Raw genomic sequence first — 57,671 nt, forward strand, 5'->3', positions numbered from 1 at the left:
CGATATTAAGCCATTTTATAGAGGAAGTAGGGTGACAGTAGTTGGTGCAATAAGCAATAAGAAGGTAATCGCCATGAACACAAGGGAAAAATCTCTGAATGGAGAGGAGTTCAAGAAATTTTTGCAAGAACAACTGGTTCCCAAATTATGGAAAGGAGCGGTATTAGTCATGGATAATTTGAAGGTACATAAGGTAGAGGGGGTAGAAGAAATGATCGAAGCAGTAGGAGCAAGTGTGGTGTATTTATCACCGTACTCACCGGAATTTAACCCGCTCGAACATTTATGGTGGGAATTAAAGGCATGGCTCAGGAGATTTGTACCTCGAAGTGTACAGATTGTGGAAAAACTCTTGGAATTGGGAGTGAAATTATGTTCTAGTAAGCAAATCGAAAATTATTTGGCTCACTGCTGTTACTGTACCTCTTAGTCACGCAAAGTGCTGTAGCTAACTAAAATAGTCTTCAACGATTTTCAAAATCCGCGAGGAGGCTAAACCGTCCCCAAAGGGATTAATTGCCATTGCCATTGCGTTGTATGCTTCGGAATTGCTGAGCAATTCTGCCGCTGCTGTGAAAATTGTATCAGAATTAGTACCCACAAGTTTAGCAGTACCTGCAGAAACTGCCTCTGGTCTTTCTGTGGTTTCTCGCAATACCAAAACAGGTTTGCCTAAACTAGGCGCTTCCTCTTGCAAGCCACCGGAATCTGTGAGAATTAAATGACATCTCTGAATGGCTCCTACTAATTCTGCATAATCTAAAGGCTCAGTTAAAAATACTCGTGGGTGGTTGCCCAAAAGAGCTTGCAAAGGTTCTCTGACAGTGGGATTTCGGTGTAGAGGTAAGAGCAAGGCTGTATCGGGAAATTTATCTAAGATTTGGAGAAATGCCCGCGCAATTCCTGCTAAAGGTTCTCCCCAATTTTCGCGGCGGTGAACTGTTGCTAAGATAGTCCGATATTTGTTCCAATCTAAGTTAGGAATGTTACATTCTGGTTCGCGTTTGGCGACAGAAAGCAAAGCATCGATTACTGTGTTGCCTGTACGGTGAATTTCTCCCAAAACGCCCGATCGCCCTAAATTCTCTTGGGCCAGCGCTGTCGGGGCAAAATGCAGCCGTGTGAGCTGAGAAATCAGCCGTCGGTTAGCCTCTTCCGGGTAAGGATTGAACACGTCGTCTGTCCGCAATCCCGCTTCTACGTGACCTACGGGTATTTTCTGGTAAAATGCAGCCAAAGTAGCGGCAAACGCAGTCGTTGTATCGCCCTGAACTAAAACGATTTTGGGCTGCAATTCTTTAAACAACGCTTCCAAACCCTGCAAACTCCGGGATGTAATATCCGTCAAGGTTTGCTCGTGCTGCATAATTGCTAAATCCCGATCAGCTTTTAGATCGAACATTCGCATTACTTGCTCTACCATTTCTCGGTGCTGACCGGTTAAAATTACTTGCGTGTCAAAGGTTGGCGAACTTTTGAAAAGTTGAATTACTGGGGCTAGTTTAATCGCTTCCGGGCGAGTCCCTAAGACGATGCAAACGCGGTGAGTGGCTTCGGGCATGGTAAAATTAGGTGTAAGTTTATTCATATTGCCGTTCGGTGGGGGCGGGTTTTCGAGATGGTGGGTTTTAGGCAATTATTCGGGGTGAAACCCGACCCGACAGGATTATTGGCATTAGTGCAAGATGTTAGTTTATACCAACTTACTTAATATTAAAACCAGCCCGTACATTTTTAATTGTTAATTGTCATGCCCTATCGTTACATTCTCTTTTACAAACCCTACGACGTTTTAACTCAATTCACTGACAACTCCAGCGAAACTAAACGCAGCACTCTCAAAGACTATATTCCTATTCCTAACATTTATGCAGTAGGAAGGCTCGATCGCGATAGTGAAGGTTTGTTGCTGCTAACAGACGATGGGCCCCTTCAGCACCGACTTAGTGATCCGAAATTCGCTCATCCCCGCACTTATTGGGTGCAGGTGGAACGAATTCCTGATGCAAGTGCGATCGCAGCTTTGCAGACAGGTGTCACAATTCAAGATTATCGGACTCGATCGGCAAAAGTGCAATTATTGTCAGCAGAACCAGCTTTGCCGCCCCGGGAACCGCCGATTCGATTTCGCAAAAACGTGCCGACAGCTTGGCTAGAAATGACTCTCACAGAAGGCCGCAACCGTCAAGTGCGCCGGATGACCGCAGCAGTAGGGTTTCCGACGCTGCGGCTAGTCAGGAGTGCGATCGGGCATTTGCGTTTGGAAGGTCTAAAACCCGGTGAATGGCGCGAACTAACTCAAGCCGATTTGAAATTTTAGATTTTAGATTGGAGAATTAAACTCAACAGTCAACAGTCAACCGTCAACTACTTTCGAGGCGGCAAAATAAAACTCTCCTTTCCATCCTTATCTTTTTGCACCTGAGCTCCCAATTTGACAAGAGCTTGTTTGGCCCTTTGACGCACCACCTTATCAGTTGTTTGAGCATAAACTGTGCTCCAAGCAGTAAACCGCACCGGCACGCTATCGGGATCTCGGCGCAAATACTCTGCAGTTGCTCGAAACATCGGCGCTAATTTCCGCCATTCCGGGCTTCCTTCCACCCAATCAGCGGCCATTTCGTGAGAGCGAATTGACTCAGGAATATCCCCCAACAGCAGCAACTCATCAAGACCTTTAGTTCGCCACACTATCCATGATTGGGAATGAATTTGCGGCGAAACGGCAAGGGCCCTAGTACCACGTTCTATAAAGTTAACAGCAGTTTCAGGCTTTCCTTGATAAAAAGAAATAGCTGTGGAAAGAAACAGGTAGATGTCAACCCACCGTGGGTCGCGCTGCGTAACTACGTCAAAATAATCTTGGCTCAGATTGTAGCCCGTCACCTCTCGCGCTTCGTCGTCGCCAAAATACTGCAAAAATTTGAGAAATGTCCAATCTGCAATTAAATTGTCAAACCCAAAACTAGGGATAGTTTTGAGCATTTTTAGCCGCAGGGCTTCTTGCTGCGCTTCTTGCTGTGCGGCTTGCTTGAAACTGGCAGCAGATATTCCAGAGAGCGGCTTTTGCCCCTGAACGGCAACTGAAGACATCCCGCCCAACTGCCCGCTAGACTGCATGGCGACGACCCCCGCCAGCGCTGCTAGACCGATAACTCCATTAACGAGCAGGCTCAACCACTTACGCGAAAATTGTTCGATTTTAGCTTCCACGGCACTTTATAAATCCAAGTTTTAAATTAAGTTTATTGAAAGAGAGTAATAATTGGTTGGCGATCGACTAAAAATCTCGTTAAACTGTCCAAAGGGATGGTGGAGCCTCCACACAATAGTTTAAGTAGTAGTTTGAGATTTTTTAGCAATATAAAGTCTCAAATCAAAAATCTAAAATCGAATTGAGCCAAATTCAATGAATCAAGCCCGCAGACGCTTTTCTAAATTACAGGCAGCCCTGTTCAGTGGGGCGATGGCAACAACCGCTTCGATATCTTTGCTCGTTCCCGGGCTGAGTCAATCAGTCCGCGCTGAGCTTCAAGATAGCCCCAAAGCTGTCTTAGACGAAGCTTGGCAAATTGTGAACCGAGAGTATGTTGATGGCAGCTTTAACAAGACTGACTGGCAATTGACCCGCCAAGAACTCTTGAGCAAAAACTATACCTCTCGCGAAGCTGCCTACACCGCTCTCCGCAAAGCCCTAGAGAAATTAAACGACCAGTACACGCGCTTCATGGACCCGAAGCAGTACGAAGCCCTGACGAATCAGACCTCCGGGGAACTGACAGGGGTGGGGATGAGGCTGGAAGAAGACGAGAAAACGAAAGCGATTAGGGTAGTCGAGCCGATGGAAAATTCCCCGGCCCTCAAGGCAGGGATTCTAGCGGGCGATACGATTTTGGTGATTGACGGCAAAACTACCAAAGGCATGACTGTCTCGGATGCGGCTCAGGTAATTCGGGGCGACGAAGGTACGAAAGTCACGCTGCGGATTGCTCGTGAGGGCAAAAGCGAATTTGACATCACTCTGACTCGGGCGAGAATAGAGGTAGCCGCGGTTCGCTACAGCCTCAAGAATGAAGGCGGTAAGAATGTGGGTTACATCCGTTTACAAGAGTTTAGCTCGCACGCGGGCGAACAAATGGAGGCGGCGATTAAAAAGCTCTCGGCTCAGAAAGCTGACGCTTTTGTGTTGGATTTGCGGGGGAATCCCGGCGGTTTGCTGCGAGTGAGCATTGATATCGCTCGGATGTGGATGGATACAGGGGCGATCGTCCGCACAGTCGATCGCGCGGGCGATTCTCAGGAAATGAAGGCAAATCGCACTGCGCTCACTGACAAGCCTTTGGTGGTGCTCGTGGACGACAACTCGGCCAGCGCCAGCGAGATTTTGGCCGGTGCTCTCAAGGACAACAAGCGCGCAACTGTGATCGGTGGCCAAACTTTTGGCAAAGCTTTGGTGCAGTCGGTGCATTCTTTGGCTGATGGTTCGGGATTGGCGGTGACGATCGCTCACTACTATACTCCCAACGGTACGGATATCAGCCAGAAGGGGGTTACTCCCGATGTTAAGGTGGAAGTCACCGACGAACAAAAGTTGAAATTAGCTAACAAACCGATGTTGGTTGCGACTCAGGACGATCCTTGCTACGCGCAGGCGATCGTACTTTTGAAAACTACCGCTTCGTCTCCCCGTCCCGTGGCTGGTAATGAGGCTCTTGTTCCTAAGAAGTAGTTGAAATTAGCACTTATTAACAATTAGCTTTAAGATGAAACCCGCACTGGCGGGTTTTGTTTTTATTGATTAGTTATATCAATTCCGGTTCCACCGGAATTATTGATGACTGTTGACTGTTGACTGTTGACTGTTGACTGTTTACTGTAGAAGGAGGGGTCGAAAAACTGAATGGTTGAGTGTTAACTGTGGACTCGATTTTATTATTCCGATGCAACCGGAAACGATATTATTGGTTTTTAAGTAAATTCGCCTAATTAAACATAAGATACAGATGGCTAAAAAGCTTGCTATATGAGCATTTTTCCTTCTTCTACTTAGTTATTTGTTGATTGATATCCTGATTAAATAAAATTAGTGGAATTGGGATTTTTTAACCGCAGATATCAGCCGATGAACACAGATGCAAACTGATGGAATTTCTGAAGTGTTTATCTCTGACTTAATTAGTCATTCATGCGCCGGATAAACTCTAAGGGCAAACCGTCTGTATCGGCAATAAAAGCTACTTCGTAAACATTTTGCCCGATCGCCTGTTGAGTCGGTTCTAGTAAAACTTTCAAAGCTTGAAACTGGTTTGGTTGGTCTTTAGCAGCTTCCTCAAACCGCTCTTTCAGAGACTGCAACCAGCTAGGCAAGTCAGTTGTCGCCTCAGTTAAATCGAATGATAAATGATAATATCCAACATAATGCTCGTCTCCGAAAGCATCCGGTGCGGGTTTGGGTTCCGGGATTTGGATTAGTTCGATGCGTCCGTTGAGACCTTCCATCCAACAGGCTAGGGTGTACCCTGTGGTAAAGCGATCGCTCACAGTAAATCCCAACTGTTCGTAAAAGGCGATCGCCCGGTGAATGTTAGCAGTGCGAATCGAGGCGTGGTGCATTCAATTTTAGATTTTAGATTTTAGATTTTAGATTTTAGAAGGGAAGTAGGAATTCCGGCTTGGGATTTTAGATTTTAGAGGGTAAATTCGTAATTCGTAATTAAAAACGGTCGCATCTTTAGCGCGAAAGCAATAGAGCCTTCTTCCCTCTTCCCTCTTCCCTCTTCCTTCTTCCTTCTTCCCTCTTCCTTCTTCCTTCACTTATTCAAACAACCGAAAATAGGGATATCTAATCGGAACTCCCGGCTCTTTTTCCAAATCAAAATTAATCACTTCCCAGCAAGGGTCCTCTTGAGGCTCGGGGCTAAAATCCACAGGCAAACCGTACAACCTCGGCCGGGGCGATTCCGACTGACCGCGCCAAGGCGTGCTGCGTTCCAAATAAGCGCTGATTAAGTCGCGATAGCGTTGAGCAACGATCACGCGAGTTGCTCGGTAGCCTTGAGTATAGAGTCGATCGAGCGCTTCGTGAATTTCAAACCGAATCCCGTCCGGGTGCGTGTGCTGGCGATACCATTCATTCTCCCAGCGGCGCCAGTGCCGCCCAGACTGAAGGTGAACCAGTTCCCCCGTTTTTGGATCTGCCTCAAATGCCCCGTGACGCGGACACAAATAGGTATCCGTGAGCGTTAGAGCCGGAATTGTTTGGCGACAGTGGGGACACTGAATTTCCGGGCCAAACATCGGGTATTGCAAGGCAACTTCAATCATTTATTTGCGTCCCAGCATATTTTCTCTGCAAAAGTGCCAAATACTTTTATTATATCCCGTATCAACAACCAGCTAATCTGCTAGAAGTATAACGATCGAGCAACTAATGAGCAATCTCAACGAACCTCTGCCTGCACTTCCTTCCTATTGGCCCTTGCCCGATCTATCCCAAGCAGCTTTTGTCGCTGAAGGCGCTATTGTCATCGGCAGGGTAGAGGTGGCAGCGGGCGCTAGTATCTGGTACGGGGCGGTGGTGCGGGCGGATATAGAGCGAATTGCGATCGGCTCAAGTACCAATATCCAAGATGGAGCAATTCTGCACGGCGATCCGGGGAAACCGACTGTTTTGGAAGATTTCGTGACAGTCGGACACCGAGCCGTGATTCACTCAGCTTACATTGAACGGGGCTGCCTGATCGGGATTGGGGCGATCGTCCTCGATGGAGTGAGGGTGGGCAGAGGCTCTATCGTCGGTGCAGGGGCGGTTGTAACCAAGGACGTTCCCCCTCACACGCTAGTTGCGGGAGTGCCTGCCAAACGCCTGCGGGATGTCTCTGAGGAAGAAGCAGCCGAGTTGGTGGAACACGCTAAGCATTACGAAAAGTTGGCTCTGGTTCACGCGGGGAAAGGAACTGATTTGGGATTTGCTGAGGTGAAGGAATGAGGTTTTTTAGGCAGGATTTATGCAACAGTTAAAGCTCGTATTCAAAACTCAAAGCCACGCTGCCCTGAAAAATTGGATAAAGCGCAAGCAATTCTGATGTTATGTGAAAATAATACTTGTCTAAAGGCAAGATAATAATTCCTGCTTCTACTAAAATAGCCAAAAAATACTGTAATAAAGAGATACTTCGGGGAATTTCCTTGGGGGGAGTTGAATTAACTTTTTCTGTAATACATTTGATAACTTCTTTAACTTTGTCATCTTTCCCACTCCTGGCAAGAATACCATATAAATTTTCGCAAAAACGGGTCATATCTTTTGGCTTAAGTTCTTCGGGAATTTTGTTTCGCTCAAATAGCTCTAGAGTAGCAACAGCTATTTGACATTTTCTTTTAATTTCAGGATAGTCGCTTTCTTGTATAGCAGGAGATATTTGTTCAAATGCCAGAATCATTGTATCTAGCTGTTCAACAATCGCTTTTATTTGTGCAGCTAAACGGAGTTTCTTCCAGTCAATTCCCGAACTTTTATAAACCAAATCGTGGGTGGAAACAGCCCAGGCGTGTTCAAAAGCACTTTTTATTTGAATTTCAAAAATTACAGTATAAATACTTAATAAATTATCGATATTTGTATCCTCTACGCTTTTTAATCGAGCATAAATTCTAGTTGAATCAAATTTAAAAGTATCTGGAGATTTTTTATTCTGTCCTCTTTTTACTATTTTAACAACCTGAAAAGTATCTTTGCAAAATTTAATTACCTCTTGTTCTTGTGATAAATTTGGGATAATGACTGTACAACCAAATAAGTCATCTAGTTCCGACCATTTTTTAAATCTACCTGTCTCAATTTTTTCTGCTAAAGATTCAATAGTTTTAATCCTAGAAGTAAGCGCATATCCGTTGTTGCTGTCACAAAAATTTAGCATTGTTTCTCTGACTCGCTCCGCAACCTTATTTACCAAGGGAAGATATTGTTGATATTGACGGTCTAAAATAGAAGGATAAATCATAAATTCGATGTCTTACAGATTCATTAGGAATTAGTATTTCCTAAAATTACTGATTTTAAGATATTAATTCTTGTTTTAGTTTTTTCAATTCCTGATGAACCCAAGGAAGTTGTAATCGCATCATAATAGGCTTGAGATTCATGATTTATCGCTGATTCAGGAGATTTTACAGTTTCCATAAAATCGGAAATTCTCTGGCAGATATCGGCCGTTATATTTAATAAGTTTTCACGATTTAGTTCGGCAATTGCGCTAAAAAATGAATAAAAATCAGCTTGATTTTTGAGTCTGGTTTTAGATAAATTTATATGTTTCGGGGAACTATCTAATAACTCTTTTATTGATAAAATCACTTGTTTAAATTCCGATTCTATTTCATCTTGCTCCTCCCAAGCTAAATCTCGATCGTTAAACGCTTTATCCAAATCATCCTGACGATAAGATTTAACTCCTTCTTCTAGAAAAAGTAAAAGTAAAGCCACAAACTCTACATCTTTCATTTGGTTTCTCGCCCTAGCAGGAATCGAGGGAAAGTTGGGCGGGAGAATGGAAGCCATCCAGTCAGTTAAATCTTCTACAGTAGTGATGAATCCGCCATTAAATCTGGCGTGACGCAGTTCTTGAGGTGTTAATTTACTAACATTACGGTTAATACGGTTAAATATATCATTGATAATTCCTTCTTCGTCGGAAGGGACATATTCAACAGCAAACTGATATTTCCAAAAATTTTGCTTGACTTCAATTTCTAAGTCGTTGAAAGATTTACCTCTCAGTCTTGTCAAAGTTGCTTGTTCGCTCACCGGAAATTTATTTTCTGCAAACTCAAATAAAGTAGATAACCTTTGTTTGCCATCAACAACACTATACTTTGATATACCTGCCGAAGTAATTTCTTGATACAAAAAGATAGCAGGGGCAGGATATCCATTAAGTACAGTATCAATGAAAAAGTCTTTATATTCTTGATTCCAAACACTGCGTCTTTGATAAGGTGGCTCAAGATCAAGCAGATGTCTTGTGTAGAGATCCCAAAACCAAGAAACAGTTTGAAAATTAATGGCTCGACTCATCTGATTTGTTCCGCAGTAGGGTAAACTGTTAATTTCAATTATATACTATTAAGGCTCTGCCACACTTGCGCCGATCGCCTTTGCTTATAAAAATAAATCATGAACGATCGCACATCTACTGCAAACATCCCCCCGTACACCTGGAAACGTCCCATCGGCCTCGGTTGGGAGAATCCCTATACAGTCCGCTACGCAAGCAATCTAGACGACGGGCCCTGGCACGGAATGCCTCTGGGCGGGTTCGGTGCCGGCTGCATCGGGCGATCGTCCCGCGGCGACTTCAACCTCTGGCACATTGACGGCGGCGAGCACATTTTTCGCAGTTTGCCCGCTTGTCAGTTCAGCATTTTTGAAGAAACTCAAGGCAAGAAACAAGCTTTCGCACTGTCCACTGAACCGCCTACCGATGGCAGTTTATCGAGTTGGAAATGGTATCCAAAAAAAGGAAGAAGAGAAGAGTCTAACTCTGGGAATTATCATGCTTTGTATCCGCGCAGTTGGTTTGTTTACGAAAATGTGTTTCATGCTCAATTAAGCTGCGAGCAATTTTCGCCAATTTTGCCTAACAATTATCAGGAAAGCAGTTACCCAGTTGCCATGTTTGAATGGGTAGCCCACAATCCTACAGATGCGCCGATTACTCTCAGCATTATGCTGACTTGGGAGAATATTGTTGGTTGGTTTACTAATGCCAACAAGTTGCCGAAAGTGATGGTTCGAGATGATGGCAGTCCATTTTATGACTATCAACCCCGGTGGGGAGAAAGTGCCGGAAATTTGAATTTGTTGGTGGAAGATTTTCACCGCATCGGTTGCGTGATGACGCGGTTGACTGCTGAGGACGAACCGCAAGAGGGGGATGGACAATGGGCGATCGCAACTATTACTAATCCAGCGGTAGAAGTATTCTATCAAACTCGCTGGAACCCGGCGGGGAATGGCGACGATATTTGGCGCAACTTCTCTGCTGAAGGTTTCTTGTTGGATGACAGAGACGAGACAGCCGCTGCAGCAGGAGAACAGTTGGCTTGTGCGATCGCAGTTCGCTTTACTCTTCGACCGGGAAAAACTCGCAAAATCCCCTTTATTATAGCTTGGGATTTGCCCGTTACTGAGTTTGCATCGGGAGTTTGGTACTACCGCCGCTATACGGATTTCTTCGGCCGCAACGGCAAAAATGCTTGGCCGATTATTCGCACTGCAATGAAGCATTCGGATACTTGGCGCGAAAATATTGAAGCTTGGCAAAAACCGATTTTAGAACGGAAAGATTTGTCAGATAGTTTTAAAATGGCGCTGTTTAACGAGTTATACGCCCTGACAGACGGTGGTACTCTTTGGAGTGCGGCTGACGAACGCGATCCAAAGGGTCAATTTGCTGTTTTGGAGTGCATTGATTACCGCTGGTACGAAAGTTTGGACGTGCGGCTTTACGGTTCTTTTGCTTTGTTGATGCTGTGGCCGGATTTGGAAAAGTCGGTGGTTTTAGCCTTCGCTAGGGCAATTTCTGCAGGAGACGATACGCCGAGAATTATTGGCTGGAATCAAGCTTCGGCTATTAGAAAAGCTGTCGGTGCGACGCCACACGATTTGGGTGCTCCTAACGAACATCCTTGGGAGAAAACGAATTATACTAGCTATCAAGATTGCAATTTGTGGAAGGATTTGCCTTGCGATTTTGTGTTGCAGGTTTATCGGGATTTCCTGTTGACTGGCGGCACAGATTGTGAGTTTTTGCAAGAGTGTTGGCCGGCAATTGTTGAGGCTTTGGCTTATCTGAAAACTTTTGATGAGGATGGGGACGGAATTCCTGAGAATTCGGGAGCACCGGATCAGACTTTTGATGATTGGCAAATGCGGGGGATAAGTGCGTATTGCGGGGGTTTGTGGTTGGCTGCGCTGGAGGCTGCGATCGCGATCGGCGAAATCTTAGAAGATGGAGCACCGGAGATAATTCCTAACCCTCAAGCAAAGATAGCATTATATCATAGTTGGCTGCTCCAAGCAAGACCGAGCTATCAAGAAAAACTGTGGAACGGTCAATATTACCGTTTGGACAGCGAGAGTAATTCCGAAGTGGTGATGGCCGACCAACTGTGCGGTCAATTTTACGCGAAACTATTAAGATTGCCGGATATTGTGCCGCCAGAATGTGCAGTCAGTGCTTTAGAAACTGTGTATGAATCTTGCTTTTTGAAGTTCAATGAGGGGGAGTTCGGTGCAGCGAATGGGGTGATGCTGAACGGTTCGCCGGAAAATCCCAATGCGACTCATCCTTTGGAAGTTTGGACGGGGATTAATTTTGGGTTAGCCGCTTTTTTGGTACAGATGGGAATGGAGGAGAAAGCGTTTAAATTGACGGATGCGGTGGTGAAGCAGATTTATGAAAATGGGCTGCAGTTTCGCACGCCGGAAGCGATTACGGCGGGGGGGACTTTTCGGGCCAGTCACTATTTGCGGGCGATGGCGATTTGGGCGATTTACGGGGTATTGACCAATTTTAAATAGGGAAAAAGGTATATTAGCTGGTGCATTCCACTAAACTTTAAAAAGTTTAATCCTTCAACCCAATTTTTAGCAAGGAAAACGGTTAATTCCCCTATCAAGAAAATTGAGCGTAAAAATTTTTCGCGTTCGAGGAAGACATTAATGTTTCATGCTCAAACTTTAGCTATGCTAACATTTGAGCATGAAACAGCCCTGGGATGCGAGGGGGATCGAACTCGGCTATAAACGAGAAATACAAAGGGTTTGAGGCGATTGTTGACACCAATGCAGCGCGCACATTACCCGTATATAATTTGGAGTGATAGCCAATTTCAAGATAAAATAGAAAAATGTCAAATCCCTTACTTTCCCTCAACTACGAACCCGCCCTCGAATCCCTCGGCGGCGACTATTTTGATGAAGTCCCTGCGGCCGATTTTCCGCAGCATATTCTCCGCTTCCGCAACGACAAATTATTGCCGATATTGGGTTTAGACCCCGCACAAGTAACCGACCAACATTTTATTGAAGCGTTCGGCGAATTTCACTGCGTCCGTCCTTTTCTCGCACTTCGCTATCACGGCTATCAATTCAACCAATATAACCCGAATTTAGGCGACGGTAGAGGCTTCTTATACGGCCAAGTTCGCGGGACTGACGGCAGACTTTACGACTTCGGCACGAAAGGTTCCGGCCGCACTCCCTACTCGCGGGGCGGTGACGGTAGACTCACTCTCAAAGGGGGAATTCGCGAAGTTTTAGCCGCCGAAGCTTTGCACCGGTTGGGAGTTCGGACATCTCGCTGTTTTAGTTTAGTTGAAACGGGGGAGGGTTTGTGGCGGGGCGACGAACCATCTCCAACGCGATCGTCCGTAATGGTGCGTTTCAGTCATTCTCACATCCGGTTTGGAACTTTTGAAAGATTGCACTATATCCGCAGGCCGGATTTAACTAAAAAACTTTTAGATTTTGTTATTCAATATTACTATCCAGAACTGCATTTAGAAGCAAGTAATGCGGGTGTTTCGCCTGCCGAAAAATATGCGCTATTTTATGCAGATTTAGTCAAGCGAGTAGCTGAATTAGTCGCTCAGTGGATGGCAGCAGGATTTTGCCAGGCCGTGTTGAATACTGATAATATGTCAATTACTGGAGAAAGTTTCGATTACGGGCCTTTCGCTTTTATCCCAACTTACAAGCCGGAATTTACAGCAGCTTATTTTGACTATTCTGGTCTTTATTGTTACGGCAATCAACCGTTGATTTGTAGGGACAATTTAGAGAAGCTCCAGGAACCGCTAGCAGCGGCGATTCCTCAAGCTGATATGGATGCGGCTTTGGCAAAGTTTGGCGATTATTATAATGCAGCTTATCGGCAGTTGATGCTCAAGAGATTGGGATTTGAGGATTTGCCAGAAGCTGATGCTGATGAGTTGTTAAAGGTAACAATTAAAATGCTGGCGGAGTCTCAAGTTGAGTATCACGATTTCTTTTTTGAACTGCGAAGACAGTTCGATCGCACTTGGCGAGATGATGCTAGTCTAATTTTTAACGAGGCGGAACCGGCGGACTTGATAGCACCTTGGCGACAGTTTTATTATCACGTTTTGCAAAGTTTGTCCCCGGATGATATGGACAAAATGGCCGACTGTTTGCGGAGGCACAATCCCGAACAATCGCTGTTGAGACCGACGATTGAGGCTGTGTGGGAGGCCATTGCTATTGAGGATAATTGGGAACCATTTTATGAGTTGGTGAAGAGACTTCAAAACTCTTAAAAGGAAGTGGGCATGGGGCATGGGGCATTGTTGACTGTTGACTGTTGACTGTTGACTAACAACTAGCAACTAACAACTGACAACTGACTAATGACTACTTGAGCTTTTCAATCTCAAATTGTGCATCTTTGTAACCGCCAGTAAGTCCTTGATCGAGAAACATTTTGCCGGCTTTTTCTAAATCGCTAATGGCTCCTGCTTTGTCTCCCAAGGAGCGGCGAACCATGCCTCTACCGTAGTAAGCAGCAGCATAATTAGGGCTGATACGAATAGCTTGGACGTAATCGGCGATCGCACTGTTGTAATTATTTAACTGCTGGTAAATCTTAGCCCGATTGGCGTAAGCTTCAGCATTGTTGGGATTGAAACCGATTGCTGCTGTAAAATCGGCGATCGCCCCCTGCGCGTCACCCCCAGCGCTGCGAGCTAAAGCACGATTGTTAAAAGCATTATGATCATTCGGATTCACTTTCAGCGCTTGAGTGCAATCGGCAATTGCTTTCGGATAATCCTTCAAATTTAAATAAGCAATGCAGCGATTGTTGTAAGGAACCCCATCCTCATCGCTCAGCGAAATTGCCTGAGTGCAATCGTCAATGGCCGCTTGATGCGCTCCCAAATTCAACTGCGTGCTGCAACGATTAGCGTAAGCATCTCCACTCTTGGGATCGATCGCAATTACCTGAGAATAATCCGCCAAAGCTCCCTGATAATCTCCTAAGTGAAAGCGAGCTCTCCCCCGACTGTAGAAAGCATCAACATTCTGAGCATCGAGTTTAATTGCTTCAGTATAATCTCCAATCGCTCCTTGCAAATCTGCGCTCCCAGCACGAGCCAACCCCCGCGAATGATAACCTTTAGCAAGGTTCGGCTGCAACCGAATTACTTCTGTAAAATCCTGAATAGCGACCTTGTAATCTTGCAGTTCTAAATAAGCAACTCCTCTTTCATAATATGTATCAACATCGTTGGGCTGGAGATTCAAAGCTTGAGTGTAATCCTCAATCGCTCCGCGCTTGTCGTTAAAATCGTGACGGGCTAAGCCGCGGTTAAAATAAGCCTGAACATATTTAGGATTGAGTGCGATCGCCTGAGAATAATCGGCAATTGCTTCTTGATACTTTTTTAAATCATAATTAGCATTACCGCGCTGGTAAAAACTCTCAGCATTTTTAGGATTCAATTGAATTGACTTATTAAAAGCCTGCAAAGCTGCATCCGCATCTTGATTGCGAGACTTTTCTACTCCCAGTTCGTAATATTCCTTAGCTTTAGTCGGATTCGGCCGACTCGCATAACTAAACAGAAATATCATAACTATCACCGCCCCGAATCCCCCCAAAATCAGCCACCAAAACCGACTTCCCCGTGACGAAAAACTATTAGAAGACATTAACAGGGGAGAAATACTTTTCTTTTGAGCCATATTTCCCTGCTCTGGGCGGTGTCTCAACTTCCTGAGAGCTGCCAACACTTCGTCCGCAGATTGATAGCGTTTGCCAAATTGGTGGCAGACCATTTTGTCAATTATATTTGCTAGTCCAACAGAACATTGAGTTCGGTTTCGCCAAACAATTTCCCCCGTGTGAGAAGGACTCGGATTTTGCAATTTTGGCAAATCCGTACCGGGCAAACCCGTGATAGCTTGCACTGCCATCATGCCGACTGCATAGAGGTCGCTGCTAAATTGGGGGTTGCCTTGAAATTGTTCGATCGGCATATAAGCCGGAGTTCCGGTAGCAATGGTGCGCGGAAATTCTGTATCGTACTCGCTGACGTGATTGGCAACTTCTTTAACCGAACCGAAGTCAATTAAAACTAATTTGCCGTCTGGTTTGCGGCGAATTAAGTTGGAGGGATTAACATCGCGGTGAATCACTCCCTGAGAGTGTACGAAGGCGAGAAGTTGTAAAACTTCTTCCAAAAGATCTAGAACTCGTTCTTCCCGCCAAGGTTGACCGGCCACAATTTCCCTATTTAGCGCGTGTCCGGGCACAAACTCTTCGACGAGGTAGAATTGATTTGCTTCTTCAAAATAAGCGAGTAAAAATGGAATTTGATCGTGTTTTCCCAGCTTTTCTAATATTTCTGCTTCTTGTTTAAATAAGCGGTAAGCTGTTTTAAGAACTGTGGAAGTATTGCTGGGAGGGCGCAGTTGTTTGACTACACATTGAGGGTGGCCAGGACGGCGAGTATCGACAGCTAAATAAGTTTGTCCGAAAGCACCCGAGCTGAGAATTTGCACTACGCGATAACGCCTGTCTAAAAGTTGACCAACCATGTTCATATCGGAAATTGGGAATTGGTAACGGGGAGGTGGTAGTTGGGAGTTGGTAGCGGGGAGTTGGTAGCGGGGAGTTGGTAACGGGGAGTTGGTAATCTGGCCTTCTTCCTTCTTCCTTCTTCCTTCTTCCTTCTTCCTTTGTTCTTCTTTTTTTAACATCTGACTAACGACTAATAGCTTATTTAGGAGCGTTGATTTGTGCTTGTGCATTTTGGAAACCATCGGCTCTTCCTTGTTCTAGAAAGAGGGTTGCAGCTTTCTGAAAATCCTCGATCGCCCCAGCACGGTCTTTGAGTTGGCGGCGGACGAGGCCTCGGCTGTAAAAAGCGCTAGCATTATTGGGGTTGAGCCGCAGCGAGTGAGCGAAATCCTCAACCGCTAAAGGGTAATTTTTTAGTTCTGAGTAAATAGTACCGCGATTGCTGTAAGCTACTGCATCGCTGGGATTGAGTCGAATTGCTTGAGTAAAATCTTCCACAGCGCCCTGCTTGTCTCCCGAAGCCGATCGAGCTAATCCTCGATTGCTGTATGGTTTGGGATTGTTGGCGTTGAGTCCGATGGTCAAACTGCAATCTTCGCTCGCCTTTTGAAATTGTTTTAAATTCAGATAAGCAATGCAGCGGTTGTTGTAAGCTGCTTCATCTTTTGGATCGAGGCGAATGCCTTCGGTGCAATCTGCAATCGCTTTGTCGTAAGTGGCCAAATTCAAGTAAGCGCTGCACCGATTGGTATAAGCATCAGCGAGATCGGGTTGCAATTCGATCGCCTTAGTATAATCTTCCATCGCTCCTTGATAATCTGCCAGATTAAACCTCGCTCGACCGCGACTGTAGTATACGCCAGCTTGTTTGGGGCTAATTTGAAGGGCTTGAGTAAAATCTGCCATTGCTCCCGTTTTGTCGCCTGCGGCCGATCGAGCTAAACCCCGATTGCTGTAAGCTGTAGCATCGTTGGGACTGAGCCGAATTGCTTGAGTGTAGTCTTCAATTGCCGTGCGGTAGTCGCCCAAATCGTAGTAGGCTAAACCCCGCTTAGAGTATGCCTCACCGTCGCTGGGATTGAGTCGCACTACTTGGGTGAAATCTTCCACCGCCCCCCGCTTGTCTCCGGTGTCGAGGCGGGCCATACCTCGATTGTACAGAGCTTTGGTGTGGCTGGGATTGACTTTAATTGCTTGCGTGTAATCCTGTATTGCTTGCTCGGTTGCGCCCATGTCGTAGCGAGCGTTTGCCAGCTTGTAGTAAGTTTCCGCATCGCCGGCATTCAGGGCGATGGCTTGAGTATAATCGGCGATCGCGCCTGTTGTGTCACCTTGCTGCGCCTTGGTAACGCCGCGGGCTAACAATTCTTTTGCCCTCGCCGGACTTTGACTCTGCCACAAATAAATTATCAGTGCCGTCAAGATTAAAGCTGCCGCTGTTGCAGCCAACAGCAGCAGTTTGGTTTGGCTTTGTCTTCGCGGTTGACTCATAGCGTCCGTGATGATTGTGGCTGGCGGCGGCTCAACCTCCAATTTTACGGCGATTTGTTGTTGGAGGTCTGCTAAAACTTCGGCGGCCTCCTGATAGCGTTCCTCGCTGTCAGGCCGCACCATTCGATCGATAATATCTGCTAGGGCAGGCGAACAAGTTGCCCGGTTTCGCCAGGAAATTTGGCTTTTGTTGTTTTTTAAGGCACTCAGTTCGTTGGGTGAGAGTCCCGTCACGGCAAGCTGGGCGATCGTACCTAGAGCGTAAATGTCGCTATTGTAACGGGGGTTGCCGCTCAATTGCTCGATCGGCACGTATAAGTCCTGGGCCGCCAAATCCTGTTTTTTTGCCTCATGCCGTTTAACAGAGTTCGGGGAAGTTTGCGCCAACAAATGACAGTTAGCAAGTTCCGGGTTAATTTCTTTGTCTAAGCTAAAGTCTACCAATACAAATTTGCCGTCTGACTCGCGCCGGATCGCTCGGTCTGGTTGAATTCTGCGGTGAATGAAACCTTTCTCGTGTATGAACACCAAAATTTCTAATATTTCTGATAGCAGACCAATTACTTGGTCTTCATCCCACGGTTGACCGGGTATTAGTTCTTGACTTAAAGGTGATCCGGCAATAAATTCTTCAATTAAGTATAAACTTTGATTTTCCTCAAAATACGCCAATAATTCGGGAATTTTGTCGTGTTTTCCCAATTTTTCAATTATTTCTGCGTTTCTTTGAAATATAACTTTGACTAATTCTGGAGTTTGCGAACTTGTGCCGGGTAGCCGCATTTCTCTAACCGTGCATTGCGGATACCCGGGACGGTGAGTATCTGCTGCTAGATAAGTTTTTCCCACCTCACTTGAGTCTGTGACTTTAATGATGCGGTAACGTCTGTCTAGAAGTTGACCAATCATGCTTTGCCCTCTACCCTATCAATTTTCCATTATCGCATGAAATCAGAATAGCCAAAATATTTGGCTGAGTAATTTAACTTCGAGCGAGCCGTGACTCCCACCCAAAAACGGATAGTTGCTTTCCGACAGGAGTCGTTAGCCTCCAAAAATTTTAGACCAGAGTTGAACCTCCCCGATTCATCTGTGGAGTTAATCTAAAATCTAAAATCTAAAATCTAAAATCGACTGACTGAGCAAACGGGCGATGGAATTGGCTACCTAAGTCAAGCTTGGCGGCGACGCTCTTCTAAGATCTTACAAAAAAATTGCTGAAATTGTTTATTCTGTCAATGAGATATGTATAATTTAACAATTAATCAGGAGGTCAGTCAAATGAAGGTACAACTGGTTGAATCCATAATTCAAGTTATCTTACCTCTGGCAGCCGACGAGCAATTACGGAGCTTAGGAAAAATATTACCAAATATCCCCTACCCTTCGACCCGGAAACTCGGGCAGCTTGCCCTTTCCTGGCGGCTATTTTAATTTTTTGACTGAGGAACCCGAGATTTCTCCTATCGAAGACATAGAAGCAATTGCCTGATACTCAAAAACAGGAGATTGAGAAAAGTTTTGAATGTGTGAATAATAAAAATGTCTGAATCACTAACAAAAGGAGGAACGATCGCAGCGATCGCCACTGCCATAGTTCCCCAACAAGGCAGCGTAGGCATTGTGCGAGTTTCCGGTTCCGCAGCCTTAAAAATTGCCGAAACTCTGTTTCGCGCCCCAGGACGGCAAATCTGGGAGTCTCACCGCATTCTTTACGGCCACATCCGCCGCCCCAAAACTCAAGAATTAGTCGATGAAGCTTTGCTGCTAATCATGAAAGCACCGCGTTCTTTTACTCGCGAAGATGTGGTGGAATTTCACTGTCACGGCGGCATTATGGCGGTGCAGCAAGTCTTGCAGTTGTGTTTGGAAAATGGGGCGAGATTGGCGCAGCCGGGAGAGTTTTCGCTGCGGGCTTTTTTGAACGGGAGGCTCGATTTAACTCAAGCTGAAAGTATTGCAGATTTGGTGGGAGCAAAATCGCCTGCTGCTGCACAAAATGCTTTGGCTGGTTTGCAGGGCAAATTAGCGCAGCCAATTCGCCAACTGAGAACAACTTGTTTGGACGTGTTGGCAGAAATTGAGGCGAGAATTGATTTTGAGGAAGATTTGCCGCCTTTAGATGAAGCTAAAACTTGTTTGGAAATCAATCATGTTTTGGAGGAATTGTCAACAATTTTGGCAACCGCCGATCGCGGAGAATTGTTGAGAAGTGGTTTAAAAGTAGCGATTGTTGGGCGACCGAATGTGGGAAAATCGAGTTTGTTGAATGCGTGGAGTAAGAGCGATCGCGCGATCGTCACGGATTTGCCCGGTACGACGCGGGATGTGGTAGAGTCGCAGCTAGTTGTGGGCGGCATTCCGGTGCAGGTGCTCGATACTGCGGGAATTCGAGAAACCGAAGACAAGGTAGAAAAAATTGGCGTTGAGCGATCGCGCGCAGCCGCAAAACAAGCCGATTTAGTGTTGTTGACAATTGACGCGGAATCTGGCTGGACAGAGGAAGATTTGGAAATTTATGAACAAGTAAAGCACCGCCAGCTAATTATAATAATCAACAAAATCGACCTAGTAAACACCATCCCTGAACTACCTTTTTCCTCTGAAACTCACCGTATAGTTACCGCAGCCGCAGCCCTCGATCGAGGCATAGAAGACTTAGAAACAGCAATTTTAGATGCTGTCAGCGGGGGAAATTTGCAAGCAGCAAACTCAGATTTAGCAATCAACCAGCGGCAAGCAGCAGCCTTAACCAAAGCTAAAATTTCTCTGGAACAATGTACGGATACTATTAGCAACAAATTGCCTTTAGATTTCTGGACAATAGATTTGCGCGGTGCAATTCAAGCATTGGGGGAAGTTACGGGCGAAGAAGTGACAGAATCAGTGCTCGACAGAATATTTAGCAGGTTTTGCATTGGCAAATAGTCATAGGAAAAGAGTAAATTAAATAGGTAAGCTGTCTCGAATTTAAGTTGTATTTTTAGGGCGGGCGGGACGCCCACCCCACAATAATTTCACTCTTTATGGAACAGGCATCTTGCCTGTTCTTGAGAATGGTGTAAGATGTTAATTTCATCAAACTTGACTGTAAAATTTAGATGCGCCTGGGTTGAGTGAAGCAATACTACTGACAAATAACAACTAAGTCATTCTTACGATCGAGGTCTTCCCAGACTTGTAATATAAAGCACAGCTTCACCCCCAGGAATACCGAGAACGTCATTGACGCGATCGTCAAAAAAGCCCCCGATACCGCTGACACCCAAACGCAGTTGCATAGCTGCTAAATTCAACCGCTGACCCAAATGACCCGCGTCCATGTGCAAATAGCGATAAACTCGATCGCCATATTTTGCTACAGCCCTGTTCAAATCCGCCGTGTGAAATAACAGCGCCCCCGCATCTCTGCCCAAGTCTTGCCCCAAGCACAAAAAATGCAACTCCCTGCGGAAATTTTTAAACCGAATTTGCCGCAATTCTTGAGCTTTCGGAGCGTAATAGTAACAGCCTTCTTCTAACCCATTTACTCCCGAAACAGCAATAAAAGTCTCGATCAAACTTAGATCGAAATAGTCTGGAGAACCGTCTAATCCTTGGTCGATATAGTGCTGGGGCTGGTAAGTAAAATCGAGCATAGCTAGCAGTTCGCCCAAGCTCAAAGAAGCACCTGTATAAGCACGGGTAGAACGCCTTTTGAGCATAGTGTTTTCTAAAGTTTCCAGGTTCACTCCCCAAGGAATCGAAGGAGTGACCGTCGAAACTTTAGTACAAAAGGGAAAGTTGTATTTATCCTCTAGTACCCCTTCACTTTCATCAAGTTTCCAGCCGTCTGCTCCGGTAGGGTCTGAGTCTAAATGGGTGGCTTTGTGGAGGTATTTTAACAGTTGACCTTCGGAAATTTTCGGGTAATCTGTGGTGGTGTTTCCGGGCAAAGCGGTTTTAAATTTAGGCAAGTTTTGGTCAATATCTAGCAAGTCGGCTAAAGCAACTACACAAATCGCTCCTTCTTGCTCCGAGTCGATGTACAGTAATTCATTGACAGCTTCGTCGGCGAATCCTCCAATCAGGTGAGGTCGGTAATCGTTGACGGCGCAAGCTAACTCGATATTGCTCAATAAATGGCCGGTGTCTAGAAAAATTCGCCGATAAGCTCGGTCTTCGTAACGCCAAGAAGATCGGAAAAAAACAGTGGTAATGGCGATCGCCAATTGGGTATTTTCTAGCGCTGGCGACTGGAAACAAGCGGCTTGCAATGATGGCCAAACTTGACTGTCCCAAAAATGAACAAGTGAATGAGTTCTGCACTGATAGTTGTAGAGTCCGGCCGGCAACTGGGCAGTGCCGCGGGAGATTAAATAAACCTCTGCTGGGTAGAGTCCACCCGCCGACGGTGCAGATCGCAAATACAAATAGCTGTCGTCTACCGTCTGCACTTTCGCCGTCAACCCGTAGCTGCACAGCAACAAGCTAGATAACCGATGCCACCAAGCGGCATCGGGATCGGCACCGGCATCCTCCGAGGGGTCTTTTAGATAAGGCTTGAGGTCAAAATACGCTCCAATTTTATATTCTTTGAAAGGCACAGGTTGCTCTGTCCAATCGAGCTGTTTGCTTTTGGCGGCAATGGTTTCAGGGTCGTATTTTGTCCGTTCGTGGTAGTGCTGAGCAATGGAGAGAGGAAGTTCTGGCATATTTCAGTAGAGGATTCGCTTTGGTTTCTCGATCGATCTTGACATTACTAACCGCTTACTGGTCGAGCAAGGCAGAAATTTACAAATATAAAAAAAATCTTAGAAAAAATGAGATCGTTGTTACACAAGCTTAACATAAAACAATGCCTAAGTATAAATACACAAATTAATACCCATTAATTACTGTTATGGATTGGCTGCAATAGCTGTCCTCATAAAGGGATGAAAATGCAAAAGCTAAGCGCTGAGGAATTGCTCGCTCAGTATGCTGAGGGCAAGCGAAACTTTAACGCCGTTGACTTAAGTGAAGATAACTTGTTTCAAGCCGATTTGGCAGAAATAAATCTTTCTGGTAGCGTTCTGAGGGGAGCTTATTTGCCCTACGGAAATTTGACTGAAGCCAATCTTTATAAAACTGATTTGCAAGATGCTGAGTTGGGCGACATTCAACTTTATCAGGCTAACTTGTCGGAAGCAAATTTATCCAGAGCAAATTTATCCAGAGCAAATTTGCGCCACGCCAATTTACAAGGTGCCAATTTGCAGAAAGCGAATTTGCAAGGTGCGGATTTGTACAATGCAGATTTGAGGAATGCGGATTTGAGATATGCCGATTTAAGCCGAGCTAATTTGGAGAAAGCAAAGTTAACCAAAGCTCAATTAGCGGGCTGCAACTTATTTCGATCGCGCTTGGTTGATTTGTCGGAAGCTGAGTGCGATCGCACTACTATCGGGCCCGAAGGATATTGAGGATTTGCAGCGCTGCGGGCGATCGGTTTTTTAAGCCGATCGCTCTTTTTTACATTTCTTAACATCTATCGACACACCGGAAAAGGTGAGTTACAGTTGTAAAAAACTTATCGTTCCGCAACATTGACAAAAAATAACACACTTTGCAACGGGCAAACCAGGTAAAATTTATGGATTCTCCCGACAAAAAAGCCAGAGAACTCCGGCACAGAGAACAAGAACTACGGAAGCGGGAACAAGAAATTCGGCTTCGCGAACTAGAATCAGAAATCGACCGCTCAGTGCCAGAACATCTAACGAGCAAGTACGAAGAACCAGACAGCAAAGTTAACGGCAAACTCAAACAGTGGCGCCGAAAAATTATAGCAGCGGCTCAATTTACAGGCATTGTCATTGCTGTTGTCGTTGCAGTTCGCATAGCATCTTGGCTGGCAACGGCGCTGATAGTTGGAGGAATTGCTTTGATTGCTTACAAAATGTTTATTGAAGAAGACAGAAGTTAAAAAGCCCAAGCAAGAAACTCTCAGGAAACAGCCATGAACCTTAAAGTAGAAACTAGCAACTTTCTCAACGATTTAGAGCGAGTAGCCGCCGTCCGCCGAGAAATTGCCGATCGCCTCAGCAACATCGCCACCGCCATCCACCAATCAGAATTAGCAGGAGGAGAAGCATCGGGAAAACTAGGTTTAGAAACAGACAACGCTGACATTGATGTCGCCAGTAAAAACTTGCGCCAAGGAGTCTTTCGCCTGCTAGTGCTAGGCGACATGAAACGCGGAAAAAGCACTTTTCTCAATGCCTTAATCGGCGAAAACTTACTGCCCAGCGATGTAAATCCCTGTACAGCTTTGCTGACGATTTTGCGCTACGGTTCCGAAAAAAAAGTCACCGTTTATTTCAATGACGGTAAAAGCCCCAAACAGCTCGATTTTAAAAGTTTCAAACAGAACTACACAATTGACCCCGCTGAGGCCAAACGTTTAGAAGAAGAAAAGAAACCAGCATTTCCAGATATCGACTGCGCCGTAGTAGAATATCCCTTACCTTTGCTGGAAAAAGGCATAGAAATAGTAGACAGCCCCGGACTGAACGATACAGAAGCCCGCAACGAATTATCTCTCGGTTACATCAACAACTGCCACGCTATTTTGTTTGTACTCAGGGCAACTCAGCCTTGTACCATGGGTGAAAGACGCTATCTAGAAAATTACATCAAAAATCGCGGATTGAGCGTTTTCTTTCTGATCAATGCTTGGGATCAGGTGCGGGAAAGTTTGATTGACCCGGACGATCCTGAAGAGTTGGCAGAAGCAGAAGGGAAACTGCGGCGGGTTTTTCAAGCTAATTTAGCTGAATATTGTTTAACAGAAGGACACGATATTTACGACGAGCGAGTCTTTGCAATTACCTCAATTAAGGCGCTCAGGTTGCGGATCAAAAACCCGGATGCGGATTTGACAGGAACTGGTTTTCCCGAGTTTATGGCGGCACTGAATACGTTTTTGACGCAGGAAAGGGCGATTTCGGAATTGCGTCCGGCGAGGACTTTGGCGCGTCAAATTTCTGCTCGCGTCCGCGAAGCTGTTGGACGCCGATTACCATTACTCGATCGCGATGTCAATGAGTTGAAGGAAAAGATTAATTCAGTTGAGCCCGAGTTTAAAAAGCTGACTCACATTCGCGATGAATTTCAACAAGAAATTATCGGCGTTAGAGATAGTAAATCGCGGGCGATCGCAGATTCTTTCCGCGCCTACGTTCTCAACTTAGAAAACACCTTTGAAACAGATTTCTTACGGTACCAACCTGAACTGAGATTTCTGGATTTCTTCAGCCAAGGCAAGCGAGAAGCCTTTGAAGCATCGCTCAAACGAGCATTCGAGCAGTACATCAACGACAAACTGGCAGCTTGGACTCTTACGGCTGAACAAGAAATGAATTCAGCATTTTCGCACCTCTCGCAAAGTGCGGCAAATTACGGAGCATCTTACACGAAAGTGACTGAAAAAATCACCGAAAAACTGACCGGGCAAAAAATACCAGCAGCAGTCAGCAACTCAAACGAAGATAACTCGCCAGCTTGGGCAAAATGGGCGATGGGATTGTTCTCATTAACGACGGGAAATCTGGCGGGCGTAGCAATGGCAGGAGCGGGTTTTGATTGGAAAAATATTCTGCTCAACTTAATTACTGTGTTAAGCGTCAGTACGATTTTTGCTAGTTTGACGGGGGTTGTTTTGGGACCGCTGTACTTGGCTTTGTTGGGGATGGGTGTTGGCGTTTTGCAAGCAGACGGAGCTCATAAACAGTTGGTGAAAGCCGCGAAAAAAGAGCTAGTGAAATATCTGCCGCAGGTGGCTCAAGAGCAGTGGCAACCGATTCACGATGCTGTGAAAGAGTGTTTTGATGTTTACGGGCGAGAAGTGGGCGATCGCATGAATGCTGATATTAATTCTCGGAAATCAGAGTTAGATAATTTGCTGGCTCAAAAGGAATCTCGCGAGATTAATTGTCAGGCTGAATCGCAACGGTTGAAAAAATTGGAGGCTGATGTTTCTGCCGAGTCGCAGAGTATTGAATCGCTCTATCAATGTTTCCTAGCATCGGCGGGAAGCTAGGCGTGTTTTCAAACTTGAAATTAGCTTGAATTGTAGTTGGGTTTCCTTCCTAAACCCAACCTACAGAATAGTTTGAAAACACGCTCTAAGCCCCCAGTCAAATTACCGTTGTTATTCAGCCAAGATTGGGAATGATCGCAAAAAAATTGACATCGTGCGGATGGTGCTGCAGAATGGGCTTAAGGATGTGGATGAGTAGATGCAGACATTAGGGGGTAAATATGGATAATGAGAAAGTTTCACAGAAATTAGAGAGATTAGAAAGAAACTTGAAAAGTATTCAAGCCCTTGAAGACACCTCTGCCAAAATCAACCGACTTATCAACATGGCTCAACAGTTTGAACTTGTCGATCGCCCTGAGAAAGCTGAGGAAATTTATCATGAAGCCTTAGAACTTACCCAAAACTTTTCGGATAGCTATGATAAGGTTTGTTTGCTACAAAAACTTGGCTTGTTGCAAGAGGCAACCCTAATTAATCAAAAGCTGCTGAACAACAGGCTTAACCAAAATCTTCCAGATGGCCCTGAAAAGATAGATATACTTAAGCAACTAGGTCGTTTTCAAGAGGCGATCGAAATTACTCAAAGATTGACAAATGGCTATACAAAGGCAGCTACCCTAATTGAAATTGCCAATTTTATCCAAGAATCAAATCAGAAAAATCATCTCTGGCAAGAGGCACTTTTGGTTGCAGAAACAATTAAAGATCTAGAAGAAAGAGATAGAACATTAGTCCATATGGTTAATAAAAAATTAGAGATGAAGTTCGCTCGTCCCCATGAATTATTGCCTGAAGAACTGCTAGAGGATTCAATAGTTATTCAAGGCAGAGATGAAAAAAATTCAGAAGAGCAATACAAGCAAGCTGTTCAAATTGCTCTAAGAATTGAGCAGATAGAACACAGAAATACTGCATTGTACGATCTGGCGACTTCTCGATCTGATAATAGAGATTGGGGGATCGACCTCATCAATCAACACTATATTGTTACTCCCCCAGATTTTTCTGATAAACAAGTACAAGGAATGCAGTTTAGAAATAGCTGGTATTCAGATACATTAGCTGCATTTGAAGAGCCACCTTTATCAAATTGGAGCGATCGGGAGAAGATACAAACTGCCTATCGCTTTATTTATATACCTAGTTTTCATCCCAGCTTAGTCATTCGAGTTTGGGGAGATATACTGAGTCCACCTTGCTTGCAGGCTGTTACAAAAGTAGGAAGCAAGGTAGGGAGTGAAGAGCCTTGGATGCTCACAGAAGCAAAATCTTGGGAATTACTGACAGCCATCAATGAGAATAAATTTTGGCCTTCCATTACTTGGGATTTGTCTATGGGTTTTGATGGCTCGCGTTGGGTGTTTGAAGGCTGGAATCAAGGAAAATACAAGTGCTTGGATGCTTGGAGTCCTAATAATGGACCAGCATATCGCCTTGGGAAAGTTTTCTTGTCTCTCTTCCCAGAAAACTTATTAGAACTAACTAGAATTTACTGAACCTCCTACAGGTTCACGAGAATAAGTAATATCAGGCCCGATCGCTCGCTTATAATATATGTAGGTTGGGATCTTGGAACGAACCCTACGCTTCGGTTCGCCCAACAAATCTACAAAACCCAACAAATCTACAAAAAATGTTGGGTTTCACTTCGTTCAACCCAACCTACAGCTAACAAGGATACAACAATAAGCTGTTACGCATTTAAATTGGAAATTCTGGACAGGCGAGAAGCCCGTCCCACAAGAGTTTTATTGATTTTTGACACACAGTTTAAATGTAGAACAGCTTATGCAACAACCCGAAATTTATCAAAACCTGACCCACTATCTCAAATCAGCACTCGGTATTCTCGAACTTGACAAAAACTCCCAACTGTATCGAGATACCGCCTCAATCTGCGACTATCTCGCCAAACCAACTTTTCAAATTGCTGTCTTTGGCCCGTTTAATTACGGCAAGTCAACTTTGCTCAATGCTTTGCTTGGAAATCGGGCTTTGCCGATCGACCTAGTGCCCACTACAGGTGCTGCCATTTATGTCAACTACGGCGAGGAATTGCGCGCAAAAATTACCCTGAAAGACGGCACGGAAGTTAGCGAACCGGGGACTGATGTTTTGAAACGCTACGCCATCCTTGACGACGCCAGACAAATGCGGGATGATGTGGCCGCTGTTAATGTTTACTGTCCCCACCCTTTCCTGAAAACGGGTGTGGAATTGCTGGATTTGCCGGGAACCAATGACCGGGAAGAACAGGATAATTTGGTTCGGGATAAATTGCTAACGGCTGATTTAGTTGTGCAGGTTTTAGATGCTCGCAAATTGATGACTTTAGGGGAACGGGAGAATTTAAGAGATTGGTTGAGCGATCGCCACATCAACACTGTCGTTTTTGTTGCCAATTTTCTCAATCTACTCGAACCAGACGACCAAAAACAAGTTTACAATCGCTTGTTGTTTGTTGCCGAAAGTTTTCGCTCGAACTTGCCGAACAATATCAGCAATATCTACCGCGTCGATGCTTTGCCGGCTTTGAGGGCGAGGCTGAAAGGAGATGTGGCGGCCGCCCAAACTACAGGAATTGCCAGCTTTGAATCGGCTTTGCAAAGTATTGTGGCAGCTCAACAGGAAGAACTAGCAGTTAAGTTGCCTAGAATTGAAGCTATAGCTACTAAAATTTGCCAATCTCTCCGAGCCAAAGCTGAAACTGTCACGGCAGAAATAGCCGCAGCTCAAAAAAAGCACAAAGACAAAATTGAAATTAAACAAAAAGCTGAAAAACTGATATCAAAAGGGTTTTTTGCCAGCGTTTCTGACTTCGAGAGTTGGCTTTACCAGCCCACACTTTTGCAGCGGTATCAATCGGAAATGGCGCTGTCGCTTCAGGAAGGAAGTTTTGATGCGTGGAAGCTAAAATTTCAGCGAGAGGCGTTACATCAGCAGCAAACTATCGCAGAATGGGTAAATAAAGCTTGCGAATTCTTTGAGAAAGAACAGCCGATCGCACTTTTGATTTCGTTTCCTCCATCCCCGCAAGTCAGTTTACCGGAACCGCCACCACCTCCAGCTCAAAAGTCGATCGACAGCGAAGTAACTCCTGTGGCGATCGCCACAGGCTTAGGTTGGCTATTGGGCGGGCCTGTGGGAGCCGCAGTAGTCGGCGGTGCTAGCTATATTTTGAATAAAAGAACTGGGAATGAAAAGCCGGCTGAATCGTCAGAAGCTTATCTAAATCAAGTAAAGGAAATTTGCAGCGAGGCTGCTAAAAACTATCTCGCTCGCTTCAGCACCGATACTTTTTCCATGGTGCAACACTACAAGGAAATCGCCGGAAAAGTTATCTGTTTTCAAGACAGCAAAGAGCCGCTACAGACAAATATTCAGCAATACCAGATCCAGTTAATCAATAATTTGTTAGAAAATATCGAATCCTGCCTTCAAATGACTAAATCTGTAATTAACGGCAAATGATCCGAACCGACATTTCGACCAGTACGAATCTTCAAAACACCAATTTCTTTGCTGACTAGAAAGTGATCTATCGGAATATAAGCCACCGGCATAAAAGTCGGCCAAGTCGGTAAAATGCCAAAACCCGATCGCGCATTTCGCAAATTTCCGGTTTTGACCATATTTTTGTAGAACGGCGACCACATTGTGGTATTTAAATCCCCAACCACAATCAGGGGATTTTTTACTTGGGCTGCATACTCGCCGATGCCTGCTAGCTGTTTATTGCGATCGATAAAACTCTGCTGTTTGATCGGCACAGTCGGATGAGCAAGAATCAAAGAAATAGTTTTACCTTGAAATTCAACATCCGATAACAGACTCTTTCTTTTGTTAGAAAAAGCTTTAACAGAGGGATTTTTTAAAGGCAGCTTGCTGTATATTGCACTGCCAAATGCCTCAGATTCTTGCTGGTTGGAAGAGTAAGGAAAAATCTCGCTTAAAACCGATAACTGTTTTGCCCAAGTTGAGTTGACTTCTACAAAAACCGCGATATCAGGTTGTTCTGCTTTAACCAGCGAGATCACCTCAGAATATCGCCGATTACTCCTTAAAACATTTGAATGCAAAATCCGCAAGTTGTGTCCGGGAGTTGCTGCGGCAACGGCTGGCGCTGGAAAATACCAAGGCACAATTTCCGCCAAATTAATAATAATGCAAAATGCGCTCACCAACAACCATATTTTTTTTGATCGCACCAGAGCGAAAAATATAAAAGTAGAGAAACCAACCAGCAGATATTGTAGTTTAAAATGAGAACTTAATTCCAGAAAAATGTTTAATTCTCCTAAATAACCGACTATTGACAATACGGCATTTACAGTTGCTGCGATAATAAACCATTTTAAAATTATGTGCTTCAAACTAAGGTTTTGGTTGGGGATGCTGTGCATCACCGCCCATTTGAGCTTTATTTTAAGGTCGTTAGTAATCGGCAATTTATCAATTTCTCTTACCAGTTGTTCTTCCTGTTCCAACTCTCGCCGCTTTTGATAAAATCTCACCAGCAAGCTATCTACCACAAAATAACTAACAGAATTGGCAACAAATCCTACAAATACCAACACACCTAAGCCGATCAGCATACCAAAGGAACCGCCAACTTTGACCAAACCCGACCAAACGGCTGCGTCACCTGTTTTTCCTGTAGCTAATATGGCGATAAATAGCATTAAAGTCGGCAATCCGACCGTGATTGTGTTTCTGATGATAGAGTCCATTATACAAATTTAAATTTTAGATTTTAGATTGGGAATGAATGATGCAGTTTGTATAGTCAGCACTACGGACTGGTTGACTTAATCACGGCTTGACAAAATAGAGATACTCCTTAACTTTCATATATTTCTAAAGGTAAGTTGTCTGGATCTCGGAAAAATGTAAAAGGTTTTTCGGTAATTTCGTCAATGCGAATTTCTTCTACTTCTACTTGTTGGGATTTTAAGTAAGCAACTGATGCTTCTATGTCCTCAACTGCAAAAGCTAAATGTCTCAAACCGCAAGCTTCAGGATTGTTAGTTCTTTCAGGAGGATGGGGAAATGAGAAAAGCTCAATGGTGTCGCCGTTTCCGACTCGCAAATCTAGTTTGTAAGAATTCCTCTCGGTTCGGAAAGTTTCTTTGATAATTGAACATCCCAATACTTCTACATAAAATTTCTTCGATGCTTCGTAATCCGAGCAAATAATCGCCACATGATGTATTGCCTTTATTTTCATCTGAAAAAAGTTAGTTAGTTGCGTTTTTCTGAGAGGTGGCATCATTCTCAATAAGCTTTTTATGAACAGCCAAGATGCCTGTTCCACACAGAGTGAGTTTTCTTGTGGAACAGGCCCGAAAGCCTGTTCTTGAGAATGATGCAAGATGTGAGGTTTTTTCAAATGCACAGCACGCTATTAACAATTATATTTGACGATCGCAGACACGGCGAGAAACCCTGGGAAATTCACGGCGATCGCCCTGAATTTTCCCTCGCCCAAATCTTAATCGGAAAAATTTCTGCAAAAAAAGTACCCTACTTTGATAAAATGAGAGTTTTGCAGTCAATCACCCAATTTGCATCTCAGGAGACAAGGATTATGGCCCGTATGTATTACGACACCGACGCGAACCTAGACCTCTTAGCCAACAAAACGATTGCTATCATCGGCTACGGTTCCCAAGGACACGCCCACGCGCTTAACCTCAAAGACAGTGGCATGAATGTCGTTGTCGGTTTGTATCCCGGTAGCAAATCTGCAGCCAAAGCAACCGACGCGGGTTTAACAGTTCACCCGGTAGACAAAGCAGCCGCCGCTGCTGACTTCATCATGATTTTATTGCCCGATGAAGTTCAAAAAACTATTTACAAAGAACAAATCGAACCGAACCTTTCTGAAGGAAATGTTTTAGCATTTGCTCACGGTTTTAACATTCACTTCGGCCAAGTTGTTCCCCCTGCCAATGTAGACGTAGTAATGGTTGCGCCCAAAGGCCCCGGACACTTGGTACGGCGGACTTACGAACAAGGCGAAGGTGTTCCGAGTTTGTTTGCAGTATATCAAGATGCTTCCGGTCAAGCGCGCGATCGGGCAATGGCCTATGCTAAAGGTATCGGCGGCACCAGAGCCGGCATCCTGGAAACCACTTTCCGCGAAGAAACAGAAACGGATCTTTTTGGCGAACAAGTAGTTTTGTGTGGCGGTTTGAGCGCCTTAATTAAAGCTGGATTTGAAACTTTAGTTGACGCCGGATACCAACCGGAATTAGCTTATTTTGAATGTTTGCACGAAGTTAAACTTATCGTTGACTTAGTAGTAGAAGGAGGCCTCGCCAAAATGCGCGACAGCATCTCCAATACCGCAGAATACGGCGATTTAACTCGCGGCCCCCGCATCGTCACGGATCAAACCCGCGCCGAAATGCGTAAAATTCTCAGCGAAATTCAATCCGGTCAATTTGCCCGCGAATTCGTTCTGGAAAACCAAGCCGGCAAACCGGGCTTTACCTCCATGCGCCGTCAGGAAGCAGAACATCCTATTGAAGAAGTTGGTAAAGATTTGCGAGCTATGTTTAGCTGGTTGAAAAAGCAGGCTTAATCAATTTTAGATTTTAGATGGGAGTACAAATCTAAAACAGTCTGGACGCATAACCTCTATCTGTAGGGTGTGCAATGCACACCTTACCGCTAGGAGGAAAATCTAAAATCTCAAGTTTAATCGATTTGAGATTGGAGGAAAAATCTAAAATCTACAATCTCAAATCTTTATGTTTGGTTGGGCTTCGCTTAACCCAACCTACAAGAAAATGGCTAGGTATTGTTAGAGAACCAAGTTTCTAGTTAGTAAATCAAAACTAGCGACTTGGACTAGGGCTTTTTTCCAAGTTCTCAATCTCCTTATCCCTTTGCTTGTTTGAATCTTTCGGCTTCACCCATGATGGCCACAACCCCACGAAGAACTTTCGACTTGCCACGCTAGTATCTCTTACAGGTTTGGGGAGAAAAGTTAAAGTGTCACCGTAAATGGTAAACAGGGCTATAAACAGCAGCAACAGCGGGATAAGATTTTTTTTAGGCATCGCAGTTTGGGAGTAGAGTTTGTGAAAGCGCTTTGTTATATTTTGCCCTTGCACGGACAAAATATATCAGTAACAGCTTAAGAAGAAAATACAGCCCTGGGGGGTAAGGGGCGTCCCCTACAACAGGAAAGCCGGCTAGTCGCAATATGATGTCCCCTCGAACTACCACTACAAACACCTTTATTATAGGTGTTCGAGCGGACATCAGATTATTAGCTAATAACTAATAGTGGTAAGGTTCGGACTGCGAACCCTACGTAATTATGTTCTGGGTCGAGAACTCAACAAAATACTATGTTTTTTTTGCGCTTACCTACTTAACGACTAATGATTAATTACTACTTATTCCCTTGAATAAAAGTTTGCACTACTGTATGAATTTCCGGGGAAATTTCTGTTACTAACCGCACCGGGATTGCCGATGTAGAAGCAAATTGCGCGTATTCTGGTGTTAGAAAGACTGCATATTTGTCAGATTCAGCAGTCAGTTGAGCGACGGTAGCCAAACTTACAGCTTTAATATAATTGCGTATGCTAACAGCTTGGTCGCCGACAAGTTCATCCCCAGTAATTACTGTGCTCGGCCTACGAACTTGGTGTAAAGTTGTACTGGGATCTTTGACGCTTAAGTGGGTTCCTCCTACAAAACCGACTAGCCATTTAGGAGATGGAATTTTCGGAAAGCCGGCAATTTGTTCGGCTAAGGCGGGAGTTGTTTTGTCGGCAGAAGATGCTACTATTAAAGTAGGAATTTGAATTGCACTTAAACCCGTTTCTCCAAATAGTAATGATGTGATCGGATTCATGGCGATCGCCCTTTTAATCCTCGCATCCCGCAATTGATACCGCTCTTCGGGCAATCCGGCCGCCGCGCACTGAATGCCTTCGCCCAAGCTGAACCCAATCAAATCTCCCTGACACCGCTGTTTGAGTCCGCTCAATTGCACTTCGGCGCCGGCCAAGGACAAGGCTGTAGCGCCGCCGAAGGAATAGCCAATTATTACGGCTGGGTCGATCGCTATTTTCCCCTGCAAATTATCATCAGTTTGGTTCAATTTTGTCAGTTCGTCGAGTACAAAACTGATGTCTTTGGGACGGTCTAAAAACTCTTGAGGAGCTAGCAAGGGACACTTACCCGCCATCGCAGCATTGGTATTCGTCTCGTTGCTGCCCGGATGTTCTAAAGCTGCTACCACATAGCCATGAGACGCCAAATGCTCGGCTAAGTAGCGCAAATCCGTGCGGACGGAACCCAACCCGTGAGAAAAGACGATCGTCGGTTTGTCGGCTGTCGCAGCTTCCGACCAGTACACATCAACCGGAATAGGTCGATTGCGGGCGCTATCGTTCAAATCTAGCGCCCGTACCTGCACCGAATTAGGGCCGGGCTGGGTTGGATCGAAAGGAAGGTTAAACGCGGGTTTAACCGGTGCTAACTGAGGTGCGATCGCCTCCATAAAGCGCTGAGTTTGCCAAAAACTTGCGTTCATATTTCCCAAAACTGCGAAAGCTCGATCGAGATCCACCACGACCCGCGAGCTCGGATAAGATTCAATGAAACTCAATACCGATAAGCCTTCCGGCGCGTTTGCTCCCAGCAGCAGAGCCGATCGCAGCGCTTCGACACCCCCACCGTCGCGCCTGGGTATCACTGTAGTCAAATCCGTCAGGATGGCAGTGCCGATGCCCGTATTTAGCAAGTTGCTCAGGCCGACTACATTTAGGGGAATTTTCGCTTGCAGCGCCCGAAAGATTTTACTGCGCTGTTCGTCAGACAGGAGATTGGCATAAGCTTGCAGTCTGGCGGGGACTTTTCCTGTTTCTGCGAGTTCGCGCAAATCCGCAACCGATATTGACGATTCTAAAATACCTTTGCGTACAACAACCGTTTCTGCAGCTTTTACAGGAGATGTCGTGTCGCTGAAAGGATTAATCGAAATCGAACCCAAAACACTCGCCACTGAAGAAAACCATCTGAAATTTGGTCTGATGCTCATTTTTACTTTATTGAACTAGAGAGGATAGATCACCATATTCTCAAAATTCTCCCAGATACCGAGAAATTGTCCTAGATGCCGAGAAACTGCCTCCATCGGGGTGCGGTCGTCAAGGCCTCTACGCATATTTACTTGCCGATCGCACATTCCGTACCTAAGTACACTTCTTGTGCGGGTGCTAATGATGATCGGTTGAAGGATTTTTTAATCGACATCCCAAAAAATACAAACTTCGCGAGTGAAAAGAGCGATCTAGTGTATTTCCGAACCGAGCAAAGGTGCGGAAATTTTGCTAGCAATTACGTTGGATTAGGATTAAATATAAGACTTACAGAATTGTCACAAATAGGGGGGGAATTTTTAGGTATGTAGTTGCGCTTGTGCGCTCTTAGATTAGGAAAGAGCGAGTCGAGCGCAACTACATACCTTTGTTTAATTTGCCACTTGGCTTTAGTCCTAAAATCTTAACCGCAAATGAATCCAGATTCATAACATAATCTGCGGTTAAAATATTCCTCAAGATACAGGAAAATAAACAACAAGCATCGAAATATCTGGGTGAACCCGGGCGATAGCTTCCGGTTCTTTGAGAGTTCCCGATTTTTCCCACAATTTCTGTTGCTGAGAAAGTGTTGTTAAAATCAGCAAATCGTGTTCTAACAAATTCTGCGAAACTAGCTTGGTAAAATTTCCCCGCACCCGATTTACTGGTATCTCAGAAAGAATTTCCACCTCCGTCGCAGTTTTGTTGCTTTTTTCCCGTTGTGTCGCCACCAACAACACTTGCAAAGTCGCTTTGAGTTCCTCAGCCAAACTCTTAGCAATATCCACGGTTTCCTGAAACCCAAACCGAGTCAACTCGCTGTCAGTTACCGCCAAAATAACTCTGGCTGTATTCTGAAGAGGATCGGGAAATCGAGCAATCAGTACGGGTACGGGCGATCGCCTTACTACATTGTCAATAATGCTGCCAAAAAAATTGTCGCGAGTCGTGGAAAATCCCTTCCAACCGCAAACTATTAAACTAGCTTCGCGTTCGGTTGCACTCCGCAGAATTCCGCGATCGATCGCATCATCTATCCTCGCGATCGGTTCAACCGCACAAGCAGCAGCATGGGCAACAGTTTGCGCCGCCGTCAAAAGTTGAGTTTGTTGCATTTTATCGGCGGGCGAAATTGCTTCCCCGCGATCGGACAAAATATGCAGGGGCAGCAAAGTTCCCTGATATCTTTTTGCTAAAATCAAAGCCAAACGCAGCAAATTATCTTCCGTATTCGGATTAGCAACAGGCACTAAAACTCGATCTCCCCATGAATTTTTTCCCGGACTAGCCGCCGACAAAATCGACTCGGGCTGCTGCATTTCTTGGCCCCACCGAGATACAATCCAAGGAGAAGCGACACAAGTTACTAAAATCATGGCAATGATGCCGTTCACCGTTACGCGATCGACCAATTTAATCTCAAAAGCAACCGTAATCGCAGCCAAAGTAGAAGCAGCTTGAGCACCAGAAAGACCGAACATTACCATAATGTTGGGAAACTCAAAACCAAATAATTTCCCCGGTATCCAAGCTGCCAAAAACTTGCTCACCACCTCTGCTAAAATCATCACCGCCGCCACCAATAAAGACTGCGGCTGCTTTACCAAAATTAGCGGGTCGATTAACATCCCCACAGAAATCAGAAAAAACGGGACAAACAGCGTGTTGCCAATAAACTCAATCCGATTCATCAGGGGACTCATTTTCGGAATAATTTGAGTAATCGCAATCCCCGATAAAAACGCACCAATAATTGCCTCAATTTCAATTAGTTCGGCTGCGTAAGAAACTAGAAATAGGGTAGCCAATACAAATATAAATTCGGCATTTTCGTCGTGTCCGAATTTCTTAAAAAACCAGCGACCGATTTTGGGGACTCCCCACAAAGTACCAAAAGTGTAGATAGCAAGAGAGGGAATGAGAACCAGCCAAAAATCTAGAGTGAGATTTCCTTTGTAAGCTTTGACAACAATTGCCAGCACCAACAGTCCCAACACATTCGTAATTAAAGTCCCCCCCAAAGTCGCAGTAATAGTCTGAGTTCGCATCAATCCCAATTTTGTGAGAATTGGCAGTGCTAAAAGCGTGTGCGTAGCGAAACAAGAAGCAATTAAAATTGAAGCCAGCCAGCTATATCCCAACAGCAGCATCGCTCCCGTCCCCAATATCATCGGCAACGAAAAAGTAGCCAGTCCAAATATGACAGCTTTGTCCGCATTAAGTTTGAGGTCGTCGAGGCTAGTTTCCAGTCCCGCTAGGAACATCAAAAACAGCAATCCTACTGTACCTAACAAAACAATAGTAGCGTCCCGTTGCAGCAAATTGAAACCGTTGGGTCCTACAATTACGCCAGCAATAATTAAACCCACTATTCCCGGTAGTCGCAAACGCTCAAATAACAGCGGCGCGATTAGCATGATTGCTAAAAGAACTAGAAAAACGGGGACGGGAGCGGTAATCGGGCCCGAAGTTAACATAAATTTCACCCTAAATCTTGGCAGCAAACTGCTACTATATTTAAGATAAAACAATCAAAATATCTATCAATCTAAAGAGGTATAATCAATAATTTACAGCGTAATTATTAATAAGTAGGACTGGGCGGGAGAAACCCTGTTTCTTGGTAAAACCTGGGTTTGATGACGAGAAATTTATGAAAAAAGCCGGGTTTCTAGTTCCCCGCGCCCAAGTCCTGATGGCGAATAATACCCAGAAAAAAGGGAAACGTGCTTTTATCCCTTGCTCTTGTCTATTTAAAATCTAAAACCGGGAAAGGTTTCGCCGCTTCCATCTGCGCGGCTAAAGCAATTAAAGTTGCTTCCGCAGCCGGTCGCCCGATAATCTGAATTCCCACCGGCAAACCGTTGTCATCTAAAATGGCAGGAAGTGTGATCGCAGGTAAACCGCTAGCATTAAACGGCGGACAAGGAGCTACCCAATTAATAATGCGCTGCAAAGTTTCTTCAAAACTCAAATCCGCCCACTCCCCAATCCGGATTGGCGAGTGCATATAAGTTGGCAAAACTAACACATCAAATTTTTCAAAGAATCCCACAATCCGCCGTGAAATAACCTGCATTTGATTCACCGCCCGCAAATATTCCCCAGCCGAAATAGTTCTTTCTAACAGCCAGCGATTCATCGGTTCCAAAGCAGGGCCTGGAATGCCGCTTGCCGCCGCCCCCGACTGCCAAATTGCGATAAACGGTTCGATTAAACCCGTAAAATCTGGGCATCCAGGTTCGACATCATGACCCAAATCAGTCAGTAACTTGACGGTTTCGAGTACCGCTTGCTGACAGATAGGCGCAGCCTCGCCCACAGGGGAAATAGTCGTAGAAAACGCAATTCGCAGTTTGCCCGACTTTTGACGCGAAGCCTCTAAAAACGTCGGATTTGAATCGGGTAGCCAGTACGGATCGCCTGTTGTGTAGCCTGACATTACATCCAAAAGTGCGGCGGCGTCAGCTACAGTTCGCGCCAATGGGCCGTTGGCAGAAATGCCGCTGAGGTAATCTCCGACAGGTGCCCAGGAAACTCGCCCCCGCGATGGTTTAATGCCCACTAAACCGCAGCAGGAAGCTGGGCCTCGGATCGAACCGCCGCCGTCTGAACCTTGGGCGATCGCGCACAAACCCGCTGCTACAGCCGCCGCTGAGCCTCCGCTGGAACCTCCGGGCGTATAGTCTAAATTCCAGGGATTGCGGGCGGGCGGGAAACCTTCTGGTTCGGTGTAAGGTAATGAGCCAATTTGAGAGGTGGCGGTTTTGCCCAGAATGTTAAATCCCGCTGCTTTGATCCGCCATACTACTGACTCGTCGTAGGCAGAGATGTTACCCAGCAAAGCCTGAGTGCCGTAGGTACAGGGAAGGCCGGTAACTGGTGTCAAGTCTTTAATGGCGATCGGCACTCCGAAAAAAGGTGGCAATTCCTGTGGCTTGTTTAACCCAGCTAGTTTTTCGGTTTGAGATTTAGCGAGGGCGATCGCCCGCTCTGCCGTTACAGTAAAATAACTGCCCAGCTCAGGGTTTAATCGATCGATGCGTTCCAAGTAGAGATTGACAATTTCTAAAGGCGAGACTTCCAGGGTGCGGATCGACTCCGCCAACTCCAGAGCTGGAGTAAAAGCCCGAGCGACAGAATTCATCGGTTTAAGTCCTTAATAATTGGATGAAGTATCAATTTATACTGTTTGAGTGCGGAAAACTCTTTCCATTAAAAAATTTATCCAAAAATGTGGAAAATCCCTATTTGGTCGTAGATCAAGAGTGAGCGCATCCTCCTATTGGCAGAATATTTCCTTTGTATTGCACCAGTAGAAACTGATCTTGCGATAGACTGAGGAGAACAGTTAAGCTTTTGTGCAAGAGCCGCACAATGGCGATCGGCATTGTTCAACTCCCACAAATCATCTGTTCGAGTCAGCCTTCTCACCAACTTAAGGTAGCGCATATGACACAGCAGCATCCGCCAGCTCCTCGCCCGCCCGTACCCGGAGCTCCCCCCCTGCCAGGAATACCCCGCCCTCCAGCTCCAGGGATGCCCCCCAGAGCAGCAGGAATGCCGCCCGCACCGCCGCCCGCACCAGCACCAGCACCAGCACCAGCACCGCCGCCGCAATCCTTCGCCACACCTAAAAACCCGATCTCTAGCAGCGGCGGAGTTCCGAGTTTGAAAGAGCTAGTAATCCGAGCCAAAGAAGAAGGAGTATCCGACCTTCACCTCGGAGTAAACGAAGTTCCCCGCTTCCGCACCCGGGGCGAGATTGCCGACATCGGCTATCCACCGACGGATTTAGATACGTTTTTTGGCTGGTTGCGCGAGTGCATGAGCGATGAAGAAATTGAAATTTTCCAAAAAACTCTAGACTTTGACGGCGCTTTTGACTTCGGGTTCGTCCGCATTCGGATCAGTTGCATGGACTCCTTGGCCGGCCCGGCAATGGTGCTGCGGCTAATTCCTGCCAAAATAATGACACTGGAGGAATTGAAACTGCCGGAGGTATTTAGGAAAATATGCGGCTACCACAAAGGGCTGATTTTAGTGACAGGCCCGACAGGTTCGGGTAAGTCTACCACCTTGGCCGCGATGATCGACTACATCAATAAGAATAAAGCCTACAACATCATCACGATCGAAGACCCCGTAGAATTCGTACACGAAAGCAAAAAATCCTTGATCAAGCACCGGGAAGTCGGCAGGCACACCCTCAAGTTTATGAGCGCTCTCAAAGGCGCTCTGCGACAAGACCCGGATATGCTGCTAGTAGGAGAAATTCGGGACAGAGAGACGGTGGAAATCGCCCTCAAAGCTTCTCAAACCGGTCACTTAGTTGCAGGAACCCTGCACACCAACAGTGCGGTTAAAACCCTGAACCGGATTCTGGATATGTTCGGGGCGGAAGAACAGGATGCCATACGGGTTTCAATTTCCGAATCCCTAGTGGCGATTATTGCTCAACTGCTGTGCAAAACCACAGACGGGAAGCGGGCTGCTTTCCACGACGTTATGATCAATACCGACGTGGTTAAGGAATACATTCTGAAGGGTCAGAATGAGGAAATCAATCAAATCATGATCAAAGATACTTATGAAGGCATGACGACGATGAATAAGTCGCTCTACGGCCTTTATCAAGAAGGTCGGATTACTGAAGAACTTTGTGTAGAGAACTCGCCGTTCCCGAACGAAATGGCTCAGATGCTCCGAGGTCGAGTCTAAAGGTCGAGTGTTAACAGTTAACAGTTAAAAGTTAACTTTTAACTGTTAACTTTTATTGGTGTACTGAATTGAAAGTCGATCGCCCGATTTTGCCAGAAATTTTCAAAGGTATTGCGCTGTTTACACCAGGGGGAGACTTAATCTATTGCATAGACCCCCGCAAGCAAACTCACTGGCACTTGCAGTTGTGCGTAGCTCTACAGGAGCTCCTCGGTTTGTCCGAACCGCCGCATTTTCTGATACCTTGCTACACGGCAACCGTTGACTCCTGGCTCGATCCAGGCGACCGGCAGGTGCGGGTTGCTGCCGAGGCCTACCCCCTCGTGCTGCGACATCAAACGCTGCTGAACGCCATTTTTGGGACTGGCGACTTAGTGTGGCACCCCCGCAGCGAAGAAATGTGCGAACCAATGGCGATCGCTACTTATCACGAAGAATTCCCCGAACTTTGGGAAAATCACGACTTAGTTGTACAGTATGCCAGCGCCGAAGCTCGATCGGACTGGAGCAGTTCGATCGTAACTCCCTTGGGCTTTCCGCAATCGCAGCAGACTCGGCTTCCCAAACCAACAGCACTCATCCCACCGCCACAAACTCAAGGGTACGTTTTGCGTCTGTTTGTTTCCGGCAGCAACCCCAGTACCGAACGCACCCTCGAAACTTTACACCAGTTCTTAGAGAAAGGCCTCGATCGTCCCTACACTTTAAAAGTAATTGATGTTTTGAAACATCCAGAACAAGCTGAGGCAGATCAGATTTCAGCAACTCCTACTTTGATTAAAATCTGGCCGAAACCCGTGCGACGAATTGTCGGCGAATTGAACGATAATGAAAAAATAGTGCGGCTGCTGAGCTATTCGGAATTTTAGATTGGGGCGAGGATTTTTGCGATTATTTAATACGGGCGATCGCGGTTTTAGTAGCGATGGAATTAACAACATTTAGTAATTCAGTCCTGGACGCAAAAAGTGGTTTGACGTTCTACTTATATCGGTCAGGTGTTCTTGGGCTGTACACCCTAAATATAGAGGTTCTGCATCCAGGAGTGAATTGCGGGTGAGGCACTGCACCCACCGCGAATAATTAGGGTAACTTACTTGGCTTGAAAATTGTTGTAAGGTGCGCCGAAGAGCACCCTACTTTACCACAATCAATCTGGCAATCAGGAGAATTGAAAACCGTGCCTGATGTCAAAAAGGTCGATCGGCTTACTCAGGCAAACAAACATCGGGAGGGCACAAATTGGGGAAATCCAAAGTTGTGACTTCCAGCGTATCCAACTCAACTCTCCGAATTACATGATTGTTCGTATCAGCAACAAACAAGTGAGGCCCGATCGCACTCAACCCTGAAGGTTCAAAAAATCGAGCCTTGAGACCTTTAGCATCAACCAAACCTGCTGTACCATCTCCAATCATGGTTCTGCACGTACCGCCCCGGTGGTCGATCCGCTTAATTTTGTGATTGTAAGTATCAGCCACCCAGAGGTAATTTTGAGCGTATTCAACACCCAAACAGTGCTGCAACCTGACCTCATCACCGCGACCATCTTTATCCCCAAAACCAAACAATTCACCGCTACCGCAAACAGTGCGAACCTTCGGGTCTTCATCTATACCCACAGCACGAATCGAACTAATTTCGCTGTCGGCAACAAACAACTCCGATCGATCCGTAGCGAGGCCGCTGGGCTGAGAAAAAGCAGATTCTGCAAGACTCCCGTCCACACAGGATTCTCGGCCAATACCCGCATAAGTGCCGATCGTGCCAGTGTCTAACTGCATTTCCCAAATTTGGTGGGAACCCGCCATTGCAATAAAAAGTCTATTTCCAACTCTTTCTAAATCCCAAGGCGAATTCAATTGCGTTTCTAAACCCTTGCCGCTGCGGGGTGAAATTTCGTGACTTTGTTCGCCGGTACCAGCAACAGTTTCTACCCGTTGAGTCGTAAAATCAATCTTTCTGAGAGCATGATTTTCCGTATCCGCAACATATAGAATTTGACTTTCTGCATCAAAAGCCATACCTTGAGGTGCAAAAAATTCAGCCTCTTCAAAGCCCCCATCAGTTAAACCCGGTTTGCCACTACCGATAACGTGCAGCACCTCACCTTCGAGGGTGCTGACCACAATCCTATTGTGTCCTGAATCCGCAATAAATAAGCAAGAACCAACTAAGTTTTGTATGACTGAATTAGCAGGTCCGGGCAATACAGTTTCATCTACAGATTCATTCTCTTGACTCATTTCGCCCAAAAGCGCGCCCTGTTGGTGAAGATGTTTTGCCTCCGTTGCAGCGATCGCAAATGCCAGCACTTTACCGGGAAAAGCTAGCGGTGTTGATACAGGTTTGCGCTGTTTTTCTAAGCGAAAACTGAGTTGTTTAAAGTTAAGTGCATTTTTATCTTTGTATTCAGCAATTAACTTGCCAACTAACTCGTCAAGTGCTTCTCTATTGCCTTCGCCGGAAACAAAGCCAACGACATAACTTTCAGGATCGATCACCATTAAAGTCGGCCAAGCGCGAACCGCGTAGCTTTGCCAAACTTTCATGCCGCTGTCAACGATTACAGGATGTTCGATATCGTAGCGAAGGATAGCTTGGCGGATGTTTTCTACTTCTTTTTCGTTTTCAAATTTAGCCGAGTGAACGCCGATAACCGTGAGGGAATCTTTATATTTTTGTTCGAGGTATTTTAAGTCTGGGAGGACGTGCAAGCAGTTGATGCAGCAGTACGTCCAGAAGTCGAGGAGGACGACCCGGCCTTTTAGAGATTCAATGGATAAAGGTTTGTCGGTGTTTAACCAGGGGTAGTTTCCGGGGAATTCTGGTGCTCTGACGCGAGGCATGGCATCTCCTGGGTAGGATGTGAATGATTTTTTTACTTCTTTAATTTAGCGGGAAGTTTCGCGGCATGGGGAAAAAGCTGGTTAAACCTGGGCTTTTGGACACAGCCAAGATGCCATTGCCACCAGAGGCGAGTGAGTTCAGTGCTCATATTGCCACTTTGAATACTTTAGTCTGTAGAACTTTTGTATTCAAAACCTTACTATTTTTCTCTATGCAGCCTAGCAAACTAGATCAAACTTTAGGACTAGAAATACAACGTCGTCGCATAGAGAAACGTTGGTCACAAGAATATCTGGCAGAAGTCACAGGTCTGCACAGAACCTATATCAGCCAGCTTGAGCGAGGGCTGAAAAGTCCATCTGTTAGAGTTCTTAGTCACATTACAAATGCTCTGGACATAACAATGGGTGAATTTTTACGAATTGTAGAGGAACTCTTGAGTGCTGACGGAAAACGAGATTGAAAGATTGAGGCAAGCCATTATTGCTACCATTGCATCTCCAGTTATAGGCTCGATAGAGGATTATACTTGGGAAGCTATTTTTCATTATGTCAAGCATATTCCTTTATCAGATCCAGCATTAGGACGTAGCAAACTCCTCTATGATGCTGTTGACACCACGACTGCAAGTGGTTGGTCACTCAAATCTCTTCAACTGAATACTCTTACTGTTGTAAACACATTTTTGTTTGTCATTCAGAGAGCAGATGTTATCAAAAAGGCTGCCAAACTTGGTTTTCCTGGTTTGACCGAACAATCCTCACCTGCTGAACTCGGAGCAGCTATTGTTCAGCATTGGAACGAGAAAATTATATCGAGTCAAGCAGCACAGAGCATTACCAATAGCTATGAAGGCATACTGCTCAAAACCATTAGAGGATATGAATATATTTACTGTGAATTCCCTCTTAATCCACTTGACCCAAATGCTTTTTCTTGGGCTTGGACAGTTGATAGAGTTACTGGAAGAGCGGGATCAGGCCTACAAGGCAATGTTGCAGGTAAGCTAGAGTTAGTTTGGTACAAGAATCAAAAGCAACTTTTTAGAGCTAGAACCATTCCTCCCGAAGCAGTTCACATCAGGGTTAAGCGAACTCGTATTACACTTGATCGATATGTGCAAACAGTTCTCTCAGCTTTGCAAGAGCAACTTAGTACACAGTCTTTTGACAGTGAACTTGGAGAATAGATGCAGCTATTGCTTTACCTAGAAGTGGGGGTACTGATTCTCCGATTTGAGAAGCCATATCAGTGTATGTTCCCAGAAAGTGAAAGTTATCTGGGTAAGAGTGCAATCTTGCAGCTTCACGGATTGTAATTGTCCGATCTTGGGTGGGATGAAAAAACCTGCCCGATCCGGGATGGAAAACCCACCTTGTGATAGTTCTTGCTGGTTTATCCCAGTAAAGCCTTCCATATGCACCGCTATAGTGCTTTTTAGGAGCTAATTCTGGTGGCAAGTCTCTAGCATCTTGCCCTTCACTAAGAAGACGCACTCTTGACATTTGAATGGGACTCAAAGCACGAGCAACGTGATTGAAAAGTTTCGTACTTCCATTACGTATCATTGCTTGGTACGCAGTTTGGGGTGGAAAAGGATAAACTTCAGCATTATATTCCTCTCCTGCGTGCAATAACGGCAAATCTCCAATCGCATCTCTAACTGTGACGACTGAAGAAATGTTTGATTCTAGGAGACTAAGTTGGTAAAAAGATTTAGTAGCTCTGTAATCGCTTCTAATCTCGCCAGCGTGTGTAGGTTCAGGGAATTGAAGTGGTTTATCTAAACTAGCCAGGAAAAAAGCCCTTGATCTGGTCTGCGGTACTCCATAATGCGCGGAGTTTAGTGAGCCATAAGTGACTTTATAACCTTGCGACTCAAGTTGCTGTGTAATTTCATTCTTAACTACACCACCATAAGCTTTCAATATTTCAGGTACGTTCTCCATAACAACGTAAAGGGGTCTAAATTCCTGTACGAATTCTAAAAATGTCCGATATAACTGATTGCGAGAGTCGCTGAGGTAGCGATAGTCAGCAGGAATATTTCTTGAAAATCCTTGGCATGGGGGGCCGCCTATCAACGCTGTTAGTTCCTCCCTCTGCAAACCCAAACATAATCGCAAATCTAAAGGATTGACCTCACGTATATCCTGATGAACAATTTTGGTGTTTGGATAATTATGCTTATAGGTCGCTAGAGCTTTCGCATCCACCTCGATCGCACATAAAGATTCAAAACCAGCCAGGTGAAATCCTGTAGTCAAGCCACCCGCACCAGAAAATAAGTCAATAGTCTTATATGTCATCATCGAATACTATAGTATTAGGAAGCGATTGTCAACCAACTTCAGCAATTGGTATCTCTTGCTTCTGCTAAATTTTATGCTTGCTTTTCCCTGCAATTATTTTCCAAAATAACCCCTACACCGTTAATTTTATTCTGGTCGATCGCACTTGCGATCGACTTCACCCACACAAAATCTAACAGCAACCTCCGCCGTTATAATGCCAAGTCGAATCCGTAATTAACACCTTATCTGGCATTAATCCGCCCAACTTCCCAGCCGTTTTATCGCACACCGCCGCCGGAACTCCTCGCTGCAAAACGTGACCCGCCCCGTCATCAAACAGCTCTTCAGACCCCGCATAAATCGCAGTCTTGCCAGTAAAAATGCAAGCTCCATCATCCGGTACAGGAACTTTGAAAGACACCGAATCCAGGCTTTCTAACAGCAAATCCGCATCTAATTGATAATTGTGTTTGTCGAGCAGCCGGTAAGGACGGCGCGCCCGCACTTCGACTTGCCCAAAACCCACGTCTACAAGGTGTTGAACGTATTCTTCGTATGTCAAAGCGCCGGACAAACACAAGGCCCGCAAGCGATCGTCTTCCTTCAAATGCTGCGGAATGGGGCGAGTTGCGATCGGATCGCTCATCAACAACCTGCCACCGGGTTTTAATACCCGATAAGTCTCTTTTAATGCTTTAGCTAAATCCGCCGGTTCAAAGATATTAAACAAGCAGTTTTGAGCGACAACATCTACAGAAGCATCCGGCACTGGCAACGCAAAAGCATCGCCTTCACGAATTTCTACAAAACTCGCATCAAACCAATCATTTTCTTGGGCCGCAATTTGCAAGTTTCGTGCAGCCGCATCTCGCATTGCTGAAACCGGATCGACGGCAATAACCGCTCCTTTGTGTCTAGAAAAATATGCAAATTGTAGTGCTTCCAAGCCGCCGCCGACGCCTACATAAAGCACGAAGGGATTGCCGACAAGTTCGGCGGCGTGAACGGTAGTGCCGCAGCCGTAATTCATTTCTTGCATTTGTTCGGGAATTTTTAATCCTGGCAATTGCAAGGGACTGCTTTGAACGCAGCAAAGTCCGATTTGGGGTGTTTCGGCAACATCGCTGTAGAATTTGGCTGCTGTTTCGAGGTAGGTCATTTTTTAGTGTCCTAATTTTTTATTTTTGACCGCCGATGTAGGCAGATTTACGCGAATCAACGCAGATGAATGCAGAAAGTTTTTGTTAGGTGGCAAATTCGACTTTTTGTTCGGATTTGGGCTGATTTTCGGGTTCGGAAACGGTTGTTTCGGGAGGGGCTAATTCGCTGGTTGGCTGGCTAGGAGTCTCAGCGGCAACTGGTGGCGTTGGCGGTACAAGATTGGGAGACGGTTCTGGTATCGCGGGAGCAACTACTTTTGGTACTGGAGCTTTTTGTGTTATTTCTGGCAGGGTTGGTGGCTCTGAAGGATTAGCAGGTTGCGGTTCTTGACGCAAGAAGTTGCGGAACCGATTGTAGTATCCTTTATATTCCTGTTTCTTTGGTTGGCTAGATGCTGTTGGTGTCGGTTGTATTACTTGAACTGGAGCAACAACTTTGGGGGTTTCTAACTGTGGAGTTGCTGTCGGCGTCGGTTGTATTACTTGAACTGGAGTAACAACTTTGGGGGTTTCTACCTGTGGAGTTGCTGTCGGTGTCGGTTGTATTACTTGAATTGGTTCTACAACTTTCGGCGCTTCGAGTTGGGGGGTTGCTGTCGGTGTCGGTTCTATTACTTGAATGGGAGCAACTTCGGGAGCGACTGTTGGCTCTAAGCTCGGTTGGGTAACAGGGGTTTCTGGAACCGCTGGTGAGGGTTGGACAACTGGTGTTTTTTCTAATGCAGGTGTCGGTGTCGGTTCGGGGGTTGGGGTTGGTGTGGGCTTGGGGGCTTGGTAGCTACGATCGACTATAGCGCGAGTTTCTGATGTTGTTAGTTCGCCCCGCACTAATTTTGAAAGAGTGTCTTGGCCGAGCGGTTGGTAATTTATCAGTCTGGCTGTATTATTAAAGGCGTTTTTGACAATTTTTCCTCGTTCGTCAATTAATTCTAGCTGTACCCAGTTTTTCCCTGGTTTGAATCCTTTAAGATATATAGGTTGCCACTGGTCGATCGCAAAGCTTTCGCCGTTCACTGTGGCTCGAATTTTCCAATCGAGTATTTCATCTTGGGAATTTTCTTGCGCCACTTCGTGCGGGGGGGCATTTGTCAAGTAAAAGTCGAGCAGGATGGGTTCTGCCCCGTAGCTGCCTTGGGGGCTGTTGTACGTTAATAGGGGCAATGTTCGATCGGGATTATTGTTGTCAGTTTTGGTAAAAACGTGAAAGGTGGTTTGGGCCGCCGCACCTTCGTTTTTAAAGCTTTCTTCCCAAGGGCGAGCGGCGAACACCTGCAGGGTATGGGTTCCGGGTTCTAAGTCGGAGAGCGTTAAAGGTTGGTTGATGTCGTAAACTGCTGCATAAGGTTGGTTGTCTAATAAAACTTGCAGATGGGGGCCCAAACCCAAGTTTGCATCTTTGAAAATGGGCAAGTCCTTCACTTGGAACTGAACAGACACATTTATATCCTGAAGCACTTCGTCAGGTTTTGGATTCAAAATACTAATTTGAGGCTGGTAGATTTCTAGAGCCTGACGCAGTTGTTGAATGGCTTCTGGGGGAGAAACCTCTGAGATTCTGTTTACTGGGGCGGTAGCTGAGTCGCTCTTGTTCCCTGATTTGGGCAATTCGGGATGGCCGGCGCCACAACTTGCTAAACCCAAAATTAATATTGCTGCTGCGAACAATGCCAGCAGCCTGCCCGCAACCGTTCTGTGCCAATTGATCCCAATCACGCAACCATACTCCTAGAAGCCTTTTCATAGGGAACTATAGCCCAAAAATGAATTTAGTATTGGGGAATTGCCGCTCAGGAATTCCAAAGCCGCGTAGGAACCCGGATTGAGCCAGCAGCGGCAAACCCATCCTCTGGCACTCTTAATTCCTGCAGCCGTTTTCCAAAACATATATCTACAAATGAGTATTCCTAAATTACTTTATCTTTGAGTTTTGTAAAGTTAATGGCAGTACCCCTTGACTTTTTCGAGGGACTGTGGGATTTACAGGCGTTATTACATCAAGAATTGAGCCTTTTTTAAGTATTGTTAACAAGCGATTAATACTCCTCTAGCAAGCTTATAATTCATAAAACTCCCTCAAAAGGAGCAGCCGTATCAAGTCTGAATCAAGGACGCGATCGGCGGCTCATCTGGAGAGAAGAGTTGGCAGTACCCAGTCATATTGTTAGCGACACTGGGAAACTGGCTTCTTCAAAGAAGCAAAATGCTTGGGGAGACGATGCACCTGCGTCTAGCTCTGCAAAGAGTAAAGTGTAGTGCAGTGTCGGCTTTTTCGAGAATCCCCCGCCCCATCAAGCGCGGGGAGTGTCCGGTACATTATTCAGTTCTCGTTCCTTGTCTTACCGAGAGGAGAGTCTTCATGACCATTAGTCCTCCAGAGCGAGAGGTAAAAGCTAGGGTAGTAGTCGATAAGAATCCGGTTCCAACTTCTTTCGAGAAGTGGTCAAAACCCGGTCATTTTGATCGCACTCTAGCTAAGGGGCCAAAAACCACCACTTGGATTTGGAACCTCCACGCTAACGCTCACGACTTTGACAGTCATACAAGTGACTTAGAAGACGTTTCGCGCAAAATCTTTAGCGCTCACTTCGGCCACTTGGCAGTAATCTTCGTGTGGATCAGTGGCGCATATTTCCACGGCGCTAAATTTTCCAATTACGAAGCTTGGCTGACAAATCCTACAGCCATCAAGCCCAGCGCTCAAGTGGTCTGGCCGATTTTTGGTCAAGAAATTTTAAATGCAGATGTAGGCGGCGGCTTTCACGGAATTCAGATCACCTCTGGTCTATTCCAGTGGTGGCGCGCCAACGGCATCACTAACTCATACCAGCTATATTGCACTGCGATCGGCGCCCTGGTAATGGCAGCTCTGATGCTATTTGCCGGTTGGTTCCACTATCACGTCCGCGCTCCGAAACTGGAATGGTTCCAGAACGTGGAATCGATGATGAACCACCACTTGGCTGTGTTGTTGGGCTGCGGCTGCTTGGGCTACGCGGGACAGCAAATTCACGTGTCGCTGCCAATCAACGCTTGCATGGACGCGATCGATGCAGGTTCACCGCTGACAGTCGGCGGCAAGCTGATCAAAACAGTTGCCGACATCCCCCTGCCGCACGAGTGGATTTTGACACCGGGCTTGATGGCTGACATCTACCCGAGTTTCGCTAAAGGTTTAACCCCCTTCTTCACCCTCAACTGGGGCGCATACACAGACTTCCTGACCTTCAAAGGCGGTCTGAACCCGACCACAGGCGGTTTGTGGCTGACTGATACAACACACCACCACTTAGCTTTGGCAGTGCTGTTCATCGTCGCTGGTCATATGTACCGGACGAACTGGGGCATCGGCCACAGCATGAAAGAAATCCTAGAGAACCACAAAGGCCCCTTCACTGGTGAAGGTCACAAAGGTCTCTACGAAATCCTGACTAATTCTTGGCACGCGCAACTGGCCATTAACTTGGCACTGATGGGCTCTCTGAGCATCATCGTGGCTCACCACATGTACGCGATGCCTCCGTATCCGTACATCGCGACCGACTACCCGACTCAGTTGTCCATCTTCACCCACCACATGTGGATCGGCGGATTCCTGATCGTTGGAGGAGCCGCTCACGGAGCAATCTTCATGGTGCGGGACTACGAACCGAGCGGCAACGTCAACAACCTGCTCGATCGCGTGATCCGTCATAGAGATGCGATCATTTCCCACCTGAACTGGGTTTGTATATTCTTGGGCTTCCACAGCTTCGGTTTGTACGTCCACAACGACACGATGCGCGCTTTCGGTCGTCCTCAAGATTTGTTCTCGGATACCGGGATTCAATTGCGTCCGATATTTGCCCAGTGGGTGCAAAACATCCACGCCTTGGCTCCGGGCACAACAGCGCCTAATGCTACGGAAATCGTCAGCCACGCTTTTGGCGGCGGTGCAGTAGTAGTAGCCGGCAAAGTAGCGATGATGCCGATCGAGTTGGGTACGGCGGATTTCATGATCCACCACATCCACGCTTTCACCATTCACGTTACAGTCCTGATTCTCTTGAAAGGCGTGTTGTTTGCACGCAGTTCTCGCTTGATTCCTGACAAAGGCAACTTGGGTTTCCGGTTCCCTTGCGACGGCCCCGGCCGTGGCGGCACCTGCCAAGTTTCTGGTTGGGATCACGTGTTCCTAGGCTTGTTCTGGATGTACAACAGCATCTCGATCGTGATTTTCCACTTTAGCTGGAAAATGCAGTCGGACGTGTGGGGAACAGTATCGCCAGACGGCACAATTTCTCACATTACCGGCGGCAACTTCGCACAAAGTTCGATCACGATTAACGGCTGGTTGCGGGACTTCCTGTGGGCGCAAGCTTCTCAGGTGATTCAGTCCTACGGTTCGGCACTGTCGGCATACGGTCTGATGTTCCTAGCTGGACACTTCGTCTTCGCCTTCAGCTTGATGTTCCTGTTCAGCGGCCGCGGCTACTGGCAAGAACTGATTGAGTCGATTGTTTGGGCTCACAACAAGCTCAAGGTAGCTCCGTCGATTCAGCCTCGCGCTCTGAGCATTATTCAGGGTCGGGCTGTGGGTGTAGCTCACTACCTCCTAGGAGGAATTGTCACTACGTGGGCATTTTTCCTAGCGCGAATCATTTCGGTAGGGTAAACTACCCCTAGGTTTTGGATTCTCGATTTGGGAGGAATCTCAAATCGAGAATCCAAACTCCGAACCGAATCCCTTCAATTTTGTTCAGGATTCAGGATTAATCAAGGCTTATGGCAACGAAATTTCCAAAATTTAGCCAAGACCTTGCCCAAGACCCGACCACACGGCGGATCTGGTACGGGATTGCCACAGCACACGACTTTGAAAGCCACGATGGCATGACGGAAGAAAATCTTTACCAAAAGATTTTTGCTTCTCACTTCGGCCACATAGCAATCATTTTCCTGTGGACTTCGGGCAGCCTGTTCCACGTAGCATGGCAAGGTAACTTTGAACAGTGGATTAAAGACCCTCTAAACGTCCGCCCGATCGCTCACGCGATTTGGGACCCGCAATTCGGCGCTCCAGCAGTAGAAGCTTTCACTCAAGGTGGCGCTTCTAACCCAGTAGACATCTCTTACTCTGGTGTCTACCATTGGTGGTTCACCCAAGGGATTCGGACAAACGCCGACCTGTATCAAGGAGCTATCTTCTTGCTACTACTGGCCGCTGTCTTCCTGTTCGCAGGTTGGTTGCACCTCCAACCCAAGTACCGCCCTAGCTTGTCTTGGTTCAAAAATGCTGAATCTCGCCTCAACCACCACTTGGCTGGTTTGTTCGGTGTCAGCTCTTTGGCTTGGACTGGTCACATGGTTCACGTTGCTATCCCCGAATCTCGCGGACAGCACGTAGGTTGGGAAAACTTCTTGTCTACCCCGCCTCACCCGGCTGGTTTGGGTCCGTTCTTCAGTGGTAACTGGGGCGTATACGCCGAGAATCCAGATGCAGCGAACCATGTCTTCGGTACTTCCGAAGGCGCAGGAACCGCAATTCTGACTTTCTTGGGCGGCTTCCACCCTCAAACAGAATCCCTGTGGCTGACAGACATCGCTCACCACCACTTGGCGATCGCAGTTCTGTTTATCGTTGCCGGTCATATGTACCGGACTAACTTCGGTATCGGTCACAGCATCAAAGAGATGTTGGATTCTAAGGCTGGTTTGGTCGGCGGTAAGAGTGAAGGACAGTTCAACTTGCCTCACCAAGGCTTGTATGAAACCTACAACAACTCGCTGCACTTCCAACTGGGAATTCACCTCGCTGCTTTGGGCGTAATTACCTCCCTGGTAGCACAGCATATGTACGCGATGCCTCCCTACGCTTTCATGGCGAAGGACTTCACGACTCAGGCTGCGCTTTACACCCACCACCAGTACATTGCTGGATTCATCATGGTCGGCGCTTTCGCCCACGGAGCTATCTTCTTGGTGCGGGATTACGATCCTGAAGCAAACAAAGGCAACGTGCTCGATCGCGTGTTGCAGCACAAAGAAGCGATTATCTCTCACTTGAGCTGGGTGTCGCTGTTCTTGGGCTTCCACACTCTGGGCCTGTACGTTCACAATGACGTGGTAGTTGCTTTCGGAACTCCTGAAAAGCAAATCTTGATTGAACCAGTGTTCGCACAGTTCATCCAAGCTGCTCACGGAAAAGCTCTCTACGGCATGGATGTGCTGTTGTCTAACCCTGACAGCATTGCTTCTACCGCTTGGCCGAACTATGCTAACGTGTGGCTCCCAGGCTGGTTAGACGGGATTAACAGCGGTACTAATTCTCTGTTCTTGGCGATCGGACCTGGCGATTTCTTGGTTCACCACGCGATCGCACTAGGCTTGCACACCACCACCTTGATCTTGGTCAAGGGAGCTCTGGATGCACGCGGTACTAAGCTGATGCCGGACAAGAAAGACTTCGGTTATGCTTTCCCTTGCGACGGCCCCGGCCGCGGCGGTACTTGCGACATCTCTGCTTGGGACTCTTTCTTCCTGGCTATGTTCTGGATGCTGAACACCCTGGGTTGGGTAACGTTCTACTGGCACTGGAAGCACCTGGGCATCTGGCAAGGTAACGTGGCTCAGTTCAATGAGTCTTCTACCTACCTGATGGGCTGGTTCCGCGATTACCTCTGGCTGTATTCCGCTCAGTTGATCAACGGTTACAACCCGTATGGTACTAACAACTTGTCTGTCTGGTCTTGGATGTTCTTATTCGGACACCTTGTTTGGGCAACTGGTTTCATGTTCCTAATCTCTTGGAGAGGTTACTGGCAAGAGTTGATCGAGACTTTGGTTTGGGCTCACGAGCGCACTCCTTTGGCTAACTTGGTTCGCTGGAAAGACAAGCCTGTTGCTTTGTCCATCATCCAAGGTCGCGTTGTTGGTCTGGCTCACTTTACTGTGGGATACATACTCACTTACGCCGCCTTTGTAATTGCCTCGACGGCCGGGAAATTCGGGTAACTCTGAACTCTGGTTTCTAGGTAATTAACTAAAATCCCCCGCCTTCTAGCGGGGGATTTTTTTGTATAGCAGAAGGAAGTTCGGCAACGGATTGTGTAACGGATGTAACGGATGGATGGAATAAGATTGATGAGTCGAAGCTGCAGTTCGATTAATGTTAATCGGCGCGACAATGCGAAGTGGTTGGCTGAGTCGGTCAAGCAGGAATAAAAGTGCGATTAATCAGTCCTAAAAACCTTGAGGTCAAAGCTTTTCGCGGTAATTTGCACCTACAGAAAAATTTATAGTGCGAGCGGGGTAAAATTAGTAGTTATACCATTTTTTTAAAGATGTGACAGAGATAAAGAATGTAAAATCCAAGACCATCCGGTGAGAAAACCAATGACGCGATCGGTGAAAGATGCCAAAATTTCCTGGACTTTTGTGCGGAGTTCGTCAAGATTACTAAACACCGACCAAGCTAAAAAACCTTTGAGATATTCCCACACTCTTTCTGTAGGATTTACTTCAGGACAAGCGGGAGGTTGAAATAGTAAAATAACATTGTCGGGTAATTCAGATGAGCTTAAATTATGAGCGGGTGCGTTATCTACTTGAATGATGTGTAATTCATGAGGATATTGTATTGACAAAAGTTGTAAATATGCTTCAAAACAAACTTTGTCTAAATGCGAAAACTCCCAAAAAAAACTCTTTCCAGTAGGGATTGATACTGCCCCATACAGCCAAAAACACTCAAATTTCCATTGATGCTTCCCCATGGGCTTTACGCCTGAAAGCGTCAGCTTGCGCCGACGAATTGTATGCAGCCCTATCCGCGTTTCATCACTACACCAATAAGTGACTTTTTTATATTTGTTTACTTGAGGTAAAGCTTTGTGTAGTAAAGTTTTTATCTGTTGATGCAAGTTATTTTTAAATTCCTTAATCGCCGTAGATTTCTGAGAAATACTGCGAGGTCTTGGAATTTTTAATTTACTTTTTAATTCCCCTCTTACTAAAGAATAGACAGCCGAGTAACTACTGGCTATTCCTTTAATCAACCACAGCCAAAGATGAACTTCTTTATAACTCTTAAATCCTTCTGGGTCTCTCAACTCTTGTTGCAAGGTCGCTGCTATTTCAACTGAGAACTTTTTTGGGCGACCGAAAACCTGCCTATTTTTTAACAAGTTTTCCAGACCGCCCTTTCTATATTGGGAGAGCCAGCGATGAATCGTTGCTTCACTTTTACCTAAAACTGCGGATACTTCCCGCACAGTTTCTACTTGTTTTGACTGAAATAAATAAAGCATTTGAACTTTGTTATAAGCTAGGATTTTTTTTTGCTGTTTGAGGATTTCTCGTAAATTTTCTACAGATTCGGTAATCTTTATATGAGGACGACCAGACATTGTAATTCTCGCCTTTACTTTTTACACAAGTCTATCACATCTTTAAAAAAATGGTATTAGGTTCCCAAGTTTCGGGGATAAGTGGTTTATCGAGAGGACTGGGTTGTGAATACAATTATTGACACACAAGTGCTTTCATATCGTTTCAAGGAGATTGAGAACGATGTCCACGACGGAAGCCGAGCTATTTCATCAATTACAGCTAATGAATTTTTACTGGCTCAGCCCAGAGACTCAAAGCAACCTGACTACTACATTCTTCATCCAGCTAGATACTCGGTACTAAATTCAGAAGAGCCTGATTTTGGTATTCCCGAGCATTTTGGAAATCCTAAATGGGCCAAGGGAGGTGCTTGTCGGACAGACCAAGTGATTATCGACTTTGGCAGTCAGTTCTCTGCATATCGTGAGTTTGGAAACGAAGCAATTGCTGAGGTTATTAACAAAAAAAACTATGGCGTATATGAACTGAGTGTTTCTCATTTATCTAAACAAAAGCAGAAGTACCTGAAAAAACGGTTGAAATATATTTTGGATAATAATTATCGTTGTTACTCTATAACTAGAGCGACAATAGAAAATGGGTTAACTCTGTTTTCAGAGTTTGCTGCTAAACATAACTGCAAAAGCAATATTCGTAATACTATCAATGACATCTTAATACTGGCGACTGCTGTTGACCGACAAAAGAAATTTATAACATATGATAATCTGCTAAATCGTTTTGCTGCTGAGTATTATGAGGCGCGATCTCACCAAAACGAAGATGAATTGATCATCGATTTTTCAGAGGAGACAACTGAAAGTAGAAAAAGTAAGGAAAGTAAAGGATATGTCAATAGGGGTTGGAGTTACTCGGTTCGTAATAACCGAGAGGTACAGGGAACCTAACAACCCGCTTGCACCCGACCGCATTAAGGTTGTCTGTTGGAACCAATAAGGTATCCGTGATGGGTGAAGCGAAAGGTTATGGCATGGTTCTTACAACTATAGTGGCTGTAGGAGCGCTCGCCCTTTTCACTTCACCCAAATGGCGATCGCCCTTTTCCCCTCAAATCTCGCCCTTCACCTGCATCTGATGTACTTTATCTGCCAACTCTTGCAAGCGCTTTTCGTCCAACTCGTCAATCGCCAGCATCCCTACATAAATGATTTCCTTCAGCGTTAGTCGGGTTGCTAGCGCCTTTTTCTGCACAATTTCCTTGATGATGGGGCTCACCCCGATGGCGGTACTGGCTCTAGTCACAAAGGTAACGGGAGATTAACAACTTTGACTAAATCTTAGCACCTTTAAGCTGAGCTTTTATCTGCGATGCAAAATGCTTAAGCGCGTCTTGACAAGACGAAGCAAAAAGTTTATAGTGGAAACGTGGAAAGGCCGATCGACCTATTCCTTCAAAACCTCAACCAAATCCTCAATCATCACATCAAAAGTGCGAGCTAACTTCCGCAGGCAAGTAAAGTCAACCATTGCCATTTCAGGACGACGAGCATAGCTTCTGACAGTGCTATAAATTACCCCGGAACGATCTGATACTTCCTTAAGCGTCCACCCCTTCTCCGCCGCTAGTTCCCGAATTTTTAGCCTGACTAAACCCATGCTTGACAGTTGATGGAATTCTAAGGTTGACCCACCATGATATCAGAAAATCACTCAAAATCGTGGTTGAGCGGCTACTCCTCCAAAACCTCAACCAAATCCTCAATCATCACATCAAAAGTCCGAGCTAATTTCAGCAGCAAAGTAAAGTCAACCGTTGTCAGCCCTGGACAGCGAGCATAATGCTTAACCGTGTTGTATACCACCCCAGAACGTTCTGAAACTTCCTTGAATGTCCAGCCTTTCTCTGCTGCTAGTTCTCTGACTTTAATTCTTACTAAACCCATGCTTGACAATGGGTGCTATAACACCTTACAATAAATTTATCTAAAAAGCGATCGCCCCCCGGCTTAGAGAACTAAAGGGCGATCGTTTTCAAAACTTAAATAGACAGTTACTAGCTGTCTGACTTACTATGATAGCATCATCCGAGCTAAAATCAAGCAATTTCGCCTGCTCCAAAATAATTCATAAATCGCCAATCCTTCACCCGCTGGCGAGATTTGTTACCGAAGAAACAGTCGCACTCCTGTTCAATGTCTCAGAAGACGAGATTTACCGCATAGAATGCTGTCGCTACATGGTTTACGTCCACGCCAAAGGCATCAGCCGTTTTGTCAGCTACGCCGATTTTCCCCCTATTTTAGAAGTAAAGCCGATCGCAGCTCAAGATTTTGGCAGATGGTACAAACGCTGGAAAAGCAAGCAAGCACCAGCATTTTGGACGAAATTCTACACCCACAAGTTCAAAAAAGCTGTTTCAGTTGACAGCTTGCTGGAGTGGGGCCTGTTGGTAGCTACAGTTAAATCGGTCATTTCTGGGGCGGCGCTGCAACAGCTACGAGATGTTTATGCTCAAGAAAAAGATTTGATGGAGAAATTTTAAAGTGCGATCGACTTAATCCTACTTGAAATTTCAATTAAATTTTAAAACACTTCATCCTCGATACCCAGCCACCATTCCCCCAGATTCATTAAATCTTTGTGAAGGTCAGTAAGTTCTGTCATATACTCTTCAGCAGAAATCTCCGCTCGCCTTTCTTGCAATTTTTTCAGCCGCAATTGCACCAACAGCCAAGGTTTGGAAATCCCGTCCTTTGCTTCGATATATTTGGCTAGATCTTTGCTGTCCATAGTTATTGTTATTTGTTATTTGTTATCTGTTGGTAGGTGGACTGGTATTATACCAACTTTGAAATCCCTTTAAAAAAACCTCATTTTTTCCCGTCGCTTTTAACCGATATTTTGAACCATTCTCCAGAACAGGCAAGATGCCTGTTCCACAAAACATCAGGTTGCTTGTGGGGTGGGCATCTTGGCGTCCGAAAAACATCCTTTACCTGTAATCCGAAGCTTGAATATTCTTGAGCTTCGCAGCATATTTCATGCCGTA

The 57,671-nt window shown here is 45.7% G+C and carries 46 protein-coding genes (1 of these 46 running past the window's edge); 21 read left to right on the forward strand and 25 right to left on the reverse strand.

The genetic code is table 11. From position 1 onward, the window contains the following. Positions 1-430: transposase (locus tag QUB33_RS09620; protein WP_333349797.1), on the forward strand; the 430-nt coding region annotated here is incomplete at its 5' end. An 18-nt stretch (positions 431-448) separates the two neighbouring features. Here QUB33_RS09620 and wecB read toward each other — a convergent pair. Continuing rightward, positions 449-1,561 (reverse strand): non-hydrolyzing UDP-N-acetylglucosamine 2-epimerase, encoded by a 1,113-nt coding sequence (gene wecB, locus QUB33_RS09625; RefSeq protein WP_333349927.1) that lies wholly within the window; start codon positions 1,559-1,561, stop codon positions 449-451. A 189-nt stretch (positions 1,562-1,750) separates the two neighbouring features. Between wecB and QUB33_RS09630 the strand changes: the two genes are divergently transcribed. Further along, the gene (locus tag QUB33_RS09630) at positions 1,751-2,320 is read left to right on the forward strand and encodes a pseudouridine synthase (protein WP_333349799.1); all 570 of its coding nucleotides are present in this window, start codon (positions 1,751-1,753) and stop codon (positions 2,318-2,320) included. A 47-nt stretch (positions 2,321-2,367) separates the two neighbouring features. On the opposite strand, the gene QUB33_RS09635 is transcribed toward QUB33_RS09630, so the two are convergent. Beyond that, positions 2,368-3,213 (reverse strand): hypothetical protein, encoded by an 846-nt coding sequence (locus QUB33_RS09635; protein ID WP_333349801.1) that lies wholly within the window; start codon positions 3,211-3,213, stop codon positions 2,368-2,370. 196 nt (positions 3,214-3,409) lie between these two features. Between QUB33_RS09635 and ctpB the strand changes: the two genes are divergently transcribed. Next, positions 3,410-4,729, forward strand: coding sequence for a carboxyl-terminal processing protease CtpB (gene ctpB, locus QUB33_RS09640; RefSeq protein WP_333349803.1), 1,320 nt, complete (start codon positions 3,410-3,412; stop codon positions 4,727-4,729). A gap of 446 nt (positions 4,730-5,175) precedes the next feature. On the opposite strand, the gene QUB33_RS09645 is transcribed toward ctpB, so the two are convergent. Both QUB33_RS09645 and QUB33_RS09650 read right to left on the reverse strand, forming a co-directional pair. Then, positions 5,176-5,613 (reverse strand): VOC family protein, encoded by a 438-nt coding sequence (locus QUB33_RS09645; protein ID WP_333140329.1) that lies wholly within the window; start codon positions 5,611-5,613, stop codon positions 5,176-5,178. 201 nt (positions 5,614-5,814) lie between these two features. Then, entirely contained in the window at positions 5,815-6,324 is a 510-nt protein-coding gene (locus tag QUB33_RS09650) for a TIGR02652 family protein (protein ID WP_015175878.1), read from the reverse strand. 106 nt (positions 6,325-6,430) lie between these two features. On the opposite strand from QUB33_RS09650, the gene QUB33_RS09655 reads away from it, so the two are divergent. Continuing rightward, positions 6,431-6,988, forward strand: a complete 558-nt coding sequence (locus QUB33_RS09655; RefSeq protein WP_333349806.1) for a gamma carbonic anhydrase family protein — start codon at positions 6,431-6,433, stop codon at positions 6,986-6,988. A gap of 28 nt (positions 6,989-7,016) precedes the next feature. Here the strand turns inward: QUB33_RS09655 and QUB33_RS09660 are convergent, their stop codons facing one another. Beyond that, the gene (locus tag QUB33_RS09660) at positions 7,017-8,003 is read right to left on the reverse strand and encodes a hypothetical protein (protein WP_333349808.1); all 987 of its coding nucleotides are present in this window, start codon (positions 8,001-8,003) and stop codon (positions 7,017-7,019) included. A gap of 23 nt (positions 8,004-8,026) precedes the next feature. Then, the gene (locus QUB33_RS09665; protein WP_333349810.1) at positions 8,027-9,076 is read right to left on the reverse strand and encodes a DUF262 domain-containing protein; all 1,050 of its coding nucleotides are present in this window, start codon (positions 9,074-9,076) and stop codon (positions 8,027-8,029) included. A gap of 99 nt (positions 9,077-9,175) precedes the next feature. Here QUB33_RS09665 and QUB33_RS09670 point away from each other — a divergent pair, with 99 nt between their 5' ends. Together QUB33_RS09670 and QUB33_RS09675 are read left to right on the forward strand one after the other, a co-directional pair. Then, positions 9,176-11,584, forward strand: coding sequence for a GH116 family glycosyl hydrolase (locus QUB33_RS09670; RefSeq protein ID WP_333349812.1), 2,409 nt, complete (start codon positions 9,176-9,178; stop codon positions 11,582-11,584). 329 nt (positions 11,585-11,913) lie between these two features. Continuing rightward, entirely contained in the window at positions 11,914-13,341 is a 1,428-nt protein-coding gene (locus tag QUB33_RS09675) for a protein adenylyltransferase SelO family protein (RefSeq protein WP_333349814.1), read from the forward strand. 94 nt (positions 13,342-13,435) lie between these two features. Here the strand turns inward: QUB33_RS09675 and QUB33_RS09680 are convergent, their stop codons facing one another. Beyond that, a complete protein-coding gene (locus QUB33_RS09680; RefSeq protein WP_333349816.1) occupies positions 13,436-15,847 on the reverse strand; it encodes a tetratricopeptide repeat protein in 2,412 nt (803 codons plus the stop codon). After that, complete coding sequence (locus QUB33_RS09685) at positions 15,804-18,005, reverse strand: tetratricopeptide repeat protein (protein ID WP_333349818.1); 2,202 nt, start codon at positions 18,003-18,005, stop codon at positions 15,804-15,806. The genes QUB33_RS09680 and QUB33_RS09685 overlap by 44 nt, the downstream gene beginning before the upstream one ends. Positions 18,006-18,638: 633 nt before the next feature. Between QUB33_RS09685 and mnmE the strand changes: the two genes are divergently transcribed. Continuing rightward, the gene (mnmE, locus tag QUB33_RS09690) at positions 18,639-20,024 is read left to right on the forward strand and encodes a tRNA uridine-5-carboxymethylaminomethyl(34) synthesis GTPase MnmE (RefSeq protein ID WP_333349820.1); all 1,386 of its coding nucleotides are present in this window, start codon (positions 18,639-18,641) and stop codon (positions 20,022-20,024) included. A gap of 227 nt (positions 20,025-20,251) precedes the next feature. Here mnmE and QUB33_RS09695 read toward each other — a convergent pair whose 3' ends face one another. Beyond that, positions 20,252-21,790: a SagB/ThcOx family dehydrogenase gene (locus tag QUB33_RS09695; protein ID WP_333349822.1), complete on the reverse strand. Its 1,539-nt coding sequence runs from the start codon at positions 21,788-21,790 to the stop codon at positions 20,252-20,254. Between the two features lie 228 nt (positions 21,791-22,018). On the opposite strand from QUB33_RS09695, the gene QUB33_RS09700 reads away from it, so the two are divergent. The 5 genes from QUB33_RS09700 to QUB33_RS09720 all read left to right on the forward strand — a co-directional run bounded on the left by QUB33_RS09700 (position 22,019) and on the right by QUB33_RS09720 (position 28,632). Then, positions 22,019-22,540, forward strand: coding sequence for a pentapeptide repeat-containing protein (locus QUB33_RS09700; protein ID WP_333349824.1), 522 nt, complete (start codon positions 22,019-22,021; stop codon positions 22,538-22,540). Positions 22,541-22,710: 170 nt separating this feature from the next. Beyond that, positions 22,711-23,043, forward strand: a complete 333-nt coding sequence (locus tag QUB33_RS09705; RefSeq protein WP_333349826.1) for a hypothetical protein — start codon at positions 22,711-22,713, stop codon at positions 23,041-23,043. Positions 23,044-23,076: 33 nt separating this feature from the next. Continuing rightward, positions 23,077-25,158: a dynamin family protein gene (locus QUB33_RS09710; RefSeq protein WP_333349828.1), complete on the forward strand. Its 2,082-nt coding sequence runs from the start codon at positions 23,077-23,079 to the stop codon at positions 25,156-25,158. A 221-nt stretch (positions 25,159-25,379) separates the two neighbouring features. After that, entirely contained in the window at positions 25,380-26,657 is a 1,278-nt protein-coding gene (locus tag QUB33_RS09715; RefSeq protein ID WP_333349830.1) for a hypothetical protein, read from the forward strand. A 292-nt stretch (positions 26,658-26,949) separates the two neighbouring features. Further along, a complete protein-coding gene (locus QUB33_RS09720; RefSeq protein ID WP_333349832.1) occupies positions 26,950-28,632 on the forward strand; it encodes a dynamin family protein in 1,683 nt (560 codons plus the stop codon). Here the strand turns inward: QUB33_RS09720 and QUB33_RS09725 are convergent. Together QUB33_RS09725 and gloA2 are read right to left on the reverse strand one after the other, a co-directional pair. After that, positions 28,599-29,891 carry an endonuclease/exonuclease/phosphatase family protein gene (locus tag QUB33_RS09725; RefSeq protein ID WP_333349834.1) on the reverse strand — a complete coding sequence of 431 codons (1,293 nt, stop codon included), beginning with the start codon at positions 29,889-29,891 and terminating at the stop codon, positions 28,599-28,601. The two genes, QUB33_RS09720 and QUB33_RS09725, sit on opposite strands and share 34 nt — an antisense overlap. 110 nt (positions 29,892-30,001) lie before the next feature. Further along, positions 30,002-30,550 carry an SMU1112c/YaeR family gloxylase I-like metalloprotein gene (gene gloA2 / locus QUB33_RS09730; RefSeq protein WP_333349836.1) on the reverse strand — a complete coding sequence of 183 codons (549 nt, stop codon included), beginning with the start codon at positions 30,548-30,550 and terminating at the stop codon, positions 30,002-30,004. Between gloA2 and ilvC the strand changes: the two genes are divergently transcribed. Then, positions 30,551-31,747: a ketol-acid reductoisomerase gene (gene ilvC, locus QUB33_RS09735; RefSeq protein ID WP_445299518.1), complete on the forward strand. Its 1,197-nt coding sequence runs from the start codon at positions 30,551-30,553 to the stop codon at positions 31,745-31,747. Between the two features lie 256 nt (positions 31,748-32,003). On the opposite strand, the gene QUB33_RS09740 is transcribed toward ilvC, so the two are convergent. The 4 genes from QUB33_RS09740 to QUB33_RS09755 form a co-directional block, all read right to left on the reverse strand. Continuing rightward, positions 32,004-32,228 (reverse strand): hypothetical protein, encoded by a 225-nt coding sequence (locus QUB33_RS09740; RefSeq protein WP_333349838.1) that lies wholly within the window; start codon positions 32,226-32,228, stop codon positions 32,004-32,006. A 338-nt stretch (positions 32,229-32,566) separates the two neighbouring features. Then, positions 32,567-34,225, reverse strand: a complete 1,659-nt coding sequence (locus tag QUB33_RS09745; protein ID WP_333349840.1) for an alpha/beta hydrolase — start codon at positions 34,223-34,225, stop codon at positions 32,567-32,569. A gap of 516 nt (positions 34,226-34,741) precedes the next feature. Continuing rightward, positions 34,742-36,745, reverse strand: a complete 2,004-nt coding sequence (locus QUB33_RS09750; RefSeq protein ID WP_333349842.1) for a cation:proton antiporter domain-containing protein — start codon at positions 36,743-36,745, stop codon at positions 34,742-34,744. Positions 36,746-37,017: 272 nt separating this feature from the next. Further along, positions 37,018-38,415 (reverse strand): amidase, encoded by a 1,398-nt coding sequence (locus QUB33_RS09755; RefSeq protein ID WP_333349844.1) that lies wholly within the window; start codon positions 38,413-38,415, stop codon positions 37,018-37,020. 305 nt (positions 38,416-38,720) lie between these two features. On the opposite strand from QUB33_RS09755, the gene QUB33_RS09760 reads away from it, so the two are divergent. Beyond that, on the forward strand, positions 38,721-39,989 hold the full coding sequence (locus QUB33_RS09760) for a type IV pilus twitching motility protein PilT (RefSeq protein ID WP_333349931.1): 1,269 nt from the start codon (positions 38,721-38,723) through the stop codon (positions 39,987-39,989). A gap of 68 nt (positions 39,990-40,057) precedes the next feature. Continuing rightward, positions 40,058-40,858 carry a circadian clock KaiB family protein gene (locus tag QUB33_RS09765; RefSeq protein WP_333349846.1) on the forward strand — a complete coding sequence of 267 codons (801 nt, stop codon included), beginning with the start codon at positions 40,058-40,060 and terminating at the stop codon, positions 40,856-40,858. A 339-nt stretch (positions 40,859-41,197) separates the two neighbouring features. Here QUB33_RS09765 and QUB33_RS09770 read toward each other — a convergent pair whose 3' ends face one another. Then, positions 41,198-42,838, reverse strand: coding sequence for a thioredoxin-like domain-containing protein (locus QUB33_RS09770; RefSeq protein ID WP_333349848.1), 1,641 nt, complete (start codon positions 42,836-42,838; stop codon positions 41,198-41,200). Positions 42,839-42,903: 65 nt separating this feature from the next. On the opposite strand from QUB33_RS09770, the gene QUB33_RS09775 reads away from it, so the two are divergent. After that, a complete protein-coding gene (locus tag QUB33_RS09775; protein ID WP_333349850.1) occupies positions 42,904-43,302 on the forward strand; it encodes a helix-turn-helix transcriptional regulator in 399 nt (132 codons plus the stop codon). Next, complete coding sequence (locus QUB33_RS09780; RefSeq protein ID WP_333349852.1) at positions 43,280-44,029, forward strand: hypothetical protein; 750 nt, start codon at positions 43,280-43,282, stop codon at positions 44,027-44,029. Before QUB33_RS09775 ends, QUB33_RS09780 begins: the two co-directional genes overlap by 23 nt. On the opposite strand, the gene QUB33_RS09785 is transcribed toward QUB33_RS09780, so the two are convergent. From QUB33_RS09785 to QUB33_RS09795, 3 genes are all read right to left on the reverse strand, one after another. Continuing rightward, positions 43,992-45,152 carry a DNA cytosine methyltransferase gene (locus tag QUB33_RS09785; RefSeq protein WP_333349854.1) on the reverse strand — a complete coding sequence of 387 codons (1,161 nt, stop codon included), beginning with the start codon at positions 45,150-45,152 and terminating at the stop codon, positions 43,992-43,994. The two genes, QUB33_RS09780 and QUB33_RS09785, sit on opposite strands and share 38 nt — an antisense overlap. Positions 45,153-45,324: 172 nt before the next feature. Beyond that, a complete protein-coding gene (gene arsM / locus QUB33_RS09790) occupies positions 45,325-46,293 on the reverse strand; it encodes an arsenosugar biosynthesis arsenite methyltransferase ArsM (RefSeq protein WP_333349856.1) in 969 nt (322 codons plus the stop codon). 85 nt (positions 46,294-46,378) lie between these two features. Further along, positions 46,379-48,007 (reverse strand): hypothetical protein, encoded by a 1,629-nt coding sequence (locus QUB33_RS09795; RefSeq protein ID WP_333349858.1) that lies wholly within the window; start codon positions 48,005-48,007, stop codon positions 46,379-46,381. A gap of 643 nt (positions 48,008-48,650) precedes the next feature. On the opposite strand from QUB33_RS09795, the gene psaA reads away from it, so the two are divergent. Together psaA and psaB are read left to right on the forward strand one after the other, a co-directional pair. Continuing rightward, on the forward strand, positions 48,651-50,945 hold the full coding sequence (psaA, locus tag QUB33_RS09800; RefSeq protein WP_333349860.1) for a photosystem I core protein PsaA: 2,295 nt from the start codon (positions 48,651-48,653) through the stop codon (positions 50,943-50,945). 110 nt (positions 50,946-51,055) lie between these two features. Next, positions 51,056-53,284, forward strand: coding sequence for a photosystem I core protein PsaB (psaB, locus tag QUB33_RS09805; RefSeq protein ID WP_333349862.1), 2,229 nt, complete (start codon positions 51,056-51,058; stop codon positions 53,282-53,284). A gap of 323 nt (positions 53,285-53,607) precedes the next feature. Here the strand turns inward: psaB and QUB33_RS09810 are convergent, their stop codons facing one another. Further along, on the reverse strand, positions 53,608-54,678 hold the full coding sequence (locus tag QUB33_RS09810; protein WP_333349865.1) for an IS630 family transposase: 1,071 nt from the start codon (positions 54,676-54,678) through the stop codon (positions 53,608-53,610). A 105-nt stretch (positions 54,679-54,783) separates the two neighbouring features. Here QUB33_RS09810 and QUB33_RS09815 point away from each other — a divergent pair, with 105 nt between their 5' ends. After that, positions 54,784-55,569 (forward strand): hypothetical protein, encoded by a 786-nt coding sequence (locus tag QUB33_RS09815; RefSeq protein WP_333349867.1) that lies wholly within the window; start codon positions 54,784-54,786, stop codon positions 55,567-55,569. A gap of 160 nt (positions 55,570-55,729) precedes the next feature. On the opposite strand, the gene QUB33_RS09820 is transcribed toward QUB33_RS09815, so the two are convergent. The 3 genes from QUB33_RS09820 to QUB33_RS09830 all read right to left on the reverse strand — a co-directional run bounded on the left by QUB33_RS09820 (position 55,730) and on the right by QUB33_RS09830 (position 56,565). Beyond that, complete coding sequence (locus QUB33_RS09820) at positions 55,730-55,924, reverse strand: hypothetical protein (protein ID WP_333178469.1); 195 nt, start codon at positions 55,922-55,924, stop codon at positions 55,730-55,732. Between the two features lie 141 nt (positions 55,925-56,065). After that, positions 56,066-56,278 carry a helix-turn-helix transcriptional regulator gene (locus tag QUB33_RS09825; RefSeq protein WP_333349869.1) on the reverse strand — a complete coding sequence of 71 codons (213 nt, stop codon included), beginning with the start codon at positions 56,276-56,278 and terminating at the stop codon, positions 56,066-56,068. Positions 56,279-56,352: 74 nt separating this feature from the next. Further along, positions 56,353-56,565 (reverse strand): helix-turn-helix domain-containing protein, encoded by a 213-nt coding sequence (locus tag QUB33_RS09830; protein WP_006631306.1) that lies wholly within the window; start codon positions 56,563-56,565, stop codon positions 56,353-56,355. Positions 56,566-56,693: 128 nt separating this feature from the next. Here QUB33_RS09830 and QUB33_RS09835 point away from each other — a divergent pair, with 128 nt between their 5' ends. Next, a complete protein-coding gene (locus QUB33_RS09835) occupies positions 56,694-57,164 on the forward strand; it encodes a hypothetical protein (RefSeq protein WP_333349871.1) in 471 nt (156 codons plus the stop codon). A 41-nt stretch (positions 57,165-57,205) separates the two neighbouring features. Here QUB33_RS09835 and QUB33_RS09840 read toward each other — a convergent pair whose 3' ends face one another. Beyond that, positions 57,206-57,412 carry a hypothetical protein gene (locus tag QUB33_RS09840; protein ID WP_333349874.1) on the reverse strand — a complete coding sequence of 69 codons (207 nt, stop codon included), beginning with the start codon at positions 57,410-57,412 and terminating at the stop codon, positions 57,206-57,208. A gap of 202 nt (positions 57,413-57,614) precedes the next feature. Then, on the reverse strand, positions 57,615-57,671 hold the end of the coding sequence (locus tag QUB33_RS09845) for a CO2 hydration protein (RefSeq protein ID WP_333349876.1). The gene runs 1,266 nt beyond the window's last position; only the last 57 of its 1,323 coding nucleotides appear in the window; the start codon falls outside the window, past its right edge; its stop codon occupies positions 57,615-57,617.

The sequence above is a fragment of the Microcoleus sp. B3-A4 genome, assembly GCF_036705385.1.
Taxonomy (GTDB): domain Bacteria; phylum Cyanobacteriota; class Cyanobacteriia; order Cyanobacteriales; family Microcoleaceae; genus Microcoleus.

Bases quoted from the DNA above. Each gene is read 5' to 3' on its own strand.
- wecB (WP_333349927.1), bottom strand. From the start codon at position 1,561: ATGCCCGAAGCCACTCACCGCGTTTGCATCGTCTTAGGGACTCGCCCG.
- QUB33_RS09630 (WP_333349799.1), top strand. From the start codon at position 1,751: ATGCCCTATCGTTACATTCTCTTTTACAAACCCTACGACGTTTTAACT.
- ctpB (WP_333349803.1), top strand. From the start codon at position 3,410: ATGAATCAAGCCCGCAGACGCTTTTCTAAATTACAGGCAGCCCTGTTC.
- QUB33_RS09645 (WP_333140329.1), bottom strand. From the start codon at position 5,613: ATGCACCACGCCTCGATTCGCACTGCTAACATTCACCGGGCGATCGCC.
- QUB33_RS09650 (WP_015175878.1), bottom strand. From the start codon at position 6,324: ATGATTGAAGTTGCCTTGCAATACCCGATGTTTGGCCCGGAAATTCAG.
- QUB33_RS09655 (WP_333349806.1), top strand. From the start codon at position 6,431: ATGAGCAATCTCAACGAACCTCTGCCTGCACTTCCTTCCTATTGGCCC.
- QUB33_RS09660 (WP_333349808.1), bottom strand. From the start codon at position 8,003: ATGATTTATCCTTCTATTTTAGACCGTCAATATCAACAATATCTTCCC.
- QUB33_RS09665 (WP_333349810.1), bottom strand. From the start codon at position 9,076: ATGAGTCGAGCCATTAATTTTCAAACTGTTTCTTGGTTTTGGGATCTC.
- QUB33_RS09670 (WP_333349812.1), top strand. From the start codon at position 9,176: ATGAACGATCGCACATCTACTGCAAACATCCCCCCGTACACCTGGAAA.
- QUB33_RS09675 (WP_333349814.1), top strand. From the start codon at position 11,914: ATGTCAAATCCCTTACTTTCCCTCAACTACGAACCCGCCCTCGAATCC.
- QUB33_RS09680 (WP_333349816.1), bottom strand. From the start codon at position 15,847: ATGGTTTCCAAAATGCACAAGCACAAATCAACGCTCCTAAATAAGCTA.
- QUB33_RS09685 (WP_333349818.1), bottom strand. From the start codon at position 18,005: ATGATTGGTCAACTTCTAGACAGACGTTACCGCATCATTAAAGTCACA.
- mnmE (WP_333349820.1), top strand. From the start codon at position 18,639: ATGTCTGAATCACTAACAAAAGGAGGAACGATCGCAGCGATCGCCACT.
- QUB33_RS09695 (WP_333349822.1), bottom strand. From the start codon at position 21,790: ATGCCAGAACTTCCTCTCTCCATTGCTCAGCACTACCACGAACGGACA.
- QUB33_RS09700 (WP_333349824.1), top strand. From the start codon at position 22,019: ATGCAAAAGCTAAGCGCTGAGGAATTGCTCGCTCAGTATGCTGAGGGC.
- QUB33_RS09705 (WP_333349826.1), top strand. From the start codon at position 22,711: ATGGATTCTCCCGACAAAAAAGCCAGAGAACTCCGGCACAGAGAACAA.
- QUB33_RS09710 (WP_333349828.1), top strand. From the start codon at position 23,077: ATGAACCTTAAAGTAGAAACTAGCAACTTTCTCAACGATTTAGAGCGA.
- QUB33_RS09715 (WP_333349830.1), top strand. From the start codon at position 25,380: ATGGATAATGAGAAAGTTTCACAGAAATTAGAGAGATTAGAAAGAAAC.
- QUB33_RS09720 (WP_333349832.1), top strand. From the start codon at position 26,950: ATGCAACAACCCGAAATTTATCAAAACCTGACCCACTATCTCAAATCA.
- QUB33_RS09725 (WP_333349834.1), bottom strand. From the start codon at position 29,891: ATGGACTCTATCATCAGAAACACAATCACGGTCGGATTGCCGACTTTA.
- ilvC (WP_445299518.1), top strand. From the start codon at position 30,551: ATGCACAGCACGCTATTAACAATTATATTTGACGATCGCAGACACGGC.
- QUB33_RS09740 (WP_333349838.1), bottom strand. From the start codon at position 32,228: ATGCCTAAAAAAAATCTTATCCCGCTGTTGCTGCTGTTTATAGCCCTG.
- QUB33_RS09745 (WP_333349840.1), bottom strand. From the start codon at position 34,225: ATGAGCATCAGACCAAATTTCAGATGGTTTTCTTCAGTGGCGAGTGTT.
- QUB33_RS09750 (WP_333349842.1), bottom strand. From the start codon at position 36,745: ATGTTAACTTCGGGCCCGATTACCGCTCCCGTCCCCGTTTTTCTAGTT.
- QUB33_RS09755 (WP_333349844.1), bottom strand. From the start codon at position 38,415: ATGAATTCTGTCGCTCGGGCTTTTACTCCAGCTCTGGAGTTGGCGGAG.
- QUB33_RS09760 (WP_333349931.1), top strand. From the start codon at position 38,721: ATGACACAGCAGCATCCGCCAGCTCCTCGCCCGCCCGTACCCGGAGCT.
- QUB33_RS09770 (WP_333349848.1), bottom strand. From the start codon at position 42,838: ATGCCTCGCGTCAGAGCACCAGAATTCCCCGGAAACTACCCCTGGTTA.
- QUB33_RS09775 (WP_333349850.1), top strand. From the start codon at position 42,904: ATGGGGAAAAAGCTGGTTAAACCTGGGCTTTTGGACACAGCCAAGATG.
- QUB33_RS09785 (WP_333349854.1), bottom strand. From the start codon at position 45,152: ATGATGACATATAAGACTATTGACTTATTTTCTGGTGCGGGTGGCTTG.
- arsM (WP_333349856.1), bottom strand. From the start codon at position 46,293: ATGACCTACCTCGAAACAGCAGCCAAATTCTACAGCGATGTTGCCGAA.
- psaA (WP_333349860.1), top strand. From the start codon at position 48,651: ATGACCATTAGTCCTCCAGAGCGAGAGGTAAAAGCTAGGGTAGTAGTC.
- psaB (WP_333349862.1), top strand. From the start codon at position 51,056: ATGGCAACGAAATTTCCAAAATTTAGCCAAGACCTTGCCCAAGACCCG.
- QUB33_RS09810 (WP_333349865.1), bottom strand. From the start codon at position 54,678: ATGTCTGGTCGTCCTCATATAAAGATTACCGAATCTGTAGAAAATTTA.
- QUB33_RS09825 (WP_333349869.1), bottom strand. From the start codon at position 56,278: ATGGGTTTAGTCAGGCTAAAAATTCGGGAACTAGCGGCGGAGAAGGGG.
- QUB33_RS09830 (WP_006631306.1), bottom strand. From the start codon at position 56,565: ATGGGTTTAGTAAGAATTAAAGTCAGAGAACTAGCAGCAGAGAAAGGC.
- QUB33_RS09835 (WP_333349871.1), top strand. From the start codon at position 56,694: ATGATAGCATCATCCGAGCTAAAATCAAGCAATTTCGCCTGCTCCAAA.
- QUB33_RS09840 (WP_333349874.1), bottom strand. From the start codon at position 57,412: ATGGACAGCAAAGATCTAGCCAAATATATCGAAGCAAAGGACGGGATT.